At 63.1% G+C, this 54,307-nt stretch carries 47 protein-coding genes and 1 pseudogene (1 of these 48 only partly in view); 15 read left to right on the forward strand and 33 right to left on the reverse strand.

Annotated features, from left to right (window positions below):
* The 7 genes from AC5ZG5_RS13990 to AC5ZG5_RS14020 all read left to right on the forward strand — a co-directional run.
* On the forward strand, nt 1-774 hold the 3' portion of the coding sequence (locus tag AC5ZG5_RS13990; protein ID WP_456642552.1) for a universal stress protein. It extends 63 nt beyond the left edge of the window; the window shows 774 of its 837 coding nt (coding positions 64-837); its start codon lies off the left edge, out of view; the stop codon is at nt 772-774.
* A 16-nt stretch (nt 775-790) separates the two neighbouring features.
* Complete coding sequence (locus tag AC5ZG5_RS13995) at nt 791-1,513, forward strand: CBS domain-containing protein (protein ID WP_456642551.1); 723 nt, start codon at nt 791-793, stop codon at nt 1,511-1,513.
* A 292-nt stretch (nt 1,514-1,805) separates the two neighbouring features.
* Nucleotides 1,806-2,507 (forward strand): hypothetical protein, encoded by a 702-nt coding sequence (locus tag AC5ZG5_RS14000; RefSeq protein WP_456642550.1) that lies wholly within the window; start codon nt 1,806-1,808, stop codon nt 2,505-2,507.
* Nucleotides 2,508-2,884: 377 nt separating this feature from the next.
* On the forward strand, nt 2,885-3,940 hold the full coding sequence (locus tag AC5ZG5_RS14005; RefSeq protein WP_130228142.1) for an AraC family transcriptional regulator: 1,056 nt from the start codon (nt 2,885-2,887) through the stop codon (nt 3,938-3,940).
* A 370-nt stretch (nt 3,941-4,310) separates the two neighbouring features.
* Nucleotides 4,311-7,244, forward strand: a complete 2,934-nt coding sequence (locus AC5ZG5_RS14010) for an ATP-binding protein (protein WP_456642549.1) — start codon at nt 4,311-4,313, stop codon at nt 7,242-7,244.
* A 339-nt stretch (nt 7,245-7,583) separates the two neighbouring features.
* On the forward strand, nt 7,584-10,427 hold the full coding sequence (locus AC5ZG5_RS14015; RefSeq protein ID WP_456642548.1) for an ATP-binding protein: 2,844 nt from the start codon (nt 7,584-7,586) through the stop codon (nt 10,425-10,427).
* A gap of 81 nt (nt 10,428-10,508) precedes the next feature.
* Nucleotides 10,509-11,216 carry a hypothetical protein gene (locus tag AC5ZG5_RS14020; protein WP_456642547.1) on the forward strand — a complete coding sequence of 236 codons (708 nt, stop codon included), beginning with the start codon at nt 10,509-10,511 and terminating at the stop codon, nt 11,214-11,216.
* Nucleotides 11,217-11,256: 40 nt separating this feature from the next.
* On the opposite strand, the gene AC5ZG5_RS14025 is transcribed toward AC5ZG5_RS14020, so the two are convergent.
* The 9 genes from AC5ZG5_RS14025 to AC5ZG5_RS14065 form a co-directional block, all read right to left on the reverse strand.
* The gene (locus AC5ZG5_RS14025; protein ID WP_028162705.1) at nt 11,257-12,159 is read right to left on the reverse strand and encodes an alpha/beta fold hydrolase; all 903 of its coding nucleotides are present in this window, start codon (nt 12,157-12,159) and stop codon (nt 11,257-11,259) included.
* Between the two features lie 167 nt (nt 12,160-12,326).
* Complete coding sequence (locus AC5ZG5_RS14030; RefSeq protein WP_456642546.1) at nt 12,327-13,268, reverse strand: acyltransferase domain-containing protein; 942 nt, start codon at nt 13,266-13,268, stop codon at nt 12,327-12,329.
* A gap of 58 nt (nt 13,269-13,326) precedes the next feature.
* A complete protein-coding gene (gene mdcB, locus AC5ZG5_RS14035) occupies nt 13,327-14,214 on the reverse strand; it encodes a triphosphoribosyl-dephospho-CoA synthase MdcB (RefSeq protein ID WP_456642545.1) in 888 nt (295 codons plus the stop codon).
* A complete protein-coding gene (gene mdcG / locus AC5ZG5_RS14040) occupies nt 14,211-14,891 on the reverse strand; it encodes a malonate decarboxylase holo-[acyl-carrier-protein] synthase (protein WP_456642544.1) in 681 nt (226 codons plus the stop codon). Before mdcG ends, mdcB begins: the two co-directional genes overlap by 4 nt.
* Complete coding sequence (mdcE, locus tag AC5ZG5_RS14045; RefSeq protein ID WP_456642543.1) at nt 14,866-15,588, reverse strand: biotin-independent malonate decarboxylase subunit gamma; 723 nt, start codon at nt 15,586-15,588, stop codon at nt 14,866-14,868. The genes mdcG and mdcE overlap by 26 nt, the downstream gene beginning before the upstream one ends.
* Nucleotides 15,575-16,513: a biotin-independent malonate decarboxylase subunit beta gene (locus tag AC5ZG5_RS14050; protein ID WP_130228134.1), complete on the reverse strand. Its 939-nt coding sequence runs from the start codon at nt 16,511-16,513 to the stop codon at nt 15,575-15,577. Before AC5ZG5_RS14050 ends, mdcE begins: the two co-directional genes overlap by 14 nt.
* Entirely contained in the window at nt 16,510-16,827 is a 318-nt protein-coding gene (gene mdcC, locus AC5ZG5_RS14055; RefSeq protein WP_130228133.1) for a malonate decarboxylase acyl carrier protein, read from the reverse strand. The genes AC5ZG5_RS14050 and mdcC overlap by 4 nt, the downstream gene beginning before the upstream one ends.
* Nucleotides 16,828-16,840: 13 nt before the next feature.
* Nucleotides 16,841-18,487: a malonate decarboxylase subunit alpha gene (mdcA, locus tag AC5ZG5_RS14060; protein WP_456642542.1), complete on the reverse strand. Its 1,647-nt coding sequence runs from the start codon at nt 18,485-18,487 to the stop codon at nt 16,841-16,843.
* 129 nt (nt 18,488-18,616) lie between these two features.
* A complete protein-coding gene (locus AC5ZG5_RS14065; RefSeq protein ID WP_456642541.1) occupies nt 18,617-19,402 on the reverse strand; it encodes an alpha/beta hydrolase in 786 nt (261 codons plus the stop codon).
* 197 nt (nt 19,403-19,599) lie between these two features.
* Here AC5ZG5_RS14065 and AC5ZG5_RS14070 point away from each other — a divergent pair, with 197 nt between their 5' ends.
* Nucleotides 19,600-20,436 (forward strand): alpha/beta hydrolase, encoded by an 837-nt coding sequence (locus tag AC5ZG5_RS14070; RefSeq protein ID WP_456642540.1) that lies wholly within the window; start codon nt 19,600-19,602, stop codon nt 20,434-20,436.
* A 7-nt stretch (nt 20,437-20,443) separates the two neighbouring features.
* Here AC5ZG5_RS14070 and AC5ZG5_RS14075 read toward each other — a convergent pair whose 3' ends face one another.
* The gene (locus tag AC5ZG5_RS14075) at nt 20,444-21,034 is read right to left on the reverse strand and encodes a cytochrome b (RefSeq protein ID WP_456642539.1); all 591 of its coding nucleotides are present in this window, start codon (nt 21,032-21,034) and stop codon (nt 20,444-20,446) included.
* Nucleotides 21,031-22,089: a catalase family peroxidase gene (locus tag AC5ZG5_RS14080; RefSeq protein ID WP_456642538.1), complete on the reverse strand. Its 1,059-nt coding sequence runs from the start codon at nt 22,087-22,089 to the stop codon at nt 21,031-21,033. The genes AC5ZG5_RS14075 and AC5ZG5_RS14080 overlap by 4 nt, the downstream gene beginning before the upstream one ends.
* A gap of 189 nt (nt 22,090-22,278) precedes the next feature.
* Here AC5ZG5_RS14080 and AC5ZG5_RS14085 point away from each other — a divergent pair, with 189 nt between their 5' ends.
* From AC5ZG5_RS14085 to lon, 3 genes are all read left to right on the forward strand, one after another.
* On the forward strand, nt 22,279-23,367 hold the full coding sequence (locus AC5ZG5_RS14085; protein WP_456642537.1) for a mandelate racemase/muconate lactonizing enzyme family protein: 1,089 nt from the start codon (nt 22,279-22,281) through the stop codon (nt 23,365-23,367).
* A 314-nt stretch (nt 23,368-23,681) separates the two neighbouring features.
* On the forward strand, nt 23,682-24,086 hold the full coding sequence (locus AC5ZG5_RS14090) for an Hsp20/alpha crystallin family protein (protein WP_456642536.1): 405 nt from the start codon (nt 23,682-23,684) through the stop codon (nt 24,084-24,086).
* A gap of 9 nt (nt 24,087-24,095) precedes the next feature.
* Nucleotides 24,096-26,471: an endopeptidase La gene (lon, locus tag AC5ZG5_RS14095; RefSeq protein WP_456642652.1), complete on the forward strand. Its 2,376-nt coding sequence runs from the start codon at nt 24,096-24,098 to the stop codon at nt 26,469-26,471.
* A gap of 51 nt (nt 26,472-26,522) precedes the next feature.
* Here lon and AC5ZG5_RS14100 read toward each other — a convergent pair whose 3' ends face one another.
* From AC5ZG5_RS14100 to AC5ZG5_RS14130, 7 genes are all read right to left on the reverse strand, one after another.
* Nucleotides 26,523-26,855 carry a cytochrome c gene (locus AC5ZG5_RS14100; protein ID WP_456642535.1) on the reverse strand — a complete coding sequence of 111 codons (333 nt, stop codon included), beginning with the start codon at nt 26,853-26,855 and terminating at the stop codon, nt 26,523-26,525.
* A 9-nt stretch (nt 26,856-26,864) separates the two neighbouring features.
* A complete protein-coding gene (locus AC5ZG5_RS14105; RefSeq protein ID WP_456642534.1) occupies nt 26,865-28,151 on the reverse strand; it encodes a molybdopterin-dependent oxidoreductase in 1,287 nt (428 codons plus the stop codon).
* A 161-nt stretch (nt 28,152-28,312) separates the two neighbouring features.
* Nucleotides 28,313-28,807: a YciE/YciF ferroxidase family protein gene (locus tag AC5ZG5_RS14110; protein ID WP_456642533.1), complete on the reverse strand. Its 495-nt coding sequence runs from the start codon at nt 28,805-28,807 to the stop codon at nt 28,313-28,315.
* Nucleotides 28,808-29,110: 303 nt separating this feature from the next.
* Entirely contained in the window at nt 29,111-29,854 is a 744-nt protein-coding gene (locus AC5ZG5_RS14115; protein WP_456642532.1) for a Crp/Fnr family transcriptional regulator, read from the reverse strand.
* Complete coding sequence (locus tag AC5ZG5_RS14120; protein ID WP_456642531.1) at nt 29,855-33,022, reverse strand: CheR family methyltransferase; 3,168 nt, start codon at nt 33,020-33,022, stop codon at nt 29,855-29,857. It lies immediately after the preceding gene.
* Between the two features lie 328 nt (nt 33,023-33,350).
* Nucleotides 33,351-33,632 carry a hypothetical protein gene (locus AC5ZG5_RS14125; RefSeq protein ID WP_028162724.1) on the reverse strand — a complete coding sequence of 94 codons (282 nt, stop codon included), beginning with the start codon at nt 33,630-33,632 and terminating at the stop codon, nt 33,351-33,353.
* Between the two features lie 9 nt (nt 33,633-33,641).
* Entirely contained in the window at nt 33,642-34,643 is a 1,002-nt protein-coding gene (locus AC5ZG5_RS14130) for a chemotaxis protein CheB (protein WP_130227104.1), read from the reverse strand.
* Nucleotides 34,644-34,739: 96 nt separating this feature from the next.
* Here AC5ZG5_RS14130 and AC5ZG5_RS14135 point away from each other — a divergent pair, with 96 nt between their 5' ends.
* Nucleotides 34,740-35,147, forward strand: a complete 408-nt coding sequence (locus AC5ZG5_RS14135; protein ID WP_456642530.1) for a response regulator — start codon at nt 34,740-34,742, stop codon at nt 35,145-35,147.
* Nucleotides 35,148-35,369: 222 nt separating this feature from the next.
* Here AC5ZG5_RS14135 and AC5ZG5_RS14140 read toward each other — a convergent pair whose 3' ends face one another.
* Nucleotides 35,370-37,163, reverse strand: coding sequence for an alkaline phosphatase family protein (locus AC5ZG5_RS14140; RefSeq protein WP_456642529.1), 1,794 nt, complete (start codon nt 37,161-37,163; stop codon nt 35,370-35,372).
* Between the two features lie 291 nt (nt 37,164-37,454).
* Here AC5ZG5_RS14140 and AC5ZG5_RS14145 point away from each other — a divergent pair, with 291 nt between their 5' ends.
* Nucleotides 37,455-38,885, forward strand: coding sequence for a cytochrome c peroxidase (locus AC5ZG5_RS14145; RefSeq protein ID WP_456642528.1), 1,431 nt, complete (start codon nt 37,455-37,457; stop codon nt 38,883-38,885).
* A gap of 4 nt (nt 38,886-38,889) precedes the next feature.
* On the opposite strand, the gene AC5ZG5_RS14150 is transcribed toward AC5ZG5_RS14145, so the two are convergent.
* The 4 genes from AC5ZG5_RS14150 to AC5ZG5_RS14165 all read right to left on the reverse strand — a co-directional run bounded on the left by AC5ZG5_RS14150 (nt 38,890) and on the right by AC5ZG5_RS14165 (nt 44,190).
* Nucleotides 38,890-39,555, reverse strand: a complete 666-nt coding sequence (locus tag AC5ZG5_RS14150) for a hypothetical protein (RefSeq protein WP_456642527.1) — start codon at nt 39,553-39,555, stop codon at nt 38,890-38,892.
* Between the two features lie 114 nt (nt 39,556-39,669).
* On the reverse strand, nt 39,670-41,769 hold the full coding sequence (locus AC5ZG5_RS14155; protein ID WP_456642526.1) for a phospholipase C: 2,100 nt from the start codon (nt 41,767-41,769) through the stop codon (nt 39,670-39,672).
* Nucleotides 41,770-42,025: 256 nt separating this feature from the next.
* Nucleotides 42,026-43,402: a cytochrome c peroxidase gene (locus tag AC5ZG5_RS14160; RefSeq protein WP_456642525.1), complete on the reverse strand. Its 1,377-nt coding sequence runs from the start codon at nt 43,400-43,402 to the stop codon at nt 42,026-42,028.
* A complete protein-coding gene (locus AC5ZG5_RS14165; RefSeq protein ID WP_456642524.1) occupies nt 43,399-44,190 on the reverse strand; it encodes an EfeM/EfeO family lipoprotein in 792 nt (263 codons plus the stop codon). The genes AC5ZG5_RS14160 and AC5ZG5_RS14165 overlap by 4 nt, the downstream gene beginning before the upstream one ends.
* A gap of 226 nt (nt 44,191-44,416) precedes the next feature.
* Here AC5ZG5_RS14165 and AC5ZG5_RS14170 point away from each other — a divergent pair, with 226 nt between their 5' ends.
* Nucleotides 44,417-44,899: a prepilin peptidase gene (locus AC5ZG5_RS14170; RefSeq protein ID WP_456642523.1), complete on the forward strand. Its 483-nt coding sequence runs from the start codon at nt 44,417-44,419 to the stop codon at nt 44,897-44,899.
* A 5-nt stretch (nt 44,900-44,904) separates the two neighbouring features.
* On the opposite strand, the gene AC5ZG5_RS14175 is transcribed toward AC5ZG5_RS14170, so the two are convergent.
* From AC5ZG5_RS14175 to AC5ZG5_RS14220, 10 genes are read right to left on the reverse strand one after another with little or no spacing between them, the layout of a single operon-like run.
* Nucleotides 44,905-45,537 carry a hypothetical protein gene (locus AC5ZG5_RS14175; RefSeq protein ID WP_456642522.1) on the reverse strand — a complete coding sequence of 211 codons (633 nt, stop codon included), beginning with the start codon at nt 45,535-45,537 and terminating at the stop codon, nt 44,905-44,907.
* Complete coding sequence (gene gspM / locus AC5ZG5_RS14180) at nt 45,537-46,106, reverse strand: type II secretion system protein GspM (RefSeq protein WP_456642521.1); 570 nt, start codon at nt 46,104-46,106, stop codon at nt 45,537-45,539. The genes AC5ZG5_RS14175 and gspM overlap by 1 nt, the downstream gene beginning before the upstream one ends.
* Nucleotides 46,103-47,176, reverse strand: a complete 1,074-nt coding sequence (locus AC5ZG5_RS14185) for a PilN domain-containing protein (protein ID WP_456642520.1) — start codon at nt 47,174-47,176, stop codon at nt 46,103-46,105. The genes gspM and AC5ZG5_RS14185 overlap by 4 nt, the downstream gene beginning before the upstream one ends.
* The gene (locus tag AC5ZG5_RS14190) at nt 47,176-48,087 is read right to left on the reverse strand and encodes a type II secretion system minor pseudopilin (protein WP_456642519.1); all 912 of its coding nucleotides are present in this window, start codon (nt 48,085-48,087) and stop codon (nt 47,176-47,178) included. The genes AC5ZG5_RS14185 and AC5ZG5_RS14190 overlap by 1 nt, the downstream gene beginning before the upstream one ends.
* Nucleotides 48,065-48,790, reverse strand: a complete 726-nt coding sequence (locus tag AC5ZG5_RS14195) for a PulJ/GspJ family protein (protein WP_456642518.1) — start codon at nt 48,788-48,790, stop codon at nt 48,065-48,067. Before AC5ZG5_RS14195 ends, AC5ZG5_RS14190 begins: the two co-directional genes overlap by 23 nt.
* On the reverse strand, nt 48,787-49,191 hold the full coding sequence (locus AC5ZG5_RS14200) for a prepilin-type N-terminal cleavage/methylation domain-containing protein (RefSeq protein ID WP_028168446.1): 405 nt from the start codon (nt 49,189-49,191) through the stop codon (nt 48,787-48,789). The genes AC5ZG5_RS14195 and AC5ZG5_RS14200 overlap by 4 nt, the downstream gene beginning before the upstream one ends.
* Complete coding sequence (locus AC5ZG5_RS14205; protein WP_130227116.1) at nt 49,172-49,636, reverse strand: type II secretion system protein; 465 nt, start codon at nt 49,634-49,636, stop codon at nt 49,172-49,174. The genes AC5ZG5_RS14200 and AC5ZG5_RS14205 overlap by 20 nt, the downstream gene beginning before the upstream one ends.
* Nucleotides 49,629-50,144 (reverse strand): type II secretion system major pseudopilin GspG, encoded by a 516-nt coding sequence (gene gspG, locus AC5ZG5_RS14210; RefSeq protein WP_245474796.1) that lies wholly within the window; start codon nt 50,142-50,144, stop codon nt 49,629-49,631. Before gspG ends, AC5ZG5_RS14205 begins: the two co-directional genes overlap by 8 nt.
* A 16-nt stretch (nt 50,145-50,160) precedes the next feature.
* Nucleotides 50,161-51,372 carry a type II secretion system F family protein gene (locus AC5ZG5_RS14215; protein ID WP_456642517.1) on the reverse strand — a complete coding sequence of 404 codons (1,212 nt, stop codon included), beginning with the start codon at nt 51,370-51,372 and terminating at the stop codon, nt 50,161-50,163.
* Between the two features lie 4 nt (nt 51,373-51,376).
* Entirely contained in the window at nt 51,377-53,056 is a 1,680-nt protein-coding gene (locus tag AC5ZG5_RS14220; protein ID WP_456642516.1) for a GspE/PulE family protein, read from the reverse strand.
* A gap of 294 nt (nt 53,057-53,350) precedes the next feature.
* Here AC5ZG5_RS14220 and AC5ZG5_RS14225 point away from each other — a divergent pair.
* Nucleotides 53,351-54,232, forward strand: a pseudogene (locus tag AC5ZG5_RS14225) (secretin N-terminal domain-containing protein); the annotation flags it as partial.
* Between the last annotated feature and the right edge of the window lie 75 nt (nt 54,233-54,307).

Genomic DNA, 54,307 nt, shown 5'->3' on the forward strand with positions numbered 1-54,307 from the left:
TCGATATCGCTCGCGGCCACGTCCAAAGCCGAACTTGAAGCGCTGGCGATAGGCTACGAGGCAAGCAGCATACCGATGACGGCGGAAGGTGGCGCCGCGATCGGCTCGATCTATGAGATCGAGCGTCAGCGCGCGTTCGAGCGCGCTGACGGCGCGTTGCGCATGTTCGAGGCGCAGGCCAGGAATGCAGGCATCACCTACCGCTGTCGCGCCCTCAGCGCGCCTCCGGGCGAGGCGGTCGAGATCGTCGGCGCGGCCGCGCGGCTGCACGACCTGACGATCGTGTCGCAGCCCGAGGTCGATCGCGACACCTTCGACAACAACCTCGCCCAAAAAACCCTGTTCGAGGCCGGCGGCCCGGTGCTATTCATGCCTTACACATTCAAGGGCGCCTTGAGGGCAAAGCGGATCGGCATCTGCTGGGATGGCAGCCGCGTTGCGGCGCGCGCCTTGCATGACGCCATGCCGTTCCTCAAGGCGGCAGAGACGCTGACGGTCATCACCGTCAACGAAGACGACAACGTGCCGAGCGAGGCGTCGCCGACCCATCTCGCGCGATACCTGGCGCATGTCGGCGTCGCGGTCCATCTGACCTCGCTCAGGGGGGATGATGCCGAGATCCAGCCGGGCATCCTGTCGCTCGCGGCCGACGAGTCGCTCGATCTCCTGGTGATGGGCGGCTACGGGCATTCGCGCCTCAAGGAAACCGTGCTCGGCGGGGTCACGCGCGAGATGCTGCGCTCGATGACTGTGCCGACGCTGATGTCGCATTAGATTCGAGACAGATGCCATGCGCGCCCACCAGATCATGACCAGGGACGTCATCACCGTCAGCCCTCATGCATCCATCATGGATGCCGCCAATATCATGCTGCGCTGTCGCCTGAGCGGCCTGCCGGTGATGGGCGAGGATGGTATGCTCAAGGGCATCGTCTCCGAGAGCGACTTCCTTCGCCGCGGCGAGATCGGCACCGAACGCCGACGCGCAGGTTGGCTGCAGTTCTTCGCCGGGCCCGGCCGCGCGGCGATCGATTTCGTGCATGAACGCGGGCGTCACGTCGAAGACGTCATGACGCCGGATCCGATCACGGTGGACGAGCAGACGCCCTTGGACGAGCTCGTGCGCATCATGGAAAAGACGCGCGTGAAGCGCCTGCCGGTGATGAGCGGCAAGATGCTCGTCGGCATCATCACGCGCGCCAACATCCTTCAGGCGGTCGCGAGCCTTGCCAAAGAAATCCCCGACCCGACCGCTGACGACCAGCATATCCGCGATCGTATCCTGCGTCAGATTCAGGGCACCGATTGGCGGCCCGCCGGCTTCCAGGTCACCGTGCGCAACGGCGTCGTTCATCTCCATGGCGTCATCTTCGACGACAGCACGCGCAAGGCGGCCATCGTTCTCGCCGAGAACACCGCCGGCGTTAAAGCGGTCCACGATCACCTCTGCTTCGTGGATACTTATTCGGGGTACTACGTGGAGCCGCCGGAAGACGTCAGTGCGGCGAGGTGAACCGCCCCGGGAGCGCTGCCGATTCCATGATTTCTAACTACGCCTCCTGAAGCGATCTTCCGAAAGCGGCCGATCTCTTTCGGAAATGCACGCAACGGGGGCGCTGCAGGATCGATCGTCCGGGATCGACGGCAAGCGCATATCGAAAAAGTACGGCCGACATTCCGGATCGAACGAAAAGTTCTTGCGCATTCTGGCGAGGCCTTATCGGCTGACGTACCCTTCGTGTAGATATGGGTGCGGCTTCAATACAATCGCCGCACGGAAATTCGTTCAGGATCGGACTATCGCCATGCTCAACGATGGGCGAGCATTTGACCGCGAGACAACAACAACGGCCGGCAGCTCGAACATCTCGTCGGAGCGAGCGCTGGGTATCGCGCATATATGGCGCTTTGCGCCGCGTTGGCATCAACGCACAAGGCGCATCGTCACGGGAATAGCCGGGCTCGCCGCGGTGGGCACCGTATTGGGCGGCCTGACCGGCTATTGGACGACCTACAAGGCGCTCAACGACTGGATCAGCCGCAGGCAAGTGGTGATGCCGGCGCCGCGCCTCTCCATTGCCGTGCTGCCCTTCGAGAATCTCAGCGGCGATCCGGCGCAGGATTATTTCGGCGACGCCGTCGTCGCGAACCTGACGACGGACTTATCCGTCAACATCCCGGCTCTTGTCGTCATCACCGGCGGCTCGGCACTGACAGACAGAAACCAGAGGATCGATCCCAAACGGATCGGTCAGGAGCTGAATGTCCGCTACCTGCTGCTCGGTTCGGTGCTTCGCTCCGCCGACCAGCTTCGCATCAATGCGCGGCTGGTCGACGCTGAAAACGGCGAGCAGTTGTGGGCGGATCGCTTCGACGGAAGCGCGGCCGATTTATTGAAGTTGCAGGATCAGGTCACATCGCGCATTTCCAGCTCGCTTCAATTCACCTTGCCGATCGCCTGGATGCGCAAGACACAGATGACGACGACCACGCTATTGTCGATGTGACGCCAAGCGGCGGTATCGCAAGGGATGCCTGACAATCCCTACAATATGGTCGGATATTTTTTCTTCAGAAGCGAAGCAAATTTTCTGGCGGCCCATGCGTTGAGGCGGATAACCCGAAAGCTATACGAAGGTATAGAACGGGCATACTAACGACTTCTCTCACGGCTTTATCCGCGGCCAACTCTCTCAGAACTAAAGCAAATTCGCCTCGACGCGGAGGCGAGCACGCTGCCGCCATTTGCAATATCTAACACCCGCTAAGCATCTATAACGGGCATCATAGCGCGAAGGGCATATGCTCTTCAGCATTGCAACTGTTGCATTCGCAGAGTTCCTCGGTCGCAGGCGATGCCGACCGAAACTAGAAAGGATGAGCGATGCTTACGCAGGCTATCAACGAGAGGCTGAGCCACCCTCACGTCAGCCTCCCGATCGGCTCGGAATCGCACCACGTCCATCCTGATGCCGAAGGGCTCCGCCAGGAGCACAAGTGGCGCGACCTGAAAGAGGATGATGCGGCTGCGATCGGGGAGATCGCGATTTCGCGCTGGGCGGGTTCGCAAACCGGCTCCCGATACGAGGAGGCGGCAACGCCGCCCGGTCGATATGTGGTGGCGATCGCCCTGAAGAGCACGCGCCTCACCCTGACACGGGGGCGGCAGATCATTTTCGACGGGGTCATGCCGGCGGGCACGCTGCACGTCACGGCGCCTTCGACCCAGCTTGGTGCGCAGTTTCACGCCCCCTACGACTTCCTGCACTTCCATGTCTCGGCCGACTATCTTCACGGGCACCGCGCCGCGGCCGAGCCCTGTGCGACCGGCGAGGATCTCGGCGACCTCATCCTGCTGCGGGACTCCTTTGCCGAGCAGCTCGGCAGGGCGCTGATCGAGCGCGGCAATGCCAGGGACCCGGCTTTCACCCGCTGCATTGGTCAAACGCTGGCCATGCATATCGCCCGACTCGAGACGCCGCGGAGCAAGGTCAACGCGCTGCCGAAATGGCGGCTCAGGCGGGTCGAGGAGTACGTCAACGCAAACTATCATCGCAGCGTCAGTCTTGCCGATCTGGCCAAGGCCGCCGGCCTGTCCCGCATGCATTTTGCGGCCCAGTTCCGGGCAGCGACAGGTTTCCGCCCGCGCGAATATCTGCTGCACCGGCGCGTCGAGCGCGCGAAATCGATCCTCTCCGACGGCGAGACGCCCCTGGCCGAGGTCGCATTGGCAGTGGGCTTCTGCACCCAGGCGCATTTCTCGACTGTCTTCAAGCGCATCACCGGGGAAACGCCGGCGCGCTGGCGAACCGCCAGCCGAAGCGCATCGCCCTCGCCGATCGACCAGAGCGTCCGGACCAAGATCCCGTTCGGCCGGCCACGGGCTGAAGTATGGCGCGCGGATCATCTCATTGCCGCCGGCGGTCACGCCTCGCTGTGACAGCACCTGAGGCCGTGTCGCAAATTGCGACACCGGCCGCCCCATAGTCACTTGCAATCACTCGATTGAAAATCGGCATCATCGCCGTGGCAGCTCGCGCGCGCATGCTTTTGCCGCGCGGCGCGATATTATTCCTATTTCGATCTGTCGGACGCAGCGCTGTCGGGTAACACCTTTGGCTATCCTGTAACACCTTTGGCTAAGGTTGCTAGGCGTTCGGAAAGCAATATGATGCGCTGGATTGGTCCCTCGACGATCTCAGGTCATTTGGAGTTCGGACGGGCACCGCGACGTGTTGCTCCGGTGCGCATCAAGCTGATGCGGTGAAGGACGGAGAGCGTCGGCCACCTGCTTGATTGAGGTCCCGAACATGGGCGACCGCACGCAACGCGCCGTCCGCGAGGCCGGTCGGGATTCGGCCGCGCCGGAGACCGTTTGCTTCGGTCCGTTTCGGCTGCATGCAGGGCAAAGAACGCTGGAGAAGGACGGCACTCCGATTCAGCTCGGCGGCCGGGCGCTTGATCTTTTGATCGCCCTGGTCGAGCGTGCCGGCACGGTGGTCAGCAAGAATGACCTCTTGGCCAAGGTGTGGCCCGACATCATCGTCGATGAAGGCAGCCTCAGGGTGCAGATCGCGGGCCTTCGGAAAGCGCTCGGCGACGGCGAGGCCGGCGCGAGATACCTGACCACCGTTTCGGGGCAGGGCTACTGTTTCGTCGGACGGCTTTCGCATCCGAATAATCAGGAGCAGTCCTCGATCGGGCCGAGCTCCGAACCGCCCCACAATCTGCCGGCGCGGCCGATGCGGATGGTGGGACGCGACCAGACCGTCCGCGACATATCGGCCAAATTGAGGAGCGAGCGTTTCGTCACCGTCGTCGGCCCCGGCGGCGTCGGCAAGACCACGGTGGCGGTCTCCGTCGGCCATGAATTGCTCGAAGCGTTCGCCGGTGCGGTCCGCTTCCTCGACTTTGGGACACTCCATGATTCCGCACTCGTTCCAAATGTCGTCGCCTCGGCGCTCGGCCTCCTCGGCCAGGCTGGTGATCCATCGGACAGTCTGGTGAACCTGCTCCGCGACAGGCGGATGCTGCTGATACTGGATTGTTGCGAGCATGTGATCGAGACATCGGCCGCGCTGGCCGAGCGGCTCTATGCGGAGGCGCCGCAGCTCCATATCCTGGCCACCAGCCGGGAGTCGCTGCGGGTCGAGGGCGAGCATGTTCACCGTCTACAGCCGCTCTTGAGCCCGCCTGATGACGCCGGCCTGACGGCCGCACAGGCACTTGCCTTTCCCGCAGTCCAGCTATTTGTGGAGCGCGCGGCTGCGAGCGGCGGGCATCTCATCGAGCTGAGCGACGCGGACGCGCGCCTGGTTGGCGAGATCTGCCGCAGGCTGGATGGCATCGCACTGGCGATCGAGCTCGCCGCCAGCCGCGCCAGTGCCTCCAATATCAAGGACACGGTCGCGCTCTTGAACGACGCATTCAAGCTCCTGGGTGAGGGACAGCATGCCGTGCTGCCACGGCATCAGACCCTGCGCGCGACGCTCGACTGGAGTTACAAATTGCTGTCGGAGCCCGAGCGCATGGTGCTGCGGCGAGCGGCCGTGTTCGCCGGCAGCTTCACCTTGGAAGCCGCGCGCTCGGTTGCTGGCGCAGAGGACGCCGACGACGGGCAGGTGATCGCGGCCGTTGCGAGCCTGGTGGCGAAATCCATGCTTGCGGCAAGCGCGAGCGGCACATCAACGCGATACAGATTGCTCGACACGGCACGGGCCTATGCCCTGGAACGGCTTGCCGCCAGCATGGATGCCGATGCGACGGCGCGGCGGCATGCCCGCTATTTCCTGCATCTGCTGCAAGAGGTCGGTAGCGGCTCGGCCCCATCATCGGAAGCGAACCGATTTGCGGCGATCGCAGACCAGTTCGGAAACATACGCGCGGCGCTGACCTGGTGCTTCTCCGAACGCGGCGACCGCGCAACGGGCGTCGCGCTGGCCGCAGCGGCCATGCCGTTTTTCCTCAAACTGTCCCTGTTCGCCGAGTGCCAGCTCTGGGCCAAGCGCGCGATCGCACAGCTTGACGTGGCAAATCACAGCCTGAAATACGACCTCGACCTTCACGCCGCCCTGGGCCTGGCGCTGTTGCTCACGAAGGGGACCACCGACGACGTCCACGCTTTTCTGACGCGAGCGCTTCGAATAGCCGAAGAGATCGGCGACGTTCCCAGCCAGCTTCGCCTGATCGAGCGGGTTCACGTATTCCAGATGAGGGCAGGAAATTTCACGGAAGCGCTGGCGCTCGCCAAGCGCGGCGAAGCCGTCGCGTCCGATCACGGCGACCGCATTAAACTTGCGCATATGCGGATCGCGCTCGGCGTCTCCTGCCATCTTGCCGGAGACGCGCGGCTGGCCCGGTCTTATGTGGAGTCGGCGTTGTTGCAATTGCCGGGCTCGGAACCTGATGTCGATGATCCCCTGAACTACGACTACCTCAGTCGCGCACGAATCACGCTGGCTCGCATCCTGTGGCTTCAGGGATATCCCGATCAGGCGGTCGACACGGCGCGGCGGGCCATCGCCGACACGATGCGTATCGGTCATCCTGCCAAGCTCTGCATGGCGATGCTTTGGGCATTCTCGATCTTTGTCTGGAACTCGGAGACGGAGAGCTACGAAGAATACGCCGACAGACTTATCCTGGAGGCGAGCAAGCACGCGCTCGGGCCGTACCAGACGATTGGCTACGGAACAAAAGGCGTCGTCCTGGTGGCGCAGGGCCAGGTCGAGACCGGGATTGCGCTGCTGCGGGGCGCGCTCGAAGTCATGCACAGCCATCGATATGGCTCGCTCGCGGATTTCCGCATCGCACTGGCGCAGGCGCTCGCCACCATCGGGCAGGAAAAGGAGGCGCTGGAGACGATCGATCTGGCAATCGCCCGCGTCGGGCACAACAAGGATATGTTCTGCATGCCCGAGCTGCTGCGCGCAAAGGCGGAAGTTCTGCTCTCCGCAAGGAGCCCCGATGCGGTGCAGGCAGAGCGCTGCCTGAAGGAATCGATTGACATGGCCCGCCGTCAATCAGCGCTCGCCATGGAGCTGGTTGCGGCGACCTGCCTCGCAAAACTCTGGCTCGGGCAGGATCGCGCTGGCGAGGCGCGGCGGCTCCTCGCGCCGACCTATGCCCGCTTTACCGAGGGGTTCAACAGCCGCGCGCTGAAGGCGGCAAGGGCGCTATTGGATGAGCTCGGCTCGCAGCACCCTGATTCATCGACGGACGCAAGACTGGCGGTTCGGGGGTAAGGCACCGAACGCATCCGCCTGGGCCGATCTGCGTCTATCCGGCAACCGCGATCATGCGAACTCGAAATGAAGGTGCAGATCCGAAAGACCCGAGCCATCCCATCCGGCATGGTACGTGGCGTAAGCATTCAAGGCCACCAGCTTGCGCCATCGGCTCGCAGCGCCCTTCCCAAGGCAACGAGCCCACGGGGGCCGTCCTATCCCCCGCCCCATCCCCGGGACGGCCCCCTTCTCTCCCCATGCATTGTCCCGTGAGCGGATCCCGTCCGAACTGGTGCCCTAATCCGGGCACAAATCATAGTTGGGCCAAAGACGGCTCTCGCAGCAGGCAGGTACCGCGTGCAGGGCGACAATAGCGACGAATCTGCACTGGCATTCGGGCCGTTCCGACTGCTGCCGAAAGCGCGACTGCTCGAAAAGGACGGCAATCCCGTTCATATCGGCGGCCGCGCGCTCGACATCCTGATCTTCCTCGCCGAACGCGCTGGCGAGGTCGTCGGCAAGCGGGAATTGGTGTCCCGGGTGTGGGCCGATGTGAACGTCGACGAGGGCAGCCTCCGCTTCCACGTCAGCGCGCTGCGCAAGGTGCTCGGCGACAGCGCGTCCGGCGCGAGATATGTCGTGAACGTTCCTGGTCGCGGCTATTGCTTCACCGCGCCGATCGTGCGCGCGGATACGAAGCCTGCCGCAACGCCGGCCGGCAGCCCTCCCCTTCCGGCGCAAATTGCCAGGATGATCGGGCGCACCGAAACAGTCGAGACGATTGCCGCCGAGCTCGCCCGCCACCGCCTGGTCACGGTGGTCGGACCGGGCGGCATCGGCAAGACCACCGTTGCCCTGGCGGTGGGGCACCGTCAGCTCGGCGCTTTTGCCGGAATGGTCAGGTTCGTCGACTTCGGCTCGCTGCGGGACAAGCGCCTGGCGCCGAGCGCGCTGGCATCGGCATTGGGGCTTTCGGTCTCCTCCGACAATCCGGTGCCCAGCATGCTGGCGTTTCTGCGCGAGAAGCGGATGCTGTTGATCTTCGACAGTTGTGAGCATCTCTTGGAAAGCCTGGCGATGCTCGCGGAAAGCATCATCCGCGAGGCGCCTGAGGTTTCCATCCTGGCAACCAGCCGTGAATCGTTGCGCGCCGAAGGCGAGCAGGTGCATCGGCTGTTTCCGCTGGATTGCCCGCCGGAGCGCGCTGCCATCACCGCTCCCGACGTGCTGGCCTATCCCGCGGCGCAATTGTTTGTCGAACGCATCGCCGCGAGCCTCGGGGGGTTCGAGCTTGGCGATGGCGAAGCGCCGCTGGTGGCGGAAATCTGCCGCAAGCTCGATGGCATTGCGCTGGCGATCGAGCTCGCCGCCGGTCGCGTCAACGCCTATGGAATCCAGGGCATCGCCACGCTGCTGAACAGTCGCTTCTCGCTGTTGTGGCAGGGCCGACGCACCGCAGCGCCCAGGCATCAGACGCTGAGCGCGGCGCTCGGCTGGAGCTACGATCTATTGACTCCCATCGAAAGCGTCACTCTGCGCAGGCTGTCGGTGTTCGCCGGCACCTTCACGCTGGAAGCCGCCCTCGCGGTAGCCTCCGAGGATGGGACCGACGAAGCCGAGGCGGTTGAGGCGATCGCAAACCTGGTGGCAAAGTCGCTGATCTCGCTGCCGTCTACGGCTCAGCCGGTGCGCTATCGGCTGCTCGACACCATGCGCGCCTTCGCCGCAGAGAAGCTTGCGGAAGGCGGCGAAGCCACAAGGATATCGCGCAACCATGCGATCTATTTCCGCGATCTCCTTGCGGGCATCGCGGCGAGAGCAGCAGCATTCTCGACGGGCGACAGCTTCACTCCCTATGCGGATCATCTTGCCAATGTGCGCGCGGCGTTGGATTGGAGCTTCTCCGACCAGGGCGAGCGCGCGATCGGGATCGGGCTTGCCGCGGCGGCCGCCCAATTCTTCCTGCAGCTTTCGCTGCTGACGGAATGCCATCGCTGGGCGCGACAGGCGCTGGCGGGGTTTGATCCGCAAATTGCCGACCCGCGTCAGGAGATGGAGCTTCAGGCCGCGCTTGGCGTGTCCTTGATGTTCACGCAAGGCAACACCGAAGAAGTCCATGCGGCCCTCACCCGCAGCCTGCAACTGGCAGAGTCCCACAACGACCTGCACTGGCAGCTATGGCTGCTGCGAGAGCTTCATATCTATCTGACCCGGATCGGCGATTATCATGGCGCGCTGGCGATGGGCGAGCGCGGCGCGGTGGTTGCCAGGACATTGAACGATGCCGGTGCCATCCGTACCGCGGAGTGGATGCTCGGAGTCGCCAACCACCTGATCGGGAATCAGAACGATGCCGTCTTGCAATGCGAGAGCGCCACGACCCATGATCCGTCTCGCCTGCAGATCAACATGCAGCGGCTCGGATATGATGACCGGATCGTTGCGCTGGTAGCCCTTGCGCGAAGCCTCTGGCTGACGGGACGTCCCGACCGCGCCATCGCGGCGGCGAGATATGCGATCAGCGAGGCCGAGCGCACAGAGCAGCCGCTCACCATCGGCATCGGCCTGATATGGTCGATCTACGTGTTTCTCTGGGTCGGCGATTGGGAGGACGCCGACAAGCTGATCGAACGTCTCATCAATCATGCGGCCAGGCATTTTCTCGGGCCCTATCAGGCCGTGGGACTGGGACTGAAGGGCGAACTGTTGATCCGCCGCGGAGAAGCCAAGATCGGCATCGAACTGCTGCGCCAGGGCGCCGGAACATTGCGGCAGACCCGGCACAAGATCCTGAGCACGGTGTTCGCGGCAGCGCTCGCCGAAGGCCTGGTGCAGGTGCGGCAATACGAGGAGGCGCTCGGCATCATCGATGAGGCGATCGCGCAGCGCGACAGCGCCGGGCAGTCGTTCGACCTGCCGGAGATGCTGCGCGTCAAGGGATACATCCTGGCTTCCTCGGCCCGTCCTTACGAGGCCGAAACCTGTCTGATGCAGTCGCTCACGTTGTCCCGCGAGCAAGGCGCGCTCGGATGGGAATTGCGGGCGGCCGCGACCTTGGGACGGCTCTGGCGTGAACAGGGCGATGCAGCAAAGGCACATGCACTGATCGCTCCGCTCTATGCACGGTACAGTGAAGGCCTCGACAGCGCCGATCTCAGGTCCGTAAAATTACTGCTCGATGAGCTGACTCCGGGTATCTAACAACATCTAACGCGCAAATTCGCCCGCGCTGGGCCATGCTCCCTGTACGATTTTGGGGCTGGTCGAAGACGGGATTTGCGAATGGCATTGCTTGATGACGCGCTCGATGCCTGCGGTGGGTTGGAACGATGGCGTCGGTTGAAGAGATTCACCGTCCACCTTTCCATCGATGGCGCGCTGTTCTCCCGCATCGGCAATGCAGGGCGGCTCAAGGACATGGTCATGGAAGGTTCGACCGAGGTCCAGACGCTGCAATTCACCGGCTTCACCGCTCCCGACAGATGCGGCTTGTTTCAGCCCGACTGGGTCGCCATCCAGAGTCTGCAAGGCGAGATCCTGCGTTCTTGTGGCGACCCGCAGACAGCATTTTCGGATCACCACGAGGAAATGCCGTGGGACGATCTGCGCCTGGCCTATTTTTGCGGCCTCTCGCTCTGGAACTGTCTGACGACCCCCTTTCTGCTGGCGCAACCTGAAATTGAGACCGAAGAGCTGCCCCCCTGGAACACCGGCGGCCAGATCTGGCGGCGTCTCCGCGCGCTGTTTCCACCGACCATCGTTACGCATTCGCGGGAGCAGATCTTCTACTTCGATAGCGATGGGCTGCAACGGCGATTGGACTACGAGGCCGTGGGCACCCCAATCGCACACCTGACCTGGGCGCATCAGAAGTTCAACGACATCGTTATTCCCACGCTCCGCCGCTGCCTGTCGCGTCAGCCCGGTGGCACGCTGGTTACCAAGCCCGCTCTGATCGACATCGAGATCTTCGACGCGTCGTTCGAGTAGCAGCCAGCGAGCGGTGTCGACCGTCGCGTCGCGTGTGCGATTACTCCTTGCCCTGAACAAAGAGCTGAATCAGTGCGACGAGAACATCGGGCGCATCCTCCTGGCTGAAGTGGCCGGCATTGGGCAGCTTGATGATGGGCCGGTCCGGCCATATTCCCCTGAAGTCGGCGATTTGGACCGCCGGCGAGATAGCTCTGTCCTTCATACCGACGGCGAGCATTGCTGGCTTTGACTTCAGATTGTCGACGAGAGGAAAACCTTCAACGACGTATGGGATAATCCGACCGAGCAGCACATCGAGCGGGAACTCGATCGCTCCGATACAGTCCTCCCTTGCAGGAAAGGCCGAACCATAGGCCGCGAGCCAATCGGAATTCACTGCCGACAGATTCTCAAGACCAATGATCTTCATGATGCTGAGAATGTTGACGTCCAGATGTCCCAACACCTCGCCAAGCGTGCCGGCTTCGTAATGCTTGCGGACAAACTGAAACCAGGGCGTCTGCGCGTCGAACTCCGCGTTGCCATAGCCCGCCAATGTGTTGAGGAGGAACAGGCGCTTGACGCGGTCGGGGTGTCGCAGCGTGAAGGCCGAACCGATCGGCCCGCCCCAATCCTGCATGACCAGGGTGATGTTCCTCAGATCGATCGCTTCGATGAGGTTCGTAAGGTTGTCGACATGGGCTTTCAGCGAATACTCGCGATCGCGAGGAGTCTCGCTTTTGCCGAAGCCCATATGATCGGGAACGATGACCCTGTGCGTCGCAGAAAGCGGCGGAATAAAGTGTCGATATAGATAGCCCCAGGTCGGCTCACCATGCAGACAAATGATGGGATCGCCGTCGCCCTCGTCGATATAATGCATACGAAAGCCGTTCCCGTCAAAATAGTGCGGCGCAAAGGGCCAGGTTGCACCAAACGTCTCGGCCGCAGGAATCGTCATTTGCCGGATCTCCTCATGCGCGGGTGTCAGTTTGCAATTATATACGTCATGTAAAAGCCTCATCGAATGTTCGCTACCAACGACGAACCGTCGTAATGCCGGCATGACGATAATCTTTGCGTGAGAAGCCGCGCGTCGGCGACCGAAAATATTCGGTTCCGATTGAATCAGAACCGAATACCCAGACGGGTGGTCAGCCAAGCGCGAATGCCGTCCAGCGTGCGGAAATCGTCCAGAGATCGGGTCGCGACGTCATGATAGGCGCCAGCCACCATCTCGCTCAGCGCCCGGCCTGGCCCGAGTTCCAGAAACACCGTCGCTTCGCTCTCCATGCACGCCTGCAGGCAATCGGCCCATTGCACCGTCTGCGAGATCTGGACCGCCAGCTTGTCGAGACCGGTTTTGACATCGATGACGGGCGCAGCGTCGATCCCGCTCAGAAGCCGCGTTCCGGTTGGCAGTACCATCACGGCAGCATGGCTTAGTCGGTCGCGGAATTCCGTCGATGCCTTGGCAAGCCGCGGGGTGTGGGAGGCAACTTCCACCGGTACGTCGACGACCCTGGCCGCCTTCATCGCTTTCGCGTCATCGGCGAGCGCTTTCAACGCTGCGCGGCTTCCGCCGAGAATGAAGGCGTCGCCCGGGTTGACGATGGCGACGGCGGCATCGTGCCGCTCGCACAAGGTGTCGATGGCATCGCGGGGAAGGCCGCGAACGAAGACCATTCCGTCACCGGGCAGCGTGGCAGCGTCCATCGCTTCTGCGCGGCAGGCCACCAGGTCGAGCGTATCCGTCATGCTCGTAAGGCCTGCGACGCCCCAGGCCGCGACCTCGCCAACGCTGTAGCCGGCAACGATGAGGCGATCGGGCATTTGGGCGCGCAGCACGGAAGCTGCGGCCAGCGCCTGCAGCGTGCAGAGGATCTGGCCGATGCGATTGTGGTGCAGCACTTCAGCGCTCTCGCTGCGGACGATCTCGCGCGGATCACGGCCGCCGAGCAGCATCGCCGCATGGGCAAACAGGCTGGCCGCCTCCGGCGCATCGCCGGTCAGGGCGAACATGTCGCGGTGCTGCCGTCCCTGCCCCGAGCAGAGGATTGCGAGAGTCATGGCCAGCCCAGCATCACGAAGAACACCAGCGCCAGCGCAAGCAGGATCGCATTGGACATCAGGGACACGACCTTTCGTGGGCGTCGACGAACAGGGTCATGGCCAATAGATCGGCCGATCCGCCGGGGCTGAGCCGGCGGACGACGAAGCTATCGTGGATGGCGCGGGCGCGCTCCTGCCAATCGGGCGCACCTACGCCGCCCCGGCCGAGAAATTGCCGCGCCACACGGCGCGCAAACAAGAGGCCGTCCAGCCCGCCGCGATGCAGCAGGTTGGTGTCCTCGACCGCGGCGATCAGCGCAAAGCATGCTTCGACCCGCGCTGCCTCCGCGTCGGCAGCGACGAGAGCTCCCCTGTGCAAGGCCGGGAGGCCGACGTGGTAGACGCTGGGAAATCCCTTGGCCGCTTCGACGCGCGCGCCACCGGCACCGAAGCGACGACGGGCTTTCATGCCATGGCTGTGGAGCAGCACAGGCCCGCCGAGGATGCTGCCGCCCCACAGTCGCGTCACGGTTGCTCCGAGCGACAAAACCGGATCGACCTGCCCGCTGCTCCTTGCGCCGGCCGCCGCGCACAACAGGCCGAGGCCGAAGATGGCGCCGCGATGGGTGTTGATGCCTGAGGTCGCAGCAAACATCGCCGCCTCGGCCTCGAGTCCGATGATTCTCAGCCGCTCCATCGCCCAGCCGCCGGCACCTGCTTCCGCCAACGCGGCAAAATACGGGCCGATGGTTTTGGCACTGACGCGCAGCGTCTCGGCGTCCATATCCTCGTGACTGCCACGATCGACATGGCTCACAAGGCCGGGCTTCGGCCATGTCTCCACTTCCAGCAGCAGGCAATCGACGGCGCTTGCCGCGATCGCCGCCGCATCGGGCGCGCATGGCGCCATCACCTGTGGACGAGGCGCGCGGTGCTGCGCGCTCCATGCCAGAGCCGGCGTCATGACAGCATCTCCCCGGCGAGGAAGAGATTCGTATCGAGCAAGGCGACGCCGCCGATGGTCTTGACCAGCACCTGGTCCGCGCCGGCATGCAGCTCCCGCCAGTTCACGGCGGCGCCGTCGTCGCGCACCAGTTCGCCATCGAGCCGCATCGGCGCCGGCGCCTCGATCTCGGCCATGCCGGTGACAAGAGCGGCAACATCCGTGTCACGATCAATGCGCAGCAGCAGATCGAGGTCGGAGCGATCGGTCAGATAATCCAGTCCGGTCAACACGCGCCAGGCCAAGCCGCCGAACACCCTTGCTTCCACCGAATGACGCGAAGCGAGTTCATCGAGACGTTCAAGCGTCGGCCGCCACGTCGGCGGCGCCAACCGAGCCGCCGCTCCTAACGAGGGTGGGGGCGCGATCGATATCACGTCTTCGGTCTGCAGCAGGAAGGAAAGCCGCCGCTTGCCGGCAAAGGGCGGCAATGGCAGGCCCGCCGCCACGCCGTGCTGCTCGCAAGGCGTGGCACGCCGCCCGATCAACGGCCAACCGTTCGCGACCCATCGTGCGACCAGCGGATCGGGCGCCAGATCGCTCCGCATCGCAAGCGCCGCACACCAGCTCTCGGGGCGGACGAAGATCAGATCATGGCGCCTCATCGGTCCCTCAGCGGGTTTGCATGGCAAGCTCACGCACGCGCTCCGCGATCTCAGCGGCCTTCATACGGCCGCCGCGCTCCTTGCCGAGTGCATCGCGTCGGTCGCGCGCATCGCCCATGTTGCGCAGCAGTTTTTCCAATTGATCGGCCAGCGAGACCTCGTCGTCCCAGATGACATGCACCGCGCCGAGCTGAAGCAGATTTTGCAGGCCGGGAGCGAACACCGGCGTGGACTTGGCTTTCTCCTCGAGCACCTCGATCGGCAATTTCGTCACCTTGGACATCGACGGCAGGTCCATTACCGCCGGGTCCGCGCCCGGCAATCCCACCAGCACGCGGGTCGCCAGCGCGGTTGCGAGGAAAGCGCCGGCCGCCGAATGGCCGTACAGCAGCCCGATCGTGGGCCGCCCCTGGATATCGGCGTGGATGAGCGACTTGGCGAGATGAGCCAGGAACTCGTTCAGTCCCAGAAGCTCGTCGCGCTTGCTCATGCGCTGGCTGTCACTGTCGACGATGACCAGGATCGGACCGCTTCCGCGCTTGATCGCGCCAAGAACGGCGCCCGAGAGCCTGATCGCCTCGTCGACACCAAGCGCGGTTCGATCAGCGACTCCGATGACCAGCGCGCGGTCGCCGGATCGCAGCGTGCCGGACCCGAGCAGAACGCCACCGTCATTCTTGACGTCGTGGCCGTCGGGAAACATCGAGGCGAGAATCCTATCGAGCGTCACGGGCAATCCTCCGGACCTTGTCGGCAAGTTCGATGAACTGATCGGCCGGCAGCGCTGGAACGGACGCAGCGTCGGCAACACCCTCCGCCGCCCAGATCTCGACCGCATCCCGGCAGGTGCCAAAGCGCTGCAATCGATCTTCGAGGCGGGACTGTTCGGCATTTAACGTATCGATGCCGAAGCCCGCGGTGGTCTCAAGCAATTCGAGGGCAGCCTCACGGAAGGCTTGCACCGTGTCGTCGGTGAAGAGTTCGGCGCCGCCGATCAGCCGCCGGTGCTTGCCGCCCATCGTGCGCCAGACCAGGGCACGGTCGCGCGAGTCGAACTCTTCGACGCCGCGATTGGTCTCGATGACCTCGGGACCGGAGACGGCGATACGTCCCTGCTCGGACACTGCCAGCGCCGAACAGCAGCCCGCGATCAGTCCGCCGCCGCCATAACATCCCGAGCGGCCACCGATCAGCCCGATCACCTTTACGCCGGCGGTCCGCGCCTCGATCACCGCGCGCATGATCTCGGCAATGGCAAGCTCGCCCGCATTCGCTTCCTGCAGGCGGACGCCGCCGGTGTCGAACAGGATCACTACCGGGATCGACTTGAGCTCCTTCGCCGCACGCAGCAATCCCGTCAGCTTGGCGCCGTGGACCTCGCCGAAAGCGCCGCCCATGAAGCGGCCTTCCTGCGCGGCGACGAAGACCGGCGATTCCGCAAGTCGCCCGCGGCCGATGATGATGCCGTCGTCGAACTGCTCCGGAAGGTCGAACAGTTTCAGATGCGGGCTGACCTCGCGCCGTTCGGGGCCGATGAATTCGACAAAGCTTCCGGGATCGATCAGCAGCCGGATCCGTGCCCGCGCCGAGGCCTCGTAGAAGCTCGTCGCCCTCGCCTGCTCCAGCGACGGCTTTTCCAGATCCGCGACGCTCATTGCTCGTTCTCCGCCATCAGCCGGACAGCCTGGGCGAGACGCAGCGACACGGTGTCCGGCCGCGCGCCGCCGTCATTGATGGAGAACTTGAGCCCGCCCGGCGAGTAGCGCTCGACGAAGTCGGCGACCACGGCGTTCCACACCTCGCCAAAGCCTTCCGCCGCGGTCTTGATCTCCAGTCGGCATTCCGTTTCAGGCAGCACGCGTTCGGCGAGCACTTCCAGATTTCCGGAAGCTACAACACCGATGATCGCCATTTGCCTGGTCCCGCCGGCACGAGCGCGGGCTTGATGGTGAAAGCTCAAATCTTCCATCGCGGCTATCCCCTCACCAGTTGCGGAATTGCGAGGGCGGCGCGTAGAGCCCGCCCGACCACCGCACGAGATCCTTGATCGAGCGCGCCGCCAGCATGCTCCTGTCGGCGTCGAGCGGATCGATGCCGAGATCCTCCGGCCGGCGGATCACGCCGCGCTCGCGCAAGTGCTGCACCATTTTCCTGTCCCTTCTGCGGCCGACATCGGTATAGCCGGCGACGCCGCGGATCGCCTGTTCGCGTTCGTTCTCATCCCGGCACAGCAGCAGGTTGGCAACGCCTTCCTCCGTCACGACGTGGGTGACGTCGTCGCCATAGATCATCACCGGGGCGAGCTCGAGCTTGAGCTTCTCGGCGAGCGCGAGCGCGTCCAGCTTCTCGACCAACAGCGGCACGTTCTTTTCGCCAAAGGTCTCGCCGATCTGCACCACCAGCTTGCGGCCACGGCGCAGCAGCGCCGAGCCGTCGGGATCGGCCTCGCGGCCGGCCTGCAGCCATGGCGTGCTCGGATGGCGCCGCCCGCGGGCATCGGCGCCCATATTCGGCGCACCGCCGAAGCCCGCAATACGCGAGGTGGTCACCGTCGATGAATTGCCCTGCAGGTCGATCTGCAGCGTCGAGCCGATGAACATGTCGCAGGCATAGAGGCCGGCGGTCTGGCAGAAGGCGCGGTTGGAGCGCAGCGAGCCGTCAGGCCCGGTGAAGAAGACGTCGGAGCGTGCGCGGATATAGTCGTCCATGCCGACCTCGGAGCCGAAACAATGGATCTGCTCGACCCAGCCCGATTCAATCGCGGGGATCAGCGCCGGATGAGGATTGAGCGCGAAATGGCTTGCGACCTTGCCCTTCAAGCCCAGCCGCTCGCCATAGGTCGGCAGCAACAATTCGATCGCGGCTGTGGAGAAGCCGATGCCGTGGTTCAGCCGCCGCACGCCGTAGGGCGCGTAGATGGCCTTGATCGCCAACATCGCTGTCAGGATCTGCCCTTCGGTAATGGCGCCGGGATCGCGCGTGAACAACGGCTCGACGAAGAACGGCTTGTCGGCCTCGACCACGAACTGCACCCGGTCCGCCGGGATATCGACGCGCGGCACCTTGTCGACGATCTCGTTGACCTGGGCGATGACGACGCCATTCTTGAAGGCCGTCGCCTCGACCACCGTCGGCGTGTCCTCGGTGTTCGGCCCGGTATAGAGGTTTCCGTCATGGTCGGCGCTGACGGCCGCGATCAGCGCAACCTGCGGCGTGAGGTCGATGAAGTAGCGCGCGAACAATTCGAGATAGGTATGAACGGCGCCGAGCTCGATCTTGCCGCCGAACAGCATGCGCGCGATGCGCGCCGCCTGCGGTCCGGAATAGGCATAGTCGAGCCTCTTTGCGACACCGCGGTCGAACAGGTCCAGATGTTCCGGCAGCACGATGCCGGACTGCACCATATGCAGGCCATTCACCTTGGCGAGGTCGACGGCAAGCAGCGCGCGGCACAAAAGATCCGCCTGCTTCTGGTTGTCGCCCTCCAGGCACACCCGGTCGCACGGCCGGATCACCGCTTCCATCAGGCGGGTGGCATCACTCGCTGCGACGATCTTGCCCTTCGCCAGTTTCGCGCCCGCTTCGATACGGGCATCGCGCGCTTGCCGGCCTTGTTGCCAATTCTTCATTCGCCATGCTCCTGGATCCGGCATTTGAAACGATATGCTTCGGATCCGACTGGATCAGTGAGGCGCTCCGGCGGGCATGCGTCAAAACCCTGTCCCGCCGGAGCCCATGCGTCATTCGCAACCGTCTTGTCAGCGGGCTGCCAACTTTTCAGCGTTGCGAGCAGCTTCGGTGATTACGGCCGCCACTTCCTTCGGATGGGATTCGTAGACGGAGTGGCTGGCGCCCTTGATCTCGGTCGTGTGGCTCTTCGCCCGCGCGTAGTACCAGCGCTCGAGATCAGGATTGATGATCTTGTCGCTCTCGGCGACGATGCCCCAGCTCGGTTTGGTCTTCCAGGCAGCCGCGGTCAGCAGCGTGCAGAAGATCTGGGCCGCAGCCAGGACCTGGGAGCGCGACTCGAACTCCGCCTGCTCGCGCGGCAGATCGGGCGCGAAGAGCTTGGGAAAATCGGCAGGGTTCAGATAGGTGTATTGATCTGGCGTCTTCTTGATCGCGCCTTCGCTCTTGGCCAGCACGCTCGGCATCTTCTTGCCAAGTTCGCCCTCATCTTCGCCGACATCAGGCGCATGCGCGGCGACATAGACGAGACCGACCACGTTTGGATGAACGCCCGCCTCCGTGATGATCGAACCGCCATAGCTGTGGCCGACGAGCAGCGTCGGACCGTCCTGCAAATCGAGGATTCGTTTCGCCGCCGTCACGTCGTCGGCGAATGAAGTTTCCGGCTCCTGCACCATGGTGACATGGAATCCCTCCTTGGTGAGGATTTCATACACGGGCTTCCAGCCCGACGCATCCACCCAGGCCCCGTGCACCAGAACGATGTTCTTGAGCGGATCGGCGCGCGCAGGGACAACTGTCGAAACAAGCGAAAGAGCGGCCGCGAAGGCCAGGCAGGCTTTGACGTGCTTCATGTCCGAAGACTCCAGGTTGCGTCGCGCAAAACATAGAGGCGGGAACCGTCTCGCGTATTTCTGCAACGAAAGGCGTTTTCGACTTTGCACGCCGCCGAGTGATATCGGCTCCATAATCCACTCACGCTGGCCGCGGAGCGCAACTATTGTAAGCGCTTCCCGAAATGGCCGGACGCGCCCTCATATGGTTCATCAACATGCGTAGACACAAGTTCACTCGAGTTCTCGGCCTGGTTGCGGCAGCAGCCGCCGTCGAGATGCTGTTGCCATCGATCGGCTCGACGCAGGAATTCCGTCGGGATCAGGCCGCGAGCGAAGCAGCACCGCCGCTCGTCGTCGAGCTGCGATTACACGGCGGCCTACGTCAACGCCTGCTGTATATATCACCGCCCAAGCCGCTTGCCGCGATCGTGATGCTGCCGGGCGGCGCCGGAAATATCGACATCGAAAGCAATGGTGATATCAGGCATGGCGACAATTTTGTCGTCCGTTCGCGCGAGCTGTGGGTGCAGCGCGGATATGCCGTGGTCATTCCCGATACGATCAACCACGCCAATCTCCGGGGCGATCGCAGCTCTCCGGAGTATGGCGGGATCATTGTCGAACTCGCCGAGTTCGCGCGATCGCAGGCTGGCGTTCCCGTGTTCCTGCTCGGCACGAGCCAGGGCGCGATCGCAGCGGTGAATGGCGCCACCCACGCGCCGCAGGGAAGCGTTTCGGGTCTGATTCTCACGGAATCCGTGTCCAGGGTCGGCAAGAGCGGCGAAACCGTTTTCAGCGCGAAGCCGGAGAACGTGCGCGTGCCGCTTCTCATCGTTGCTAACAGGAGCGACCGGTGCAACGTCGCGCCGCCCGGCGACGCGCCGCGCATCGCTGCGGCGATGGGCCATTCCCCCGAGGTCCAGGTCCGATTCGTCAGCGGAGGAATTAACCGGTCGCGGCACGCTTGCGGATCCTTGTCGCCGCACGGCTATTACGGAATCGAAACGCGCATCGTCGATCTCGTTGCCCGCTGGATCAGCGAGCATCGCTGATCCCGCTCTAAGGCCGTGCAGCCAGCTCGCTGCGGTTCTCGGCCTGCGTGGCTTCGTCGTGGATCGGCACCGGCGCCATCGCCTCGAACACGCCATCATGCCGGACCAGCGCGTGGAACAGCGCGGCGGCGACGTGCATCAGGATCAGCGCAAAGAATGCGAAGGCCAGATAGAAATGCGCGTTCCACAACAGCGTACGGAGGCTGTCGCTCTGCGGCAGGATCGCTGGGAGATAAATGCCGCCGTACAGCTCAACAGGATAGGCCGATGCCGACAGCATGGCCCAGCCGAGCAGCGGCATGCCGATCATCAGTGCATAGAGCGCGTAATGCGACAGTTCCGCGGCGAGCTTCATCGGCTCGGGCAGATCGGCCGGCAGCGGCGGCGCGCCGTAATAGAAGCGCGTGACCAGGCGGATCAGCGCCAGCACCAGGATGACACTGCCGAGCGTCTTGTGGATCGAGACCAGCGGCACGTATTTCGGCATGACCGTGGATACCATGCCGACGCCGATGAACAGCATCGTCAGGATGCAGACGGCCATGACCCAATGCAGCAGGCGCTGAAGTGGGGAGAAGTGATGACGGATAGCGTTCATGGCTTCGGGCCCGTTACGGTTCGTGGATAATCCTTGGCCTCCGCGGTGCGGAGATCGTACGACTTGGCGTAGACCGATGAGCGGGCCGCCGGGAAAGGGTCGTCCGACGTGCGTATGCCCGGCGGCAGCACGGTGGGATCGAAGTTGATATCGCGGCAAGGACCATCAGCCTCGGCCTCGATCCGCGACACGACCAGCGTGCCGACCTCGATGGTGCGACGATCCTCCGGCCAGACCTTGGTCGGATCCGCGGTGGGATCACCGGGGTTGGCGACGGTCACCGTCATGGTCCAACGTTGCGGGCCACTGCGGACGCGCTCCGTGATCTCCTGTTCAAGGAAGTCAGGATCAAGCTTCTTGAGATCATCCTGCGTCACCGGAACCACCTGTGCCTGTGGCAGCAATGACCATCGCACCGCGTGATCGGCACCGGAACTGTCGGTGAAGATGAAGCTGTTGAGGCCGTTGAAGCGATCCTCGGCATAGCTGCCGGTCCAGGGCGCAGACTTGGCCCATGCGCCGAACGGCGCAAACTCCGGATGAGCTTCGGCAAACACCTTCATGGCGTTGGGGTCCTTGCTGCCCGCTGCGACCAGGAGTTCGTGAAAACCTTCCGGCGTGGAGGCAGCAAAGACCGGCGCATTGATCATCGCCATGCGCCATTCCTGACCATTCGGCGGCATGATCCGCAGTCCCAGGCCCCGCACGCGGACCGACGCATCCGCGGCATCGGGATTGGGCGTGCCCAGATTGAAGCGTCCCAGCGCCGGATGCTGGCCTGCGGCAAGGACCGAGGCGCGTGAGATCGCCGCGCCATTGCCGTTGGATTCGAAAACGCCGGTGAAGCAGATGCCCTTGGCGTGATTGCGGCGGTGGCCGAGCGCCGGGCCGCTTGGCGGCGCCAGCGCCTCCAACATCTTCCAGGGCGTCAGTCGCTCCGGCGAAAGCCATCCGGCGGTGTAGGCGAAGGCGGCCGCGCTGCCGGCAACGACGACGCCGATCAGCACGAGTGATCCCAGCACCGAACGTGCGGGAGATGGACGCGGCTCGGGCATTCGGACCTCACGATAATAATTCTATCCTGTGACCCTCAGTATCGCTCCGGCGCTTCGGCCGGTCTTCCCGAACCTGCCAAGACTCTTTCAAAATCGCACGGCAGGCATCGGGAACGCGCTGCGCGGCGGAGGGGATTGTCCATCCGCCGCCCCCGTCCTAACCTGCCGGAAAAAACAGGTGGAAACGCAATGGCACGGATCAAGACTATCGAGACCGGACTCTACCGGATTCCGCTGTCGGTCACGCTGTCCGACAGCACGCATGGCGAAATCAAGGCATTCGAGCTCATCACCGTTCGCCTACGCGATGCGGACGGCGCCGAAGGCGTGGGCTACACCTACACAGTCGGTCGCAACGGGGGCGCCATTGCTGACATTCTCCGGCGTGAAGTTCCCGAACTGATCGAGGGTCGCGAGACCGACGATACCGAGGCGCTGTGGCACCACGTCTGGTGGGGCCTGCATTATGGCGGGCGCGGCGGCCCCACCGTGCTCGCGCTTTCGGCGCTGGACATCGCGCTTTGGGATCTGAAGGCGCGGCGCGCCGCACTGCCGCTCTGGCGCCTGCTCGGCGGATTCGATCAGCGCGTCCCCTGTTATGCCGGCGGCATCGACCTCGATCTGTCGGTCGAGGCACTGCTGAAGCAGACCGACGACAATCTGGGCAAGGGCTTTCGCGCCATCAAGATGAAGGTGGGCCGGCCCGATCTCGGTTCCGACGTCGCGCGCGTGCAGGCGATGCGCAAGCATCTCGGCGACGGCTTTCCCTTGATGGCCGACGCCAACATGAAATGGACGGTGGAGGAAGCCATCCGCGCCGCGCGGGCGCTGCAGCCATTTGATCTCACCTGGCTCGAAGAGCCGATCATTCCCGACGACGTCGCCGGCCATGCCCGGATCCTCGCCGCCGGCGGCGTGCCGATCGCTGCGGGAGAGAACTTGCGCACGCTCTGGGAGTTCAAGAATTACATCGCCAATGGCGCGGTCTCCTATCCGGAGCCTGACGTCACCAATTGCGGCGGGGTGACCTCGTTCATGAAAATCGCGAGACTTGCCGAAGCCTTCAATCTTCCCGTCACCAGCCACGGCGCGCACGACATCACGGTGCACCTGCTCGCGGCCTGTCCGAACCGCTCCTATCTCGAGGCGCACGGCTTTGGCCTCGACCGCTATATCGAGCATCCGCTCGTGCTCGAAGAAGGCACGGCGCTGGCGCCGACCCGCGCCGGCCACGGCGTCAACTTCGACTGGACAGCGTTGGAGCGCCTCGCCGCGTGAGCCGCGATGGATACTGCGCTCCCTCTCCCGCTTGCGGGAGAGGGTTGGTGTGAGGATGTCTCCACGATGGGACTATGATGTCAGGGTGATTTGGGCCATCATCCCCGCTATCAAACAATTGAATCAGAACTCTCCACACGTCGTCCCGGGCTTGACCCGGGACGACGGCGAGAGTGCTGTTGAGTGCAGCCGACAACGGTTCCGGCAGACCAAGGGTGATCGGCTGCCATTGTACCTGTGCAAGCCGTGCGCTTTCGGGGTAGGTTTGAGGCAAACGACGAGCTCTGAGAATTCTAACGGAGGCGGAACGACAAATGCCGACAAAAGATCCGGTCAACTGGATGCTGTCTGAAGCGATCGAATCGCTCGCGCGCGCCGAACGGCTGCATCAAAGATTGTTCAGCCTGCAGCCGGGCGGCACGCGCGAGGTCCATTGGGAGCCTCCGATCGACGTGTTGGAGACCGATCGGGAATTGTTGATCTTCGTGGCGCTGCCCGGCGTCGATCCCGATCACGTGGTGGCGATCATCGAGAACGGCGTGCTGATCATCAAGGGGCACCGGATATTGCCCGCCGAGCTCCGTGATGCGCTGATCCACCGGCTCGAGCTGCCGCAAGGCGGGTTCGAACGCCGCATTGCCCTGCCGGCCGGACGCTATGGCGTGAGCCGGACCGCCTCGAATGGATGCGTCGTGTTGCGCCTGTCGAAAGCCGTGTGAGAATTCATGATGTCGCCTGATAGTCAAAATCCCGGTTCGGCCGCAGCCGGTGCGAAAACGGAATCGGTCGCGATTCCCTCGGATGCGCTGATCATCGTCGCGGTCCGCAACATCGTGCTGTTTCCGGCCGTGATCGCTCCGGTCACCATCGCCCGCGCGAAGTCGATCGCCGCCGCGCAGCAGGCGCTGCGCGAACAACGGCCGATTGGAATCCTGCTGCAGCGAAACGCCGAAGTCGACGATCCAGGTCCTGACGACCTGCACCGCGTCTGCACGATCGCCAATATCGTCAGGTACATCACCGCGCCGGACGGAACCCATCACATCGTCTGCCAGGGCGTGCAGCGCGCCCGCATCCTGGATTTCCTGCCCGGCACACCATTCCCCGCGGCGCGGGTGCTTCACATCCCGGAGCCGGCGACGACGTCGCCTGAGATCGAGGCGCGCTTTCTGAATCTGCAGAGGCAGGCCGTCGAAGCGGTCCAGCTCCTGCCGCAGGCGCCGCCCGAGCTGGTCGGCGCCTTCCAGGCAACGACATCTCCCGGCGCGCTCGCCGATCTCACGGCGTCCTATATGGACATCAAGCCGCAGGAGAAGCAGGAGATCCTCGAGACCATCGACCTCACCTCCCGGATGGACAAGGTTTCGCGCTATCTCGCCGAGCGGCTCGAAGTGCTGCGGCTGAGCAACGAGATCGGCCAGAAGACCAAGGCCGCCCTTGACGAGCGGCAGCGTGAAGTGCTGCTGCGCGAGCAGATGGCCACCATCCAGCGCCAGCTCGGCGAAGGCGAAGGCAAGGCGCAGGAGGTCGCCGAATTGAGCGCGGCGATCGACAAGGCGAAGATGTCGCCCGAGGCCGAGAGCCAGGCGCGCAAGGAGCTGCGGCGCTATGAGCGGATGCCGGAAGCCGCAGCCGAAGGCGGCATGGTCCGCAGCTATCTCGACTGGCTGATCGATCTACCCTGGGCGCTGCCGGACGAAAAGCCGATCGATATCCGAGAAGCGCGGCGCATCCTCGATGAGGATCATTTCGGGCTGGAAAAGATCAAGGCCCGGATCATCGAATATCTCGCGGTTCGCAAACTGGCGCCGCACGGCAAGGCGCCGATCCTCTGCTTCGTCGGACCGCCCGGCGTCGGCAAGACCTCGCTCGGGCAGTCGATCGCCCGCGCCATGGACCGGCCGTTCGTGCGCGTCAGCCTCGGCGGCGTCCACGACGAAGCCGAGATCCGCGGGCACCGCCGCACCTATATCGGCGCCCTGCCCGGCAACATCATCCAGGGCATCAAGAAGGCCGGCTCCCGCGCCTGCGTCATGATGCTGGACGAGATCGACAAGATGGGTCGCGGCATCCAGGGCGACCCGTCGGCGGCGATGCTCGAGGTGCTCGATCCCGAGCAGAATTCGACCTTCCGCGACAACTATCTCGGCGTCCCCTTCGACCTCTCGCGCGTCGCCTTCATAGCGACCGCGAACATGCTCGATACGGTTCCGGGACCGCTGCTGGACCGAATGGAGATCATCAGCCTGCCCGGCTACACCGAGGACGAGAAGCTCGAGATCGCGCGGCGCTATCTGGTGCGCCGCCAGCTCGAGGCCAACGGCCTGAAGCCGGACCAGGCCACGATCGAAGACGAAGCGCTGCGGTCGATCATCAAAGGCTATACGCGGGAAGCCGGCGTCCGTTCGCTCGAACGCGAAATCGGCAAGGCGCTGCGCTATGCCGCGGTGCAGATCGCGGAGGGCAGCTCAACCAAGGTGACGCTCGGCACGCAGGATCTTGCGACCGTGCTCGGCCAGCCGCGTTTCGAAGGCGAGATCGCCCTGCGCACCAGCGTGCCCGGTGTCGCGACCGGGCTCGCCTGGACGCCGGTCGGCGGCGACATTCTCTTCATTGAAGCAACGCGTGTGCCCGGCAGAGGCGGGCTGATCCTCACCGGCCAGCTCGGCGACGTCATGCGTGAAAGCGCGCAAGCCGCGTTGACGCTGGTGAAAAGCCGCGCCACGCAGCTCGGGATCGATCCGTCGCTGTTCGAGAAAAGCGATATCCATGTCCATGTGCCTGCCGGCGCCACGCCGAAAGATGGTCCGAGCGCCGGCGTCGCCATGTTCACCGCACTGTCCTCGCTGCTCACCAACCGCACGGTGAGGCACGACACGGCAATGACAGGCGAGATATCGCTCCGCGGCCTGGTGCTGCCGGTCGGCGGCATCAAGGAGAAGGTCGTCGCGGCCGCAGCCGCCGGCCTGACCAGGGTGATGCTGCCGGCACGCAACCGGCGCGACTTCGACGACATTCCGCAAGGCGCGCGCGACAAGCTGGAGTTCATCTGGCTCGAGCACGTCGACGATGCGATTGCGCAGGCGCTCGAGCCGGCGAAATAGCCGGCCAGCGCGCAATAGGGACGCACCGGGCGCGCGGCTCCCCGCGTGCCCTCAATCCTTGCCCTTGGCCTTCACCAAATAGCTGACGATCGCCGGCACGTCCGCCTCGCCGATCGGCGCCTTGTAGACGTTGATCATCTTGTGCACCACGGCTTCCCAGGCCGCCTTGGGCAGCGGCGGCTGGTTCAGCACCATGTCCGGCGAATGGCAGGCGAGGCAATTGTTGTTGATCGCGTCGGCGCTGGAGCCGCCGGGAAACAAGGCATCGCCTGCCGGCAGCTCCACCGTCGTCGATTTGATCACCGGCAGATCCTGAACCCAGGCCGGCGTCGAGCATAGCAGCGCGGTTCCGAAGCAGCCGATCGCAGCGAGACCTTTCAGCATGATCAGCTCCTACACTGCCTTGATCTGCACGGTCTCGATGACGTTGCGCATGAAGCCGCTGCCGTTCCAGTTCGGCGTGTCCGGCTGGACCTCGCCTGCGGAATTGGTGCAGCGGACCATGAGCGCGTGATCGCCTTTATCGGCAAGCGCAACATCCGTCTGCCACTGGCGAAAGCCGTATTTGCCGAAATCATCGCCAAGCCTGGCCGATTGCCATGACTTGCCGCCGTCGCTGGAAAACTCGACCTTGGCGACGCCGGTGTCACCACCAAAGGCGATGCCGCGAAGGGGCACGCGCGTGCCCGCGGTGAAGGACGCGCCGTCAGCGATATTGGTGAAGAACGAGCGCGGCACCATCCGGTTGATCGGCACCATCTTCACGCCGCTCTGTCCCGGCGCGACGCTGGCGTGCGGCGTGTCGGGGATCGTATAGGCGACGGCCATCCAGTAGTTGTCATCCGGCTTGTCGAGCACCTCGATGTCGCTGAGCATCTTGATCCAATAGGTCGAGTACCATCCCGGCACGATCAGGCGCAGCGGGAAGCCGTTGAGCAACGGCAGTTGCTCGCCATTCATGGCGTAGGCGATCATCACTTCGCCGTCGCGGGCATGATCGATCGCAAGCGACTTCCTGAAGGTCGGAGCCTCCGGCACCACTGGCTCGTCCAATCCCTTGAAGCGGACCTGAACGGCGCCGGCCTTGACGCCGGCGCGATCCAGCACGTCCTTCAGCCGTACGCCGGCCCATCTGGCGTTGCCCATGGCGCCATTCGCCCATTGCGCGCCGGGCACGCGTGGCGAGAAGAAGCCGCGCGAATTGCCGGAGCATTGATTGACCGCGGCAAGCTCCACCCGGGGCAGGTCGCGTAGGATGTCCGTTATCGACAGCGACAGCGTCCGATCGACATGCCCACGCACCGCAAGCCTGAAGGCGTTCACATCGACCGAATTCGGGATCTCGGCCCAGTGCCAGCGCACGTAGAACTGGTCGTTCGGCGTGAAGACGCCGCGGTCGAACACGTCCAGCGGCGTTTCGAGCAGCGGCGGCCGCACCCGCTGCAGGATCATGTCGCCTTTTTGCGGAAAAGCATGCGTGATCGGCCGTTCCCGCGGCCCGCTCGCAAACGGCAATTTGACCATTTCGTCGGCTAAGGCCGGCGATACGGCGAGCGACAGACCGGCAATTCCAATGTTCTGAAGCACGGTCCGGCGCGACGGACGTTGAGTGGCGGCGGAGCGAACGGGATGCGGGTTTCGCAGCGATTGGCTGAGCGCATCTTCCTTGTCGTTGCGCATCGGAGCATCCTCCTTGGGCAAGCGGTACCGAGCCCATCGGCACCGCCCATTGCAAATCCGAACAATACCATACCCCGCCCAATGTCGAGCTGACATCTGGGGTATTTCGAATTCGCCCGCCAATCGGGGCGGCAATTGCGCAACGTCGCGGGAGCGGACGATCAGGCCGCCAGTGCGTCCTGGTTGATTTCACCCTTGGCAAGCGTCGTCAGCAATTCGTCCGCGCGCTTTTCCTCATCGAGCGCGTTGTGCAGCAGCCGCTGGTCCTCCCGAAGGTTGAGCTGGCCCGCGAGCGCGGCCACACTGCCATAGGCTGCGATCTCGTAATGCTCGAGCTTCTGTGCCGAGGCGATCAGACCGGCGTCGCGAAGGTAACCATCCTTCAGGATTACGCACATCTTCTCGGCCTCACGGATCAGCGCCTGCATGGCCTGATCCGTATGTTGCTCGGCGGCGGCATCGTGCTTCTCCAGGATCGACCGCAGCCGCTCCTCCTGCATGATGGTTTCCCGCTGGTGCCGCTCGAGCGCAGCCCTTAGCGAAGGATGCGAGGCCACTTTGGCCATGCGCAGCAACGCCTCGCCAAGCTGCTGCTCGACGCTGACAAGTTCCTGCAGTTCGGCAAGGTACATGTCCTTGAATGTCGTGATCTCCATGATGGTATCCTTTCGAGCGGACCGCCGGCCAGCCGGCCGCCGCGGACCTCAAGTGCAATCGCCGATCGGGTCGAAAGATTGCCCCGGCGAAGCTGCACTCTCCCGCTTGCGGGGGAGGGCTGGGGTGGGGGTGCCTCCGCATTGGGACTCCCCGAGTGGAGAGCGCCCTCACCCCGGCGCAACGCGCCGACCTCTCCCGCAAGCGGGAGAGGTGAAGATTCAGCCTGATCGGCATACTCAAGCTGAGCACTCAACAAAGGGAACCGGTTCCCGGTTCCTAAAATGGGATACCAGCGACGCCGCTCACGCTCGATAGAGATGAAGGTAGTTCGGCGAGAACAGCGCCGTGCTCTTGAGCACGTCCAGGTCGGTGATCGTCAGCGTCCGTTCGCGCAGCAGGATCAGGCCGGAGCTGCGCAAGTCCTGCAGCGTGCGGTTGAGATGGACCACCGAGAGGCCGGTCGCATCGGCCAGATCCATCTGGGTCACCGGAAAGGCGCAGGAATTGCCGTCGATCAGGCCGACCGGCCGCAGCCGTTCATAGATCTCGCATAGCAGATGCGCTACGCGCTCGAGCGCCAGCCGGCGGCCGAGATTGATCGCCCATTCGCGCTGGATCGCGTTGTTCACCAGCGTCTCGCACCAGAACGCCTCCGCGACCGAGCTGTCGTGCGCCACCAGTGCTTCGAATTGCGCGCGCTTGACCTCGGCGTAGACCACTGGCGTCAGGCTCGCGATGGAATGATCCATCACCGGCAGCAGATAGGCATAAGCATCGCAGGTTTCGCCTGGCAGGATGAAATTGACGATCTGGCGCCTTCCATCCTCCAGCGTCTTGTAGCGGCACAGCCAGCCCGACAGCAGGATCCGCACGCCATGGACCGCATCCCCCTCGCTGATCAGGTCCTCGCCCGGGCCGACGTGCAGCATACCCTCGCGTATCGCCCGTTCGAGCGCGGCGATCCCATCGTCCGACAAGCGCCGCAGCGCATTCAGCCGCCGGATCACCGGCTGCGCCGGGTTTCCCTCAATGGCTGGGGGATGCATTTAGCCGTCCACCGCGGGCGTATGGATGGTCCGCCGGCTCAACGGAATGGTAATGGTACAGTGAAGGCCACCAGCATTGTACATGATCATGGTCTGCCCCTTGAACTCGAACGCCAGCGTCCGCTCCAGCAGTTCGGTGCCAAAACCCTTGCGCGGCGGCGGCGTGACGGGCGGTCCGCCCCGCTCGCGCCAGTCGAAAACCAGTCGCGGCGGATCGACCGCGTCGTCGATCCGCCAAGTGACCTCGATGCGCCCGGAAGGCCGGCTCAGCGCGCCGTATTTGAGCGCGTTGGTCGCAAGTTCGTGGAGGGCGAGCGCGAAAGTCTCCGCCGGCTTTGCCTGGAAACGTACTTGCGGGCCGGAGACGCGCAATTGCTCGCCCTCATGGGCATTGTAGCCGAGCAGCTCCTCGATGACGAGGTATTCAAGATCGACGCCGGCTTCGGGGTCGCGCGTCACCAGCGCCTGGGTGCGCGCGAATGCGTTCAGGCGGCCGTCGAGATGCGCAGCATATTCGTCGACGCTCGAGCTGGTTTCAGCCGAGCGGCGCGCAATCGAGCGGACGACGCCGAGCGTGTTGCGGACGCGGTGCTGAAGCTCGGCGAGCAGCAGCCGCTGCCGTTCCTCCGCGCGCGTGATCGCGGTGACGTCGATGAAGGTGATGACGACGCCGGCAATGAAATTGTCGATGCTCCGGTACGGCAGGACGCGGACGATGTAGCGCGTGCCGCTGTCGGGCGCGCTGAGTTCGCGCTCGGCGCTGGCGAGCGTGCGCAGTACGCGGCGAACCTCGTCATAGAGCTCCTCGATCGGAATCCGCGCCTTGATATGTGCGATCGGCCGGCCGACGTCGGTGTCGACCAGGTGCAGCACCTGGGTGATCGCCGGCGTGAAATTCATCACCTTGAGGTCATTGTCCAGGAACACGGTCGCGATCTGCGTGCTCTCGAGGAAGTTCTTCAGGTCGCTGGTGGCACGCGTCAGGTCCTGCACGCGGTGCGCCAGCTCGCCATTGACGGTCGTCAACTCCTCGTTGACCGACTGCAGCTCCTCGCGCGAGGTCTCCAGCTCTTCGTTCGCCGACTGCAATTCCTCGTTCAGCGATTGATATTCCTCGTTGGAGGATTTCAGTTCCTCGTTGGTGCTTTCGAGCTCTTCAATGGTGGCCTGCAGACGCTCGCGCGTCGCCCGCAATTCGCTCTCAAGCCGCTCGACGTGCTCGGTCCTGACCAGCGCATTGGGATTATTCTCCTTGCTATCGACGACGCGCAGCGGACCATCCTTGAACAGCACGACGAAATTGCGGTGGCCGGCAGCGCCCTCCTGAATCGGCTCGACGGTGATATCGACCAGTATGCGATGGCCGTTCACGCCGAGTTGCACCTGCTCGGCATGCGCCGTCTCCTTGGTTTCGGCTGCCCGGCCGAGCGCGGTCCGTAACTCCAGCCGGAGATCGCGGTGCACGAGACTGAGCAGGTCGAGCGTCGCCGCACCCGCGGTCGGCTCGATATAGCGGCCGGTGCGGCCGGAGAAATGCAGAATCTGAAAATTCTCGTCGGTGATGACATAGGCGGGCGCGTAGCGTTCGGCGATGCGCTGGGCACGGCGCTCCAGCCCGACATCGGGACCGAGGGATCGCACCGGAGGGACTTCGACGGTCGCGCGCCCGGCCGCCGTCGTGATCGGGAATTCCGGCGGCAGGCGGGTGCCGGTCTCGAGCTTCTTGAAGATGCGTGCCCGACGATCCACCGGCGCGAACAGTTTTGGATGCCGCGTTACGTTCTCGGAGTTGCCGAGGAACAGGAAGCGGTCCGGCAGCAAGGCGAAGTGGAACAGGGGAATGACCCGATTCTGCAGTTCGGCGTTCAGGTAGATCAGGAGGTTGCGGCAGGACACCAGATCGAGCTTCGAGAACGGCGCGTCCTTGATGACGTTATGTTGCGAGAAGATGCACATCTCGCGCAGGTCCTTCACCACGCAATAGGTGTCGCCCTCGCGGACGAACCAGCGCGCCAACCGCTCCGGCGACATGTCGCCGTCGATAGTGGTCCGATAGCGACCGACCCGGGCCGCGGCAAGCGCGCGCCCATCGATATCGGTGGCAAAGATCTGCACCTGCGGCGGCGAGTCGAGCTTGGCCATGTACTCGCGAAGCAGGATGCCTATCGAATAGGCCTCTTCTCCGGTGGCACAACCCAGCACCCAGACGCGGACCTGCTGGCCCGCAGCCTTGTTCTCGAAAATTTTCGGGATCACCTGGGTTTCCAGCACCTCGAATTCGCGCTTGTCGCGGAAGAATTCGGTGACCCCGATCAGGAGGTCATTGAACAGGTGCTGCGCCTCATCCTTGTCCTGCCTTAGGTGATCGACATAGGCGGCGATCTCGTCGATCTGCACCACCTGCATGCGCCGCTGCACCCGGCGGAGGAAGGTGTTCTGCTTATAGCCGTGAAAATCATTACCGGTCTTGTTGCGCAGGATGTCGGCGATACGCGACAGCGAACTGGCGGCGGCGGCGAGGATTTCGTCAAATCCCTGCCTCTCCTCCAGCCGCCGCAGATGGCGGGCATAAACCTGGATGTGCTCGGGAATGTCGTCAGGCGGCAGCACGAAATCGGCGATTGCGGCCGCATTGTTGCTGTCGGCGTGTGGGTCGGCATGATCGCTGGCGACACGTTCGGCGATGGCCAGCCCGCCGTGGTCCTTCAGGGTCGCCACACCCAGCGTCCCGTCGCCGCCGGTTCCGGCGAGAACGACGCCGATCGCCTCCTCGGCCCGGTCTTCCGCGAGCGATACCAGGAAGCTGTCGACCGTAGCGCGTTCGCCCGGCGCCTGCTCGGCCGCACGGATCGCCAGTCGATCGCCATGGATGCTGACGATCCTGTTGGCGGGGCAGAGATAGATCGTGCTGCCTTCGATCGCGGCGCCGTCCTCGATTTCGGAAAGCTTGGTGCCTTCCGAACGCTCCAGCATCTCTCGCAGCCGCCGTTCGTCGAACGCCTCACGGTGCTGCAACACCAACACGATGGTCTGGTCGGAATTCAGCGTCAGTTTTGAGAAGAAACGCTCGATACTATTCATCGCGCTGGCGGACGCGCCGACGCCGATGATCAACGGCGCCTTGGCCCGACGCCGGCCATCCGCTGGTTCCGATCCGGGTTCACTCATGGGGCGGCGGCTCTCGTTGTTCTGTCACGGCCTGATTCAGCTTGCCAAACCACGCCCATAGCAGAATTGGACACTATCCCAACAGAGATTACGGCGAAATAACGCGCGAGAGTGCGATCTGGTCGCCCGGCGCCACGAGGTCCTTGCGCATAAAGTGTCGGGAGAACGCGCATACCGCCGAAGACGGCCGCGGAACCCACAAAATGCCTTGAAGAACTCACCGCCCTGATGGACGGCGGCTGACCGCGAGCTGTCGCCGGAGGCAGAGCGCGCTGCAGCAGTGCGACGTACGCTCGGGCTTGGCGCCGGATCACGAAGCCTGGACGCCTCACGTCCCCTTGATCGACAGCGGATAGATCTCATTCTCAAGATACGCGATGCGCTGCTCGATCAGCGTGCGATGGTGCTCCCATTGCAGCAGGGTCTGCTCGAGCAGAACGACCAGGCGTTCGGCCTGCGTCGTATCGTGACCGGCAGCCTGCAGATCGAGCAGCAGATCCTGCTGGTTCTGGAGCCGTTTCAAGCCTTCCTCGATATCGCCGTCGGCCTTGAGCAGAACACGCCGCTCGGCCCTGAGCTCTTCGGCACGCTCGGCAAGCGATATGACCATTGGCACCGCCTAAGCTTTGGAAGGCCGCGGGTCCAGCGACTTTAGCACGACGCGCCGGATCATGTCGGCATATTCGCGATATTCCGCCGCCCGCGCCTCGTACATTTGGGCTACCGCGGCCCGGCCGCTCTGGCGGCCATCAAGCGCCATGCGGTGAACCAGTTCGGCGCGCTCCTCGATGATCCGCAGCGCCACCCGCAAGGCTTCGTCAACCCGGCCTTCCTGCTCCTTGGCCAGCACGTCGACGGTGAAGGCATGGCCGACCTGGCAGCGGAAACGCAGCGGATGACTGTCCTTGAGCTCGGAAAGTACGCCGCCGCAGCTCGGGCAAGTCAGGGACGCCGGATCAGCAATCGGGAGCAGGCTATCGCTGCCGATGCGCTCGCCTGCGGCGATCTCGACTTCCAGCCGGATCTCCGGCGGGATCGGCCGCGCGGCACCCGGCGCCTCCCGAACCAGGTCGGACAGCACGTCACCGATCCGTGCGCCGGGCACGCAGAGGTCGACGGTCGTCGCCTCGAGCGCACGCAGGGGCATCTCGTCGGAAATCGCGTCTTTGGGGTCCTGTACCAGCGCGAAGCCGCCACAGCGCTTGATCGCATTCAGGCCGGCCGCTCCATCGGACAGAAATCCGCTGAGAACAACGCCGATCACCCGGGATCCATAGTGCAGCGCCGCGGATCGAAACAAGGGATCGATCGCCGGGCGCACCATATTCTCACGCGGGCCGCGGCCCAACATCATATGATCCCTGAACACCAGCAGATGATGGTCCGGCGGTGCGAGATAGATATTGCCATGCTCGATGAGCATGCCGTTTTCCGCTTGGCGAACCGGCAGCTTGGCGGCCGCGCTTGCCACGGTCGAGAGGACTCCAATCCCCTGGGCCGGGATGTGCAGTACAATGAACAGCGCGGCGGGCAGGTTGGCCGGCAGCTTGCTCAAAATGTCCTTCAGCGGCGCCGTCGCGCCGGCAGAGCCCCCGATGACGATAATGTCGCGGTTGACCATGGAACCCGTCGTACTCTGGAGTGTTTACGACAAGGCGCGGCTTCGCCTCATGTTCCTAACTTCAATAGGATTCGGGCGGCGAAGGAGGCTCGAGGTATGATGGCAGCACCTGTCCTTCTTCGCGAACGCGGCGTCCTGACCGGACGCAGCATCCTCGTCGTCGAAGACGAATATTTCCTCGCCGACGATATCGCGCGGGCGTGCCGGGCGCTCGGCGCCGAGATCGAGGGGCCGTTCGGCGATGTCGAGGATGCGCTGGCCATCCTGACTGGAGTTCGGGCGGTCGACGGCGCAGTGCTCGACGTCAATCTCAGAAATGCGTCGATATTCCCGGTCGCACATGCGTTGCGGTCGCGCGGCATCCCATTCGTCTTCACGACCGGCTATGACAGGAGCGCGATCGACCCGGAATTTGAAGCCATCCAGCTATGGGAGAAGCCGCTCGATCTTGCCGCGATGACCCGCAGGCTGAGCGAGCTGATGCTCGCTCGAGCCGGACGATGACGGCGGAGAGCTATTTTACGTTTGAAAACGTGATCTCTTCCCCTCGTCGTCCGGGGTCAAGCCCGGGACGACACCGACGCGCGGTTCTAATCGTAGGATGGGTTTCGCTGCGCTCTACCCATCCTACGGGATGGCGAGGCGTGACAGAATCCGCCGGCAAAACTTGAATCAACTGGCCCGCATCCGGCGTGGATGCGGGCCAGCTCGTCTTCCAGACTGTCCTCAGTGGCGATCGGAATCGCCGGCCTTGAGCGCCACTGCGAGGTTGCGCACCGGCCGGGTCACGACGGGATCGAGGTCAAAGCGCTTCTCGAGCAGCTTGAGGATCGAGGTGGTGTCGTAATCCTCGTGGGCGACGCCAGACTTCTCGAAGCGCTTGGAGATCAAGAGCGCGGGGATACGGGTGCCAGGTCCCCACTGGTCCGCAGCCTTCGCGTCATCGCCGCGACGATTGTGGGGCGGCGGCGGGACATGATCCCACTGACCACCGAACTCGTCATAGGTGATGATGATGAGGGTGTCCTTGCCGTCCGGCCCCTCGGTGATCGCCTTGACCAGGTCAACCAGATGCTGGCTGCCTTCGGCCTCGCTGGCATAGCCAGGATGCTCGTTCTCTTCACCGATCGGCTTGATGAAGCTGACGTCCTTCAGCCTGCCGTTCTTTGCCGCCTGGATGAACTCCGCCTCATCCTTCAGATGATCCTTGCGGGCCTTCGTGCCGGGCGCGTAGTTGGCGAAATAGTTGAACGCCTGGTGGTGGAACTGGAAGTCCACGTCGGCGCAATTGGGGAAGACCGCCGTGGGCAGATGGTTCGGGTCGGTGCAGGTGGTGCCGTTTCCGTTGGTCCAGCCCGAAGCGCCGACGTCACCATTGGCGTTCGACCAGCCGCCCGAATACCAGGCCCAGTCGACGTGCTTGGCTGACAGTTTGTCGCCGATGTTGGGCGTGTTGAGCGGTGGCAGGCGCCGGGCATCCGCCGTGCCGGGCGAATAGGGCTGATAGAATGGCTGGGTGGTGTTGACGGCATAGTCGCCGCAGGCGAGCCCGGCCGGCAAACCAGCCTGGCTGCACTTGGCGGTCAGTTGCGCATCCTTCACCGTGGAAAGCGGGGCGTAAAGCGGCGTGCTGGTCGGCATGCCGTTGGCGTCGACGATGGAGTGCAGGTCGGTGGCGCTGCCGTCGTTGGACGCGCCGACGAATTGCGGAGCGGCGGCCGCGACCAGGAACTGGTGGTTAAGGAACGAACCGCCGAAGGCGCCCTGGAAGAAGCTGTCGGCGATGACGTAATTCGGCGCGCCGCGATCGTGCAGATAGCGGTAGATCGGCAGCTTCTTGGTGTCGTAATAGCCCATCACGAGACCCGCAGCATCGCTGCCGGTCATGTAGCGGTTCTGCCGGCCACCATTGATCTGATACTGCTCGCTGTAGAAGCGATGCACGATGTCCTCCGTGCAGCCGCCGGGCAGACCGGTGCCGTTGAGGAAGCCGTGAGACGCGAAAGCGCCGATCGGTTTCGGGCAGGTGGTTGCCGACGTCGGAATGAAGTCGTTGATTTCGAACGGCTTGTTCTTGAAGGCGCTGAGGATGGCGACCGAGCTTCCATTGTCGGTGCAGCTCGTCGGCAACGGCGAGGGAGAGGTCAGGTTGACGTCATTCTGCAACAGGCAGGTGTAGACCGTCTTGCCGTCCTGGCGGACCTGCAGCGTGTGCGGCTGATCGGCGTCGGAAACGCCGTTGATGTTGTCACGACCGACGTCGCCCCAGTGGCCGTAGAGGTTATCGAAGCTGTGATTCTCCTGATAGATGATCACGACGTGCTTGTATGCCTTCAGCAGACTGTCATGGTCATGGTGACCGTGATCATGACCATGGTCATGATGTTTGAAGTCATCGCCTTTGTCGTGCTTGAACTGGTCGACGATCTTGTCGACGAGATTCTCTGCCTTGGCCACCGGCGCGACAGCGATCGCACCAACAGCCAATGTGAGCGCGGGAATGGCTCCCCAAAGCCGCATGGTTTTCTCCCCTGAGAGCAAAGATGGAATGAAACAAGGTGAGGCTATCTGCCGCACATTTCGATCCGATGACTGTTTTCCGACAATGCAAGGAGTCGCGCACACGCTGAGACGTCATCGCCATGCTTAGACGGATATCGAGGTATGCTCTGCCATCTGATCGTCATCAAACCGACGACAAGTTCTGTCTATCCAGTCCAGCTGCGGTCTCGCCAGCAGGGACACTGTCATCCGTGCGACATCTGCTGTTCACAGACCGCCCAACTAAATTGCTGCAGGGGCTTTGTCGTGATGACCAGGGACATTCTTGCGTGCCGCTCGCGCCGAAACGGCGCGGCTGCCGCGCATCGCACCACTTCGTGCGCTTTGATCGTGCTGATCGCGCTTGTTGCAGCGCTCATTCCCTTGCGGACAGAGGCGTTTCCTTTGGGCGGCGATCAGACGGTCTTGCCGACCGGGACGGAATTTTCCGAGGAAGCGCTGGCGAAGCCGCGCGAACTGTTCCACTCGGAAGCCGTGGGTGGGCACAAGTCCTACCTGGTCAATCTTGGCGATCTCGCATTCAACTCGCCTTCCATCCTGGGCGGCAAGGCGCGGCAGGCGGAAATGAGCTGCGGCACCTGTCACGTCAACGGGACATCGAATCCGAAGCTGTTCGTTCCCGGTGCCTCCTCGCGCCCCGGCACCTTCGACACCACCAGCCTGATGTTCAATCCGAAGGCATTCAACAGCATTCTCGATCCGGTTCGGATCCCCAGCCTGCGCGGCGCGCGCTTCCTGGCGCCCTACGGGCACGACGGCCGCATCACCTCGCTGCGCGACTTTATATATAACGTCATCGTAAACGAGTTTCAGGGGCCGCGACCGAGCGATGCCGTCCTGGACGGCCTTGTCGCCTACATCACCGACATCGATTTTCTCCCCAATCCCAGGCTTTCACCCGGCGGCATGCTTAGCGCACAAGCAAGCGCCGCCGAGCGCCACGGCGAGCAACTGTTCTTCAAGCCGTTTCCGCACCAGCCCCAACTGAACTGCGCCACCTGCCATGTTCCAACGGGTGTCTTCACCGACCAGGCCCGCCATGACGTGGGCTCGGGGGGCCTGGTGAAAACGCCGACCCTGCTCAACGCCAATTTCAACGCGCCCTACTTCCACGATGGCCGCTACGACAGCTATGAAGAAGTGGTCCGACATTTCGACCGCAGCTTCGAGCTCGGTCTCTCGTCGCAGGACACGCAGGATCTCGTCGCCTATCTGACTGCGGTCGGCGACGGCGACCGCCCGTTCGACAAGGACGGCGTGGCGATTCGGATGAAGGAAGTGCGTGAGCTCGCGAGCGTCCTGGAGCTCGCCATCCCCGCCGCGGATACAGCCGTGGTGTCGCTGGCCGTCACGGGCGTAGGCGCTGAATTGCGTGAATTGACCGAGCATATTCCGGATATCAGGTATGCTTCGGTCGGGGGCCAGGAGGAGCGGCTTGCGGCGCGGACCGCCGTCAAGGACCTGGTTCTCAGCCTGCGCCGGATTGATCTTGCGGTCGCAGCCGGCCATCTCGACGAGGCCATGGCCGAATACGAGACGTTCTCGATGCTCGCCACCTTCGACGTCCCCGTCACCTTGAAGAAAGCCGAACCGTGGTCGCTGTTCAACGCCAACGTCCACCAGTCGCACTATGCGGCGCTTGGACGGATGCTGCAAACAGCGACCAAGCAAGCCCAGTAATCGCTCACTCCGACGCGGGCGGAGCGACCCATACGTCGCTCTGCCTGATACGATCGATCAACGCCCGCGGATCGAATTTGCGCGCGCCAGAGGGAATTTCGAACGTTTGCGCCGGCTGCAGCTCGTCGCGGATGTTCTCGATGGCGATCATCGTTCCGTCCCCGGTCTTGATCTGCACCGGAAACTTGCGCTCGCGGTCGATCCACCCGACAAAGCCGCCGCCGGGAGCCGCAACGATCCGATAGACGTCCGCCTTGCGATCTCCGACTGTTCCCTCCCCGTCGCGCTCGCAATGCCAATTATCGGGCTCCACCGGCGCCGCCAGCGATGCCATCGCCCACCATTGCCGGCAGGGTTCATCGGGATCGACCGGGACAAACATTTGTGTCAACGGACTTGACTGCCTTGCGTCCATGAACACCTTCGCGCGCGGGCGCACGAAAGCGGCCGCAGGCTCCGCCCCATCGATCAGAAAGAAGCCATCGGCGAAATCGGTTGTCTCGATCCTCACCTTGCTTTCGGACACGTGCAGGCTTCCCACACGCACGACCTTTTCACCTCGTCTCGCGACAAGGTCCGCGGAAAACTGCTGCGCCGCGGCTGAGGTGCCGGCAAGCGCCGAACCGACCAAGGCAAGCAGGCATGCTCGCAGCCTCTTGCTCCCCAGCATCCGATCTCGATCCATCGGCAAAACCTCGGCGGCACAAAAATGCGGTGGCGCCGACCGAACCATTGGCTCGATCGGCACCATCTTCAGACCAGTCGTTCTTGGAACGCTGCTCAGCTACTCGGTATAGGACAGTGCAACCGGCTTGCTGAAATCGAACGCATCGAACATGTCAGCAAGCGCGGGGCTGTTGGTCGGCACATACTCGTTGTTCCGCGAATATGTCGGGTTCGGCAGGTTGTCGCGGCTGCGGTTCGTCAGCGGCTGCAGATTCCAGTTACGTTCGATGAATTTCAGCAACGAAACGTGGTCACCGTAGTTGTGGTAGATCTTGCCGCCGGTCGAATAGGGCGACAGGATGAGGATCGGCATACGCGGTCCATCACCGAAGAAATCGATCGACTGGATGTAGCCCGAGTCCCAGTAGCCGCCGGCTTCGTCCCAGGTGATGAACACCGCGGTCTCCGCCTTGAGCTCCGGATTGTTGTCCAGCGCGTTTAAGACATTCAGCACATAGGCCTCGAACAGATCGACCTTCGAGCTTTGCGGGTGGCCGTCTAGCAGACCGTCCGGCTTGCCGAACGACACCGAAGGCAACTTGTTGTCCTGGATCGCCGTGATCAGATCGGCAGTGTCCTTGATGTGAGCCTGACGCACGGTCGGGTTGGCCATGATCGAGGTCGCATACTGGAACGGATTGCAGATCTGGCAGTAGGCCACACCGAGCGCGTGAGCCGGATCGGCGAGCGCCGCCGCATTGAGATCCGGATTGTTCGGATTGGCGGCAACCGCGGCATTCGAAAGCGCCACGGCGTCATTATACGCACCACCGTAGAAAGCCCAGGAGATCTTCTTGTCCATCAGTGCATCGCCGATGGTCCGCACCGACGACGGCGGCATGCTGCTTCCGCCCGCCAGCGCACCGTTCGGCAGATAGCCCGGATCGGTGTTGTTGAGCATGTAGTAATGGTTGGGCTTGCAGTTCGGCTCGGCCGCATACGGCAGATTGTTCAGATAGGTCACGATCGGCTTGACGCCGGGATGCGCCACATCAGAGCAATCGCTGAAGTTGCCGTCCACCGTATAGCGGTTCACCGTTCCGGACATCGGATTCGGGTTTGCGATCTGGTTTGCCGGAGGCGTGGTCGGGTTGCCCTTGCCGTCGCTCCAGAAGCCTGCGTCGCCGGTCCCGAGCATGAAGTGATTGGCGCCGGTGCCGCCGTGGAACGACTGATGGAAGTTGTCACCGAGCGTGAAGCGATCAGCCAGCATCTTTAGGATCGGGGCCTGCCCTTGCTGGGCATTATAGAAGCCCATCGAGTTGGCCATGCTCTTGTTGGACGCCGAGTAGGTCGCCATCACGAACGGAAACAGATCATTGAGGCAACCGGAGTTGTTGGCTTTGGTCACGCTGGCCGCGCTGCAATCCTCCTGCTGCCAGTCCTGATAGAACCGATGCGTGGTGTCACCGGTGTAGTCGTCGTCGCTGATCTGCTCACCCTGCAGCGCGAACGGTCCGGTCAAGTGACCAGCGCCGGGAACGCGGGTATCAAGCGCGCCAGTCGGCAGGCCGCTGAAGCCGGTCGTGAGGATATCCAGGTCGCTCGAATCCATGTCCTTCTCGACACTGGCTTCGGCGATCGTCTTGAACGGAGGTGAGGTATCGCTCTGCCCGGTTGGCGTTCCGGCCGTGTTCGGCTGCGGCATCGTGTTGGTCGCGCTGTAGGGCGACTTCGCGATCGTCGGCGCACCAATATAGAAAGAGGACTGCGCGGCGACCGAGTATTGCTGGGCTTGCGCAAAGTTCGGACCGGGCGAGCCGTCCTCGTTGACGATGCCCTTCGACAGCAGGTTGGAGATGGTCTGTCCCCTGCCCTTGGGCTTGTACACTCCGAATGTGTGGTCGAGCCCGCGGTTTTCGCCGATCAGGACGATGACATGCTTGATCGGCGATGCGGTCTTCACTTTGTCAGCCGGATCATTGTCCTTGTCACCGTGGTGGCCATTGTTGTCGTGACCGTTGTCGCCGTGGTGACCGTTCCCGTCGTGATCGTTGCCCTGCTTGTCATGGGCGAAATTATTGTGATGCGAGCGCTTGTCCCAATCACTTCGTCCGCCGGGATAATGTGCTGCATAAGCGGCTGTTGCGACAGCGACTGTTGAGATGACGCAAAGTGCCGTGGTGGTTCGCCAGTTCTTCTTATGATTGAAAGTCATTATCGACTCCAAAGGTTGTGGTTGGCGACACATCGTCTAATGCGGCAACATGACGCACGCTTATCGTTGCTGTGAAAGCGCGCGAGAAATTTTGACTCGTTCAAAAATTTTCTGCGTAGCGTCCAATGCCGCGATGCATGTATCGCGACCGATGCATTCGCATCGCGCGACAAAGGCTCAGGAGTTTTGGAAGTGATGCGCGATGCTATCGCGCGAGAATTTCTACGGAGACAAATTCGCGCAACGCAGCAGCGACCTAGTGAGACAGATGTTTCGACTGCATCACCTGGCGCAGCGCCGCGTAGTGCTGATCATGCACATCCTGATTGAACAGCGACCATGGCTCGGCGCCTGCCAACAGCGCAGGGACAGCCGCGGCCATGAGATAGCGATAGTTCCTGAACTCAGTCGCGGCGTCGGCATTGCGCCCTTCGCTTACGGCGATGTCGATTCGCCGCAGCATGAGGACGAGTTCCTTGAGACTGTTGCGCGCCGAAACCCGCTGCCGCTCGCCGCCCGACACGCTGGTGTTCTTTCGATCGGGATATCGCTCAGTGAGCTCACGCAGCTCCTGGCCGATGGTGTCGACGGCAAGCGCAACGATGGCCTTGTCGCCCGAAGGAATTGCGGTCGCGAGTACCATGTTGAAGTCATTGATTTCCTTAAGCGTCGCACCCGCGCCATCGCGCTCATAGGGTTGCACGCCATCGCCAACCGCCGTGAGATAGGCCACGAGGTCGCGCTTGTCCTGCGCCGACAGGCCAAGATCGAATGCGCGGTCGAAATGATCGACGACCTGATCAAAGCTGTCGAAGCGGCCGTCGTGAAAATAGGGTGCGTTGAAATCCGCGTTGCGCAGGGTCGGCGTCTTGAACAGACCGCCGGAGCCAGCGTCATGTTGTTGGTGGTCGACAAAGGCGGCCGACGGGACATGACAACCGGCGCAGCTCAAGCCGGGATCATGCGGAAATGGTTTGGAGAACAAGGCTTCGCCGCGACGTTCGGACTCGCTGACATTGCCAACCAGCCGGCCACCGGGACCGAGGCTCGGATTGGGCAGGAAGTCGATGTCCTGAACATAGGCGACGATGGCGTCGATGATCGCAGGCGACGGTTCGGGCCCGGCGAACTCATTCACGATGACGTTGCGGATGAAGTCGCGCAGCGAAGCCGATCGCCCGTCGCTGCCGTACGGCGCGAGATAGCGCGCACCGCGCAGGCTCGGGATCCTCACCGGATCGAGCACGAGATTGTTCGCCTTCGGATTGAAAACGGGGCCGGTGACGTCGAAGTTTCCCGGCCGCGTCGACATCTTCGGCATGAAGAACTTGGCGTTTCCGACGCCGTTGATATGACAGGTGCCGCAGCTCACGCCGGCTTGCCGTGCCACCTCGCCCAGGATCGACGGCGAATTGAACGCGAGGTCGCCGAGATTCACCATATACGATTTCGCGCCGGCGCGTTCCGATTGGAACACCTCGCGCGGCTTGTCGAGCGCATCCTCGTTCAGCTCGGTTTTTGCCGGCAGGACAGTCTGATTGCCGTCGACGGGAAAAGCCAGCGCGCGTCCAAGCGACGCGACGACAAGCAGACCGGACGCAAGCGCCGTCAGCCGCAACCAAGGCGAGTTCATCGCACCTGGGCCTCCAGCGTCGGCCGTTGCAGTCCAAGCTTTGCCGAAGCAGTCTGCAGCGCCACCACCAGTTCCTCGCTGGCGCGGCGCAACCGCGGGATATCGACATGCGGCAGGTCGGGCGCCGCAACAATCGCTTCAAGCAGCTCGATCCGATTCGTCACCATTTCATCGAGCTTGCCGTCCGCCGTGTTGAGGGCGGCGGAGAAAATCGTGTGGTAGGCGAAATCGATGCCGGCGATGTTGTTGCGCATATCATCGAGCGAGGTGCCGCTGATGCGGGATTCGCCACCATCGGCCTTGCTTTCCCCGACTTCGTAAGCGAGGCGCGCCGTACCATCCAGCAATCCCTGCGGCGTGAGCTGCATATCCTTGAGCTTGACGTGCAGATTATTCAGATCTTCGACCAAAGCGGCAGCATCCTTGTCGACGTCGGTCTGGCCGGCGCCGAATAATTTCGCTTCGATGGCATGGAACCCGCTGTCGGCGTTCGGCCAGGCGTCAATCTTCGCGTCAAGCTCGGGTACGAAGCCGGTCGTGAAGACTTCGGAGCGCTCCCAGCCGGCGCGAGCCGATATCCAGGCTTTCTTCGCGCCCGCGAGATCCCCCGCTGCAGCCTTTTCGCGCAGCGCTTGTGCACCCGTTAGCGCGCTATCAATCCCTTCGACCATGTAAGGCCGATAGCGTTCGGCGCCTTCATCGAGAACTCCGGCGTATGCACAACGCACACCGCTCAACATCACCAGCAACGCAAGGCATGTCGCCACTCGCATCTTGTTCACCGTCATTCACGCATCAGCTATCGCTCGCAGCGACGGGAAATATTGTCACCTTCCTATGCGGTTTTGTGACAGACTGATTGCACGTTGCGGTTTTCTGCTGTGAAGAGTTTTTTCGACGATCACATTCCCGAAAGGCCGCTCCGTACTTGTGTGGTTGCTTGAAAATTGAGCTGCTGATCGTGAACGAAATTCTGGTAAGCACTCACACATTTCGTCATTCATCGTAGCGCTCATGCCAATCGCCAATGAATCTGTGCAGTTCCTCGGATTCTATATCGCCCTTAGCGTGGTGTGCTGCGCATTGGCGCTGATCGACTTTCGTCACGGTATCATTCCGGATGGGTTGAATTTTACGATTGCGATGCTTGGCGTTGCGCAAGCGATGGTCTTTGGGAACCTGACAGAAGGCTTAGAGACGCTCGGTGAAGCCGCCGCGGTTGCTGTCATGTTCTTGTTGCTGCGACGCCTCTATTTCCTGCTACGACAAACCGAGGGGCTCGGGCTTGGCGATGTCAAGTTTCTCGCAGCCGCCGCGACCTGGATCGGCGTCACCGGCATTCCAACGTTGCTGTTGATTGCCACCCTGACCGCGCTCGCGACAGCGGGCGGTCTGCAACTCGCCGGACGCCAGATGAAGCGCCAGACATCGATGCCATTCGGCCCGTTTCTGGCCCTCGGCCTGCTGCTCACGCCGGCTTTCCAGCGATGGTTCTGAATTAGCTAACGTCGTGTCACCAATGGCGTTCTGATCGTGCTCACCGGGACGAGATGAACCTCGCCACCACTCTCGCCGCCCGGCGGCGGCAGTGTGAGCACAGCGCCCTGCTCGTCCTTTTCCATCGTGACTTCACGCCCGCGAATCGCACTCAGCTTCCAGCCCTGAAAATCTTCGCCGACTTTCAGCCGCAGCGCAGCATTGGTCGATTGATCCAGGAAAATGCCGAAGCCTTCGTCGTCTCCGGCAATGGTGCCAACGAGCGACAGTTGCGGAGGTTCGACTTCCTTCTTCCGCGGCGGCGGAGGCGGCTTCGTCACGACAGGTTCGGCGACGGCCACGGGCGGCGGCCGTCGTGAGGGCGAGAACACCGGACGCTCGCGCGTGTTGGATAGTTGCGTCAGCGGAATGCCCCACAATGGATTGGCGCTGAGTGGCCGGACCGGCGCCGCCAGCGGTGGAACCGCGCGCACTGTCGTGACCGGTTCGGAAGGCGGCGGCGATGTCAGGACGGGTCCGCCGAGCCGTGTGTCATCCAATAGCCCAGCATCGAGTGCATCGCCGGATGCATCAGGCGCAGCCGCCGCCATGGATTGAACCGACAACGCGAAGCTCATGACAATGACTGCCAAACGCATTACTTGGCCCCCCGCCACTGTCCGGAGACGCCTAGCAGCACGCGCAGCTTGCCCGGGCGTTCACCCGTGTTCGTGCTCGCCCCATCGAGGATGGTCTGCACGACGAGCTGGTCGATGAACAAAAACGGCATGCCGGCCTCAAGATCGTAAAGCACCTGTTGCAACTGTTGTTGCTCGATTTCAAAACTCGCGACCATGCTGATGAAGCCGGCCTTCGCAGGTGTATTGGGAACATCGAGCTGGGTCGACAATACATTGCCGCCGAATTTGGTCACCGAACCCGCCACGCGCTGCAACAGCGTCGCGCCGGCAACCGTGACGGTAGCGCCTTCGAGATAGGCCGAGCCAGCTGGCATCGTCTCACCGGGCGCCCCGCCTGCTCTCGGCGTGCGGCCCTCCAACTGCGCCAGCATCGCCGACAACGAGGCGAGTTCGTTGCGCTGATCGATAAGATCGGATAGCGACGATATGGCCACGAACAGCAGCAGGATCAGCAGCCCGATATAGGTCGCGGCTGCCACGAACGGCGAGGTGCTGATTGCCTTCAATGACCGGGCTGATGCGTTCATGAGCCGGATCCAAAATACGCTGATATATTGGCCTCGACGTGAAAGCGCTCGCCCGACTCGTTCGCCGCGCGGGTGGTCGGTGCGAAGAATGTGGCTCGGGTGAATTGCGGCGACTGTTCCATCAGGCGGATGAGCGCGGGGGCGTCCTGGGTCATGCCGACGACCTGCACCTTGCCGCCTTCGATGCGCAGCTCGGTCACATAGGTCGTGTCGGGCAGCACGCGCGAAAGCGCTTCCAGCACCATCACGCTCGATGGCGTCGTCTGCTTGCGCTTTGCCAAGAGACCGATGCCGGGCGCCACGCCATTGGCGTCAACCCGCAATGCCGCGCGGCGTTGCGAAATCTGCCGCTGGATATCGTCCTGTTCAGATTGCAGCGAACCGCCGAGATAGATGCTGAGGAACAATGAGGCAGCGGCGGCGACGCCCGTGGAGATCAGGGCGACGCGCAACAGGCGCGGCACGTTCGGTCCCGCCATGCTGCACAGCCGCTTGTCGAGCAGCTTCACCCGGACCGGCGTGCCGCTGCCGCCGGCGGCCGGCGCATGGATGGCAACGGAAGCAGCGCCCAACCTGTCCACCAACTGCACCAACGGATCGACTTTCGACGCCGAGGTCGCACTGAAGGCAACTTCGATCCGATCGTCAGCGACTGCAACCGGCGAACTCCAGCCGAACACGGCTTCGCTTGCGCCCCATGGCGTCAGGCGATCCACCTGGGAGCGAATCATGCCATCGAGAAAGTCGGCTGCCGGCGTTGGGAAGTCGAGCAGACGAGTCATGACATGATCGGCCGGCAACTGCACCTCGACACGGCTGCCCTTGAAGGCCGCACTCCACTGCGCCGGCAACGTCGGCTCCGGCGCGCCGTGCTGGATCGGGAAGGAGAGAACCGTCGCAGCCAGATTGTCTTTCGATGCAGTCATGCTGGCGGTGAATGTGCCGTCAGCATTCTCGTCAAGCTGGATGCGGCGCTGACGCACCAGCCCGTCCGTCATGCCGTCAACCGCACCGGCGACCGCCGCGATCCACTGCTCGAACCACTCCCTGCCCTGCGCGATCATCGCCATCATGTGCTCCCGCGACGAGAAACGACGTTTCGCGGTGCAATGTCATCCTGCCAGGACAACACGCGATAGGGGTCGACCTTGTCGCCCATGGCGATCACGACCTCCGAAGTGCTGCGGCGGCCATTGCGGAAACGGATCGTGGTCTCGACGCGATAACAAGGACTCGTCGCGGTCGAAGCATCGTTCTTCCCCGAGTCGGACGGCGACGCCGGCAGGGGCCGGTTCAGCGAGGCCGAACTATTTCCGAACGAATTGGGCTTGTTCGCAGGTTTGTCAGGCATCGCCTGGATGACCTCCGGCGCCGCGATCGCCGGATCGACATCGGGAGATCCGTTAAACACAGTCACGAAAGGCAGTGCACGCTCCACCAGCGCGGCCGGGAGGCCGACGACCAGCGCCAATTCATTGACATGGACAAACGGAGCCTGCCGCGGCGAGTAGCCGGCAGAATTGTAACGCGCCTCCTCCTCGTTCGCGCTACCGGGAACGGGACGGGTTCGCCAGCCGACGACCCGATCCGCATATTCAAGGGCCGCGTCCTTGCGGGCGCCCAGCGTGGCAAACAGGCCGGCCAACATTTCCTTGGGAGCGAAGTTCAGATCGATGCGGGCGGCCTCGGAAATGAAAGCGACCTGAACGCTCGCATCATCCATGCGGAATTGAAAGGCTCCGTGGGGAGGCTTGGTACGTTCGTCCGCCAGCGCCAGTTGGTAGGCCGTCAGTTCGAGACTCGCGGATACCAAGGCTTCGGTCTGCAGCGCCGTCTCGTTGACGGCGATCGCCCGCGTGGATGCCGATAAATAGGCGGCGAAGACCATCGCGAGCGATGACAGCGCCGCCAGGATCCAAAGCACGGCAACGATGACGAAGCCGCGTTCGCCTGAGGGTTTACGTGCGCCGATCGCTGTCATCGCGTCCCCCCGGTTCAGTAGCGCCTTGCGCGTTGTTATCGTTGCATTTGCCGTCCGGCTTCGTGCAGTCACTCGGCAATTGCACATGGACTGGCGCGATCGTCGAGACCGACAGCACGCGCTGGCTCGCAGCATCACGCACCGTCAGCTTGATCATCGCCGGCAGCCGGTCCGCGTTTCGCCACGTGCTTTTCCAGACATGGTCGGGACCGGCATAGGCGAATGACAGTCGAAAGGGCGCTTGCAGCAGCACCACCGGATCGCCGAGATGCGTTTGTTCCGACAGCGACAGCCCAACGGGCAACGGCGTGAAGCGCGTCCGCGAGCGGACCGTGACGAATTCGCCGCGATCTTTGGTTTCACCGAGACGCACCACGTCGAGCCCTGGCCCCGCGTTCGGTCCCACCGCCGTCCGCACGAACGTGACAGACAATTCCGATCCGTCGAACAGCGGACGACGCGAGTCGCGGTTGGCGGGAATAAATTCGGTTGCGGCCAGGTCCGCGGCAATCCGCCCGAGCGCGATCCCAGCCAGTTCGCTGCGCTGGATCCGGCCAAATCCCTTGTTCCAGTTCGGCAGCCATTGCGCGGTGATGCTCGCGAGCGCCGACAGCAATAGCCCCATCAGCGCCAGCGCGACGATGGTCTCTATCAACGTAAATCCGCGCTCATGGGCGCGCCGCGTTGCCGATGCCGGGCTCATTCTGATGGCCTCGGCATCAAGCGTACGGTTCGAACATCGGATAGCGCGCCAGTGGGCGACCTGACGCGTATCCTCACCAGTTCGGCCGTCCATGGCACATTAGCACCCGGCACATTCCAATCGTCACCAAGCGGACTGACGTCGATGGTCCAGCGATAGCCCTCGGCCTGGCCTGTCGAGGTGCCCTGCTGCAATTCCGCGCGCGGCGGAACACCCACCGTCATCAAGGTGCGCGCCGCCTGCATCAGCGCCACGTGCTGCTCCAATGCCCGCACGCCGCGCATATTGCCGGCCATGACGGTACCGATCGCGATGATGGAGACGGCCACCACCGCCAGCGCGACCAGCACCTCGATGATCGTGAAGCCCGCGTCGGGGCGATCAGTTGGTGGCGGTGTCACGGGAAACAACCTCGACTCTTCCGGTGAGCCAGTTGACGCGGATCTCATAGCCGGCGTCGAACCGTGTCAGCGCGATGGATCCGCCACATGAGCTGCCATTGGCGAAGAAGCGAATGGTCGACAGCGCGGCTTGCCGCTGGCAGGTTTGCGGCAACAGCGCATCGAACCGTACGTCCTCGGGAATACGGATCGTCGATCGCGACGAACCGGAATGGATCACGCGGCTTGGCGCGTCGACCAGCGTCGCGATGCTGGTGTTGCGGTTGATGGCGGCGTTACGGTCCGCTTTCAGGAGCGTCGCGGTCTGCAACGCATAGGCCTGCAGCCGCGACCGCGATGTCTGACGCGGAATGAACGGCAGCAACACGGCAGCCAGCAATGCGATGATGGCGAGCACACACACCATCTCCAGCAGGGTGAAACCGCGCTGCGTGACGTCATTCATCTCGGGAGGCTGTCGTCTTTTCGAGAGAAATGTCGGCGGAATTGCCGCTGCCACCCTCCTGGCCATCGGCGCCATAGGAGACGATGTCATAGGGACCGTGCTCGCCGGGCGACCGATAGACGTAAGGGTGATTCCAGGGATCCTTCGGGACATTGCCGCCCTTCAGATACGGCCCGTTCCAGGCGGCGAGCCCCGGCGTCCGCTGCACCAGCGCGGCGAGACCTTCGGCAGATGAAGGAAACCGGCCGGCATCGAGATAGAACAGGTCGAGTGCACTCGAGAAGCTTTGCAGCTGGATGCGTGCGGCCTTGACCTTGGACTCGCTGAGATAATTGAGCACACGCGGGCCGATCAGGCCCATGATCAGGCCGATGATGGCAATCACGACCAGCATCTCGACCAGCGTGAAGCCCTCCTGACCGCGATAGGCGTACTGTTTTCTCTCGCGGGCGGCTCGATGAATGAAGCGAGTGACGAGCAGTTCGGCGATACTCTTGCGCGAAATCATGATGTGACCCTCGCTCTTAACCGACAAGTTGCGTGACCGACAGCAGCGCCGTCATGACCGACACGATCAGTCCGCCGACGACTGTGCTGATCGTGATGATCGCAAGCGGCCCGACGATGCCGACAATGCGGTCAAGGCTGCGCTGCAATTTTGCTTCGTAGAATTCTGCGACCCGCCCCGACAGGACCGGCAACTGCCCGGTTTCTTCACCGAGCCGAAGCATGCGTACCGCCATCGGCGGCAGGCTGTTGGCGACGGCAAGGGCTTCCGACAACTTCCCGCCATGCCGGACGCCGTCGGCTGCAGCGGTCCAGCTCGCTTCGTTTCCTGTCACCGCCATGATGTCAACCAGGATACGCAAGGTGGCCGTGAGATTGACGCCGCTGCCGAGCAGGACACCGAGATTGCGGCAGAACAGGCTGGCGCGATAGAACTGAAAGATGTTGCCGATGAGGGGTAGCTGCGATAGCCCGTTCATCATTGCAGCGCGCACGCTCGCCTGGCGCAACAACCACCAGACGACAGCAATGGTCGCAGTCGCGATCAACATGGCTGCCGTCGCATTGGCACGCAGGAAATCCGACAACTGGATGAAGGTGGCGAGCGCCGTATCGGACTTCGCACCGAAATCCCCGAGCACGGTCGAGAATTGCGGCAGCACGAACAGAAGAAAGAACAGCATCACGCCCGAAGCCGCGACCAATACAAAGGCGGGATACTGCATCGCGTCGGTGAGTTTCCGCCGCATCTGTTCGGAACGCGCGCGCTCAGCGCCCAGCATTTCCAGCACGGAATCGAGCGTGCCCGAGACTTCGCCGACGCGCACCAAGGCGCCATACATCGGCGGAAACAAGCTCGGATGATCTGCCACCGCATCGGCGAAACTCTCGCCGCCGAGGAGAGCCGCCCGGATCTTCGCCACCACCGGGCGCATCCGCCCGACATCGGCATCGCCGGACAGCAGTTCAAGGGCGTCGTCGAGGCGGGCGCCGGCCTTGAGCAGCAGTGCAAGGTCGCGCGTGAACGTGGTGATCTCGGCGGCGCTCGGCCGGCCGAACAGGCCGAGACCTCCCGCACCGGGAGAAGCTCGTTTGTCCTCAATGGTTTCGATCGGCAAGAGCCGCAGATATTCGATCCGGCGCGCGACCTCGGCGGCCGTCGGCGCGCTGATCGTGCCGTTCACGATCTCGCCGTTCTGCGTCAGGGCGCGGTAGCGGAAATTCGGCACGTGGTCACCGCATGGTCGTGACGCGGAGAATTTCGGCAGGCGACGTCAGCCCGGCGCGGCATTTGGCGATGCCGTCGTCGAGCATTGTCGTCATCCCCGCACGGATCGCCATCGCATCGATCTTCAGCCCGTCGGTCTTCTCCCCGATCAGTTCGCGCAACTCGTTGGAGATTTCTAGCAGCTCGAACACACCGAGCCGGCCGCGATAGCCGTTGCCGCCGCAGCGTTCGCATCCGCACGGTTCCTGGATCGTTTCACCGGCGCGAAACCCGAATGCGACAAGCCGCGGATCCTCGGCGAAATCGGCAGGGCCAAGCGTCCGTCCTGATTTGCAGCGTTCGCATAGCTGCCGGACCAGACGCTGCGCGATCACGCCGCGCAGGACCGAACGCAGGAGATAGCCCTCGACGCCGAGGTCGAGCAGGCGTGGCACCGCCGCGGCCGCCGTCTCGGTATGCAGCGTCGTCAGCACCAGATGGCCGGTGAGAGCCGCATGGACCGCAACATGCGCGGTCTCGGCATCTCTGATTTCTCCCACCATGATCACGTCCGGATCCTGGCGCACAAACGAGCGCAATGCGGTGGCAAAGGTCAGGCCGATCGCGGGCTTGATCTGGGATTGATTGACGCCGGGAATTTCGTACTCGACCGGATCTTCGATCGTCAGGATCTTGCGCGTCGGCTCGTTGAGGATTGAGAGGATTGTGGCAAGCGTCGTCGTCTTGCCGCTGCCGGTCGGACCGGTGATGACGATCATGCCGTGCGGCAGCGCAAGGAGCTGCCGCAACTTGCTTTCGTCGGATGCGGAGAAGCCCAGTTTTTCCACGACCAGCAATCCGCGATCCTTTGGTAGGATGCGAATGACGGCCGACTCGCCGTGCTGCGTCGGCATGATCGCGACGCGGATATCGATATCGGAACGCCCTGCCCGCAATCGCGCCGCACCATCCTGGGGCAACCTGCGCTCGGCGATATTGAGATTGGCGATGATCTTGATGCGGGAGATGACGGCTTGCGGCAGCACGCCTGACAATGCCGCCACCGGCCGCAGCAGGCCGTCGATGCGCAGGCGGACCACGAGGCTGGAAGCGAACGGCTCGATGTGGATGTCACTGGCGCGAAGTTCGACGGCTTTTTCAAGCAGATCATTGACGGCGCGGACCACCGGCGCGCCGCTCGCAAGATCGCGCAGGCTCTCGATGTCGTCCTCGCGCGGCAGCGCTGCCGCCGGTCCGGCCGCGTCAGTATCATCGACATTCAGTCGTTGATCGAGGACGACGGCAACGTCCTCCGAGGTTGCGATCTTGACCGTGACGGCGGTGCCGAGCACGATCTGCGCCGCGCGTTGCGTCGCCTGATCGGTCGGATCGACGACCGCGAGCGTCATTGTTCCATCGGAGGTGGTGCACGGATAGACCATGGTCTCGCGCAGGAAGCGCTGCGAGAACGACGCCACCAGCGGCGCGGCCGACATCATCTCCTGCAGGGTCATGCGGCCGAGCTCGAAAAAGCGAGCAGCCTCATCGGCAAACTCGGCGGGCGAGAGATTGGTGATTTCCCACATCTTGTGGTGACGACGGTCGGAGCCGCTCTGACCCGTCGCATCGGTCTCACCATCAACCGGCGTCAAATGCTTGTTCTGACGGAGGTAGTCGACGAACTGCGAGGACCGATCGCTGGCCATGTCGTCTTTTTCCGTTACATGATTTGAAGCACCGCAGACGTCAGGCGTGTTGTTATCGATCCGAAGTGTGACAGGCATACGAATGCGGCGCCTGCTCACCGCTAAAGAAAACTTTGAGACTATCCTCCCTGATCTGAATTGCTGCCTCATTTTCATGCTTCGGCCTCCATCGCAGAATGGTCGCCAGGGCAACAATCACGCAACCAATTTATTTCTGTCATGTTGGCTCGCTAATAATCCGAGGGGACAGGGACGGATCGTCGAACATCCTCCAGTCGGAAACGGCAAGGACTAATGGTGCGCGTAGGCAAGCTGGGCCGCTACCAACGGATTCGTGGCGGCGTTGCAGCCGCCTTTGCTTTGTTGTCGCTGGGGCTGCTGGCGTCCTGCAATTCCGCAACGGTCGGAGGCGTGGATTCGGCTCAAGTCGACATCTCCGACAAGGTACGTTCGCTCGATCTGTTGCCGCGGCAATCGCAACCGGTGAACGCGTCGGGTGCTGGTGGCGCTCAAAGTGGCAGCGTTCGCGCGGCCATGTATGAAGGATCCGAAGTCACGGCGGTGTCGGACGAGCGGCTGCAGCCGACAGCGAACGGCAACGGCTTCGATCTGAACTTTGAGAACACACCGGTTGCAACGGTCGCCAAGGTCGTCCTCGGCGACATACTGCATGTCGGCTACACCATCGATCCGCGAGTGCAGGGCACGGTGAGCCTGGTGTCGGTCCGTCCGGTGCCGAAGTCGGACATCGTGTTCGTGCTGGAAAATGCTTTGAGATTGAGCGGCGTCGTGCTGCTTCGCGATACGACCGGTTACCGACTCACGCCACTTGGCGATGCGGTCGGCGGTGGCCGGGTTGATACGACAAGCGGCAATCCCGAACCCGGTTTCGGCGTCTCGGTCGTGCCTTTACAATATGTGTCGGCGCAAACGCTGCTCAAACTGATGGACAGTTTCGCCACCAAGGCCGGCGCCGTGCGCGCGGATACGACACGAAACCTCATCCTGATTCAGGGAACCGGCGCCGAGCGCCGCACAGCCGTCGACACGGTGCTCAGCTTCGACGTCGACTGGATGCGCGGCCAATCGGTCGGCATATTCCCGATCTCGAGCGGCTCGCCGGCGCCCATCATCGCCGAGATGGAGAAGATCGTCGATTCCGGCGAGAACGGCCTTAGGGTTCAGACTCAATTGATCCAATAGGCGACGACTGCGGCGATGTGGACGGCAGCCAAGAAGTTTCTGGCGAGT

Source organism: Bradyrhizobium sp. Ses1 (genome assembly GCF_059512365.1).

Bases quoted from the DNA above. Each gene is read 5' to 3' on its own strand.
- AC5ZG5_RS14135 (WP_456642530.1), top strand. From the start codon at position 34,740: ATGATGGCAGCACCTGTCCTTCTTCGCGAACGCGGCGTCCTGACCGGA.
- AC5ZG5_RS14220 (WP_456642516.1), bottom strand. From the start codon at position 53,056: ATGGCCAGCGATCGGTCCTCGCAGTTCGTCGACTACCTCCGTCAGAAC.
- AC5ZG5_RS14050 (WP_130228134.1), bottom strand. From the start codon at position 16,513: ATGAGCGTCGCGGATCTGGAAAAGCCGTCGCTGGAGCAGGCGAGGGCG.
- AC5ZG5_RS14105 (WP_456642534.1), bottom strand. From the start codon at position 28,151: ATGCGCAACGACAAGGAAGATGCGCTCAGCCAATCGCTGCGAAACCCG.
- AC5ZG5_RS14030 (WP_456642546.1), bottom strand. From the start codon at position 13,268: ATGACTCTCGCAATCCTCTGCTCGGGGCAGGGACGGCAGCACCGCGAC.
- AC5ZG5_RS14120 (WP_456642531.1), bottom strand. From the start codon at position 33,022: ATGAGTGAACCCGGATCGGAACCAGCGGATGGCCGGCGTCGGGCCAAG.
- AC5ZG5_RS14090 (WP_456642536.1), top strand. From the start codon at position 23,682: ATGCCGACAAAAGATCCGGTCAACTGGATGCTGTCTGAAGCGATCGAA.
- AC5ZG5_RS14160 (WP_456642525.1), bottom strand. From the start codon at position 43,402: ATGAACTCGCCTTGGTTGCGGCTGACGGCGCTTGCGTCCGGTCTGCTT.
- AC5ZG5_RS14080 (WP_456642538.1), bottom strand. From the start codon at position 22,089: ATGCCCGAGCCGCGTCCATCTCCCGCACGTTCGGTGCTGGGATCACTC.
- AC5ZG5_RS14000 (WP_456642550.1), top strand. From the start codon at position 1,806: ATGCTCAACGATGGGCGAGCATTTGACCGCGAGACAACAACAACGGCC.
- AC5ZG5_RS14205 (WP_130227116.1), bottom strand. From the start codon at position 49,636: ATGAATGACGTCACGCAGCGCGGTTTCACCCTGCTGGAGATGGTGTGT.
- mdcA (WP_456642542.1), bottom strand. From the start codon at position 18,487: ATGAAGAATTGGCAACAAGGCCGGCAAGCGCGCGATGCCCGTATCGAA.
- mdcC (WP_130228133.1), bottom strand. From the start codon at position 16,827: ATGGAAGATTTGAGCTTTCACCATCAAGCCCGCGCTCGTGCCGGCGGG.
- AC5ZG5_RS14125 (WP_028162724.1), bottom strand. From the start codon at position 33,632: ATGGTCATATCGCTTGCCGAGCGTGCCGAAGAGCTCAGGGCCGAGCGG.
- AC5ZG5_RS14020 (WP_456642547.1), top strand. From the start codon at position 10,509: ATGGCATTGCTTGATGACGCGCTCGATGCCTGCGGTGGGTTGGAACGA.
- AC5ZG5_RS14065 (WP_456642541.1), bottom strand. From the start codon at position 19,402: ATGAAGCACGTCAAAGCCTGCCTGGCCTTCGCGGCCGCTCTTTCGCTT.
- AC5ZG5_RS14075 (WP_456642539.1), bottom strand. From the start codon at position 21,034: ATGAACGCTATCCGTCATCACTTCTCCCCACTTCAGCGCCTGCTGCAT.
- AC5ZG5_RS14070 (WP_456642540.1), top strand. From the start codon at position 19,600: ATGCGTAGACACAAGTTCACTCGAGTTCTCGGCCTGGTTGCGGCAGCA.
- AC5ZG5_RS14195 (WP_456642518.1), bottom strand. From the start codon at position 48,790: ATGAGCCCGGCATCGGCAACGCGGCGCGCCCATGAGCGCGGATTTACG.
- AC5ZG5_RS14025 (WP_028162705.1), bottom strand. From the start codon at position 12,159: ATGACGATTCCTGCGGCCGAGACGTTTGGTGCAACCTGGCCCTTTGCG.
- AC5ZG5_RS13995 (WP_456642551.1), top strand. From the start codon at position 791: ATGCGCGCCCACCAGATCATGACCAGGGACGTCATCACCGTCAGCCCT.
- AC5ZG5_RS14085 (WP_456642537.1), top strand. From the start codon at position 22,279: ATGGCACGGATCAAGACTATCGAGACCGGACTCTACCGGATTCCGCTG.
- lon (WP_456642652.1), top strand. From the start codon at position 24,096: ATGTCGCCTGATAGTCAAAATCCCGGTTCGGCCGCAGCCGGTGCGAAA.
- AC5ZG5_RS14130 (WP_130227104.1), bottom strand. From the start codon at position 34,643: ATGGTCAACCGCGACATTATCGTCATCGGGGGCTCTGCCGGCGCGACG.
- AC5ZG5_RS14175 (WP_456642522.1), bottom strand. From the start codon at position 45,537: ATGCGTTTGGCAGTCATTGTCATGAGCTTCGCGTTGTCGGTTCAATCC.
- AC5ZG5_RS14155 (WP_456642526.1), bottom strand. From the start codon at position 41,769: ATGACTTTCAATCATAAGAAGAACTGGCGAACCACCACGGCACTTTGC.
- AC5ZG5_RS14010 (WP_456642549.1), top strand. From the start codon at position 4,311: ATGGGCGACCGCACGCAACGCGCCGTCCGCGAGGCCGGTCGGGATTCG.
- mdcB (WP_456642545.1), bottom strand. From the start codon at position 14,214: ATGACGCCGGCTCTGGCATGGAGCGCGCAGCACCGCGCGCCTCGTCCA.
- gspG (WP_245474796.1), bottom strand. From the start codon at position 50,144: ATGATTTCGCGCAAGAGTATCGCCGAACTGCTCGTCACTCGCTTCATT.
- AC5ZG5_RS14165 (WP_456642524.1), bottom strand. From the start codon at position 44,190: ATGACGGTGAACAAGATGCGAGTGGCGACATGCCTTGCGTTGCTGGTG.
- AC5ZG5_RS14140 (WP_456642529.1), bottom strand. From the start codon at position 37,163: ATGCGGCTTTGGGGAGCCATTCCCGCGCTCACATTGGCTGTTGGTGCG.
- AC5ZG5_RS14005 (WP_130228142.1), top strand. From the start codon at position 2,885: ATGCTTACGCAGGCTATCAACGAGAGGCTGAGCCACCCTCACGTCAGC.
- AC5ZG5_RS14170 (WP_456642523.1), top strand. From the start codon at position 44,417: ATGCCAATCGCCAATGAATCTGTGCAGTTCCTCGGATTCTATATCGCC.
- AC5ZG5_RS14185 (WP_456642520.1), bottom strand. From the start codon at position 47,176: ATGGCGATGATCGCGCAGGGCAGGGAGTGGTTCGAGCAGTGGATCGCG.
- AC5ZG5_RS14150 (WP_456642527.1), bottom strand. From the start codon at position 39,555: ATGCTGGGGAGCAAGAGGCTGCGAGCATGCCTGCTTGCCTTGGTCGGT.
- AC5ZG5_RS14100 (WP_456642535.1), bottom strand. From the start codon at position 26,855: ATGCTGAAAGGTCTCGCTGCGATCGGCTGCTTCGGAACCGCGCTGCTA.
- AC5ZG5_RS14115 (WP_456642532.1), bottom strand. From the start codon at position 29,854: ATGCATCCCCCAGCCATTGAGGGAAACCCGGCGCAGCCGGTGATCCGG.
- AC5ZG5_RS14145 (WP_456642528.1), top strand. From the start codon at position 37,455: ATGACCAGGGACATTCTTGCGTGCCGCTCGCGCCGAAACGGCGCGGCT.
- AC5ZG5_RS14190 (WP_456642519.1), bottom strand. From the start codon at position 48,087: ATGACAGCGATCGGCGCACGTAAACCCTCAGGCGAACGCGGCTTCGTC.
- AC5ZG5_RS14110 (WP_456642533.1), bottom strand. From the start codon at position 28,807: ATGGAGATCACGACATTCAAGGACATGTACCTTGCCGAACTGCAGGAA.
- gspM (WP_456642521.1), bottom strand. From the start codon at position 46,106: ATGAACGCATCAGCCCGGTCATTGAAGGCAATCAGCACCTCGCCGTTC.